The organism is 'Santalum album' aster yellows phytoplasma (assembly GCF_018283495.1).
Taxonomy (GTDB): Bacteria; Bacillota_I; Bacilli_A; order Acholeplasmatales; family Acholeplasmataceae; genus Phytoplasma; species Phytoplasma asteris.
In genome coordinates this window covers 1-57,257 of sequence record NZ_JAGVSK010000001.1, presented here as the reverse complement: position 1 = coordinate 57,257, position 57,257 = coordinate 1, and the positions used below count along the sequence as shown (strand labels likewise).

The following is a 57,257-nucleotide window of genomic DNA, read 5'->3' as shown; positions in this document are numbered from 1 at the left end:
AAAAATTTACTTTTTGCCTTAATCCTTAATTATTATTGTTTTGATAAATTATTATTTAAAATGTTTTTTTAAGAAATTAATATTTATCATAAAATAATAATTACTTTAATTATACACTAAAAAAAATAAAAATGCAAATAGATTTTAAATATTGTTGTAATAAATGATTTTTTTGGGTGGTTTTGGTAAACTGTTTTATTCCTATATTTTTTAAGAAATTTGTTATTATATTTATTTATAAATTATAATTTCATTTTATAATATTTTATAATATCAATATTTTTTTGCTTTAAGAAATTTTTTTATCAAGGGCAATAGTTTTTTTGATTTGTTTGGTAATTTGTTTTTGGTGATGTTTTATTTTGAATTTTCCTTTTTGTTTTTGCCAAAAAAAAGACCATTTTAAAAAGATAGTTTTGAGTTTGGTTTGGGAATTAGTTAGTTTGATTTTAGTAAGTAAGTTTTTTTTGGTTTTTTTGATTTGTTTTTCTATTTTGGTTATTTTTTTGTGATTAGTTTTTTGTTTGTGAGTAAATGATTGGGATATTTTTTCTTTTTGTTTGGTGAAATGTTTAAAGATTTGGTTGTTTTTTTGTTTGATGGCTATTTTTTTATGTTCGAAAAATAATTTGTCTTTTTTTTCAAAATTGAGGAGAGCTTCTTTTTTGAGGTTTGATAGTTTTTGGCGTAATTCTTTTTGTGTTTGGTGCCATGATAAATTAAAATTGATAAGAGCATCACTTATATTTTCGTTTAATAATCCTAATTTTTCTTTCATTAAATTAGTTGTTTGGGTTAAACTTTTTTCTTTGGATTTAATTGTTTTAGTAATTTCTTGTAATAAAGATATTTGATTTTGTTTAAATGTTTTTTCCAAAGAAACATTAATAACATTTTTTATTAATTCATTTTGGTTGCAAAAAACTTTGTTAAGGTGTTTAGTTGTGTTAGTGGTATTTGTAGTTGTTTGAATTAATTTTTGTTCTTTTTTTATTTGTTCTTGGAGCAAAGTATTTAAACATTGATAAATGTTTTTTTGATAATTATTATAGAATAAAATATCTTGGATAACATTTGTGATTGTTTTTTGGCAAGCATTGAAAAAAGATTTGTTTGATATTTTGAAATTGATTAAAGGAGTAAGAGCAATGTTTTTGGAGGCAGGTTTTAAATAGTGCCATAAAGTTAAAAGTTTGGTTATTTTAAGTTTGGTTTTGTTGATTTTTTTTTGGTGTTTGTTAGTTGTTTTTTCTAAAATATGTTGGTGTTTGTTGGTTGCTTTATCTTTTTTTGTAGTGAGGTTTTTGATAATTTTTTCATAACGTTCTTTGTGAGTTTTGATTTGGTATAAAAGGGGATATAGGTCAGTTCCTTTTTGTTTGTATTTGTGAAAAAATCCTTGTATTCCTTTCTTTTTGTCAGTGTGTATTTTTTGATTAAGAAAGGTTAATTGTTTGTCATAAAAAGCTATTATTTGTTCGTTAAGATTAATTTCATTTTGTAGGGTAGTTTGGTTTAATTGGTGTTTTTTTTGTAAAAGATTAATTGTTTGATTAAATTGTTTTTGAATGATAGGAAATAAGTTAGTTTCAATTATAGTTTTTATTTGGTCTAAGATTATTTGTTCGATAAGACAAGTTTTAGTTTGATAATTACTTGTAAAAGTATTAATTTGTAATTGGATTTGTTGTAAAGTTTGTTCTAATAATGTGCTTTCTTTTTGCCAAGATGGAAAAGTGTTGAGTAAATTATTTAAAGTTTGTAAAAGTTCTATATTTTGGGTTTGTAATAATAAATAGATGTCTTTTTGCATTAAGGTGATGTCTTGTAAAAAGAGATGTTTTTCTTTTTCTTGGGTAAGTTTGAAGGTTAGAAAATCATCTTTTTGAAATATTTTATTAAGTGTTAATTGGTTTTGGAAGTTGTTAATTTCTTTTTTTAAAGTAGTTATTTGTTCTAAATAATAATGTTGGATTTTGGTTTTTTCTAATTTTAGTTGTAGGGCAATACTTTTAGTTTTAAGGTCAAATTCTTGTTTTTTTGCAAAGAAATGATAATGATAATCTATTTGGTAATTGTTTTGTTTACGTTGTAAGGCTAAAAGAGTTTTTTGATAAGCAAAGAAAGTTTCTTGATAGTCTTTTTGATTATCAAAGATAGCTGTTTCTTGGAGATGTAAGTTAAGAACTGTTTTTATTTGTTCTTTGATACCGTTTATTTTTTGGGAGAATAAATAATTTTTTTTTTGGTGGATGAGATGATAAATTTTTTCTAAGGTTTGTTGGTAGATGTGTTTGTATTTGTTTTGTTTGTGGTGTTCTAAATGCCACATATTAATTGCTTGTTGGTGTAAAAGATTGATGAGGTGATATTGTTGGCTCCATAAAGATTTTTGGTTTTGGTAAGAAAGGCAGTTTGTTTGTTGTTTGTAAAAAAGAGCTTTTTTGGATGTTTCAATTTGGTAATTGGAAAGAATTGGTATATTTATAAAAGGAAAAGGTCTTATTTGGAGAAAAAAAGCTTGTATTTGTGCTTGGATGATAGTTTTTTCTTGTTGGTAAGCATCTTTGATGGTGTCTAGTTTTTTGTCGTTTATACTTAGTTTATTTTGGTATAGTTTGTGAGTTTTGGTAATGGTTTTTTTATAAGTTTGTTCTTTTGTAGTCTTTATTTGTTCTAAGATGCAAATTGATTTGCCTTTGTCTTTTTCTTGTAAATTAAGAGTTGTTTCTAGTTGTTTTAATAAATTGGTGTTTTTTTGATTGAGGTTAAAATCAGTAGTATAAAAGTTTTGTTTGGATTCTTGGTTTTGTTTTTGGTTTTTGATTTCTAATTTTTGTTTGTCTTTTTCAATTTGAATTAATAAATTATTAATGTTGTTATTTTTGTTGTTGAGATTAGTTATAAGAGTAGTTTCTTTGTGATTGTTTTTTTTAGTAATTTCCTTGAGTTCTTTTTGTAAGATTTCTTTTAATTGGAGGTTTTTATCGTTGTTTTTGTTTTTTTGATAAATAAGTTCTTGGGTTAAAAGAGTTTGGGTTTTTTGTTGTTGTGAGTTGTATTTTTGGAGGATTGTTTTTTTATGGGTTTGGAGTTTTTCTATTTGTGCGTAAATGTTTAATAATATGTGATGGTATTTTTCTTGTAATTTTTTTGTTTGGATATTGTGTTTGTTATTTAGGGTTTGTAGTCTTTGATTTAATTGTTTGTTTTGGTTGTTTGTAATAATGTTTGGGGTTGTGTTTTTTTCTTGGATGTTTTTTAGGTTTGTGATATTATTTGTTAATTGGTATAAAAAAGGAGAGAAAAAATCGCTTGATAATGTTTTATTGCGTTTTAAGAATAAAGCCAAAAATCTATTATAATATGATGACATAAAATTTTTCCTTCAATCTAAATATTGATTAAACAATATAAAAACACTTAATTTTAGTTTATTATTAATTTTTTTTGTAATGTTATATTATTTTGGTTTTTCAAAGAAATAAGTTCTAAATTATTTTATCATTTACCTTTATCATAACATAAACCAAATTAATTTGGGATGTAAAAAAGAACACTTAGCTTTTATATTTAGATCTTAAAAACAAAAAAACTATCCTGAAGGATAGTTTTTTTAATTATTTATATTATTTTTATTTTTTAAATAGTTTATTAATTTAATTTATTTTAAATATGGAAATAATTATTTCTTACGATAAGGTTTATACCAAGTTGTTTTTTTAGGATAGAGATATTTTTGGATTAAAGTTGGTTCATAGTAAAAAATATATAAATTATTGTATTTATTTTTCATGTTTATGATTGCTTCTAAGGTATGTGTTTTATCCTTAATAAATGGCATTTTTCCATCATGATAGATAAATATAATATTTTGGGGACAATTAAGAATTGACTTAGACATTATATTCGCCTTTGTTTTGATTAATTGTTTTGTGAAATGAGACTTTTTTGTAATAATTAGTATCAATATTTTTATGTATAAAGATAAGAGTTTTATTAGTGTTTTTTACTTTAATGTTACGAATTGTATTATTTAGAGTCTCTTTTTTTACTTTTATTTTAAAAGTACTTTTGATTTGATTGAGGTGTTCAAACTGAGCTGTTCCGTTTTTTAATACAACTTTTTATTTTAAAATTGTTCTTTAAGACTAAAAATTAATAGATAATTTCATATCTTTTCAAACTAAAGAAATATTGTTTTCATTCAAAAAAGTGTCTAAACTTTTTTTGATAATTCTTTGGTTTCAAAAGATATTTTTTTAAATATTTTATCTTTACACTATCTAGTTAGGTAAAAAAAGTTAAAAAGTCGTTAACAAAATGAAAAGAAAATAATATTTGATATAAGTTTAACATTTTTCTTAAAAAAAGCGCACTAAAGCAACCTTTTTTCAAGGTTATATTGTTTTATATTTATTCAACTCAAAATTTATCTCAGATTTTGAATATATTGATATGGAGTTGAATGGTTTAATTTACTTAAAATCCACTTAGTATTCCAAAATTGAGGAAATTGATTAATTAATTTTTTCATTTTGTTAGGAGATTTTTGAAATAAAAAAGGATTTTGATGTTGTAAGATTGTTTTCATTTGGCCGAAAAAGTTTTCAATGACGGCGTTGTCTCGTGGGGTAGCTTTTCTTGACATACTGATTAAAAAACCTTTTTTCGTTAAAGTTTGTTGGACTTTTAAAGATTGATAAATTTTTCCTTGATCGGAGTGAATAATACAAGGATTAGTAATTTTTGGAAGTTTTTTAATAGTTTTTAAAACTAATTCTTTATTTTGTTGGTTGGAAGTGTGAGAAGCAATGATTTGGTTGTTAAAAGAGTCAATGATACAAGAAAAATATAAAAAACCTTGAGAAGTTTTAAAATAAGTGATATCAGTAAAAAGTTTTTGTAAAGGGGTTGTTGATATAAAATCTTGATTGATTAAATTAGGAATTATTTGGAGATGATTTGTTAAATTACGGTAAGTAAAGTTTTTTTTAGGTCTTAAACAACAACAAATATTATTTTTTTTCATAATGAGATAAACTTTTTTCTTAGTAATGAATTCATAAAAGTTTTTTGGTATAAATCAGTGATTTTGCGATGACCGTAAAAATATTGATGATGTAAACATAAAGCTTCTATTCTTTTTTCTTGTAAAAAGTATTTTTCTTCTTTTTCTTTTAGTTTATCTTTTATTTTTAACCAATAGTAATAAGTACTTCGTTTAATTTGGATTGTTTTTAAAATGGTGGTTAAATCAAGATTTGGATTGAATTGGTTCACTAAATAAAAAACCATTTTTTTATCAATTTTTTTAATCTTTTCAATAATTTTTTGTAATAATTTAATTTTTTGTTTTAATTTTTGCATCTTAATACCAATTATCTTAGAAATTATTTTAAATATATTTATATATTAACTATTATAACTCTAAAATCAGTTATATATAAGCACTTCAAGCGTTAATCTTTTTTGTTTTTTAAAAATACATATATAAATACTTGGTAAGGCTATTAACTTAAAATTAAAGTTGATTTAATGATTGAAATAAAATTAAAAAAATAAAATTACCAAAAAAAGGAGTTTTTTTATATCGATAAATAATAATGATTAAAAATGATAAACTCGATAATATCAAATATCGATTATCATTATCATTATCGATATAAAATATAAATATAAAGTATCACTCTTTAAATAGGTTAATCTTTATATAGGTTTTTTAAAGAGGCAAATGGTAATAAAGTGGTAATAAAGTGGTAATAAAGTGGTAATAAAGTGGTAATAAAGTGGTAATAAGATGGTAATAAGATGGTAATAAGATGGTAATAAGATGGTAATAAGATGGTAATAAGATGGTAATAAAACGGTAATAAAGTGGTAATAAAAAGGTAACTTAATGGTAATAAAAAGGTAACTTAATGGTAATAAAAAGGTAACTTAATGGTAATAAAATGGTAATTTTATAAATTATTTATTTGTTTTTAATTCTTTTTTATTTAAATTTGATAAATAACCAGAACGTAACTTTTTCACCCGATAACCTTGTTTGGCTTTAGTTAAGAAGAAATGAATATATTTTAAATCTTCTTGGTGATAATAGATGATGTTTAAGCCTTTTTTGTAGTTAGTTTTAATGGTTTTATTATATTTATCTCGCTTTTGAGAGTCTAATTGATATAATTGTAAAGTTTCTAATTTATTTACATCAATTTTGCCAATTAATTCTTTGATGTTGTTTTTAGATTCATTTTGATAATTGATTTGGAAAAGAGGATAAAGGTGTTTAAGGGGGTTGTTTTGGCTTTTAAGAGGGGTTAAATCAGAAAGTAATGGTTTACTATTACTAGAAGAGAAATTATCATTAATTAAGGTAATTTTCGTTTGTTTAATTTCTTCTAAGATTTGTAGGTCGACAAAGAGAGTTTGGTTTTTCGGACGGTAATTAGCTTCTTGGTAGGTATTTTTCTTTTTAGAATGAGAGATAATAGTGAGATTGATTAAATCTTCTTTTAATATTTTTAAAAAGTTTTTAATTTGAGTTAAATCGTTAGGGGTGGTTTTCGTATTCCAACCCCCGATTCTAATTTCTTGACTGGTATCATTCATTTTTAATTTCTCCTTTTAATTATTCGTTAATAATTTCTACTTTATCTTTACCAAAAAAATGAATGGCTAAATCGACTATGATTTTTTTTCTAGCCTCTTCATAAGTAATATATGGGTCTAAAAAACATTTTTGATAAGCTGTTTTGCCATATTGACGTAATAAATCATCAACATCTTTACAAGTTTCATCATATGGTGGTAAAATCCTGCGGATTTCATAAGGGATTTGATTTAATTTTAGTTGTTTTCCTAAGACTTCACTGCGTTTTCTCCCTGTTTCGTCGTTGTCTAAGACGATAATAACTTTGATGTTTTCTTTTTTGAGGATTTCTATTTGAGCTTGAGACAGTAATTGAGTAACACAAATGAGACCGACCACGTTCTTAATTCCATATTGATAACAACTTATAACATCAAAAAAACCTTCATGAATGATGATGGTTTTTGTTTGTTTAATATATGGTAAAGCTTCAAAAAAACGATAACTGAAATAAAAAGTGGGTGTTTGACTGAAATTCGTTAAAGATTGGTATTTGGGTTGGAAATAACTAGTCTCGCGAAAATGGTTTTGATAAAAATGAAAAGTTTGATGATAACCATTTTCAATAGGGATAATGATGGAACCATGAAAAGTATCATGATAGTATTTTGTTCCTTGATGGTTGGTTTTTTCTTTAATAAAACCATAATCTAACAATTGATCAATGTTAATGTTTTTCTTTTTTAAAAAATTGATGAATCGAAAAGATAAAGGTTTATTAGATAAAGGGGCATATCCTAATTTAAATTCTTTAATGGTTTCTAGTGTTAATTTTCTTTTTTGGGTTAAATAAATTAATCCTGGTTGACTTTCTTCATTTTTGTTAGTCATTAATAAATAATGATAATAATCTCTAATTTGATTAAATAAGGGCGAGATTTCTTTAAATAATTGTTTTTTGATGAGTTGGATGCGGGTTTCATCAATTGGATGAGAGGTTTTGGATTGATATGGTTGTTTAAAAGGATTAGGGGTTATTTTATTGCTTTCTTTGGCTTGTTGGTTTAAAGTTTTAAATTCTTGTGTTTGCATAAAATGATAAATTCTAGTAATAACCTCAGGAAAGTTTTTAATTCTTCTTATTTCTTGATAAACATCAATTACGTCATAATCTCGACCACATTTCCAACAATGAATATTGTTGTTTTTATTGATATGACAAGTTGTTGGATTTTGACCTTGATGGATGGGGCAAGGGAAACGATATTTGTCGTTGAAGTTTGGTGGGAGAATATTTAATTTTTTTAATAAAACCGACATAGGGAAATTAGTTTTGATGTGGTTAATTTTAGTTTGATTATTCATTATTTACTCCTTAAAAAGTTTCGATTTGATAAGGTAAAACATAACCGATTTCTTGGAAGGTTTGCGTGGTCATTTCAAAATGATAAACTAAGGTTTTTTTAGTGCCACTGCGATTTTTTTTGATATTTACTTCGATGATTTTTTGATGATCGTTGTCATCAGCTTCTAAATATAGTTGATTTAAGGTTGAATTATAGATATTTAAGAGTTTTGTTTTATCTTTTGATAGTTTGGGTTGGAATTCAGACATCATTAAGATGATATCGGAGTTAGTTTCGATCCCTCCTGAACCTTTTAAAGCGGTGATTTCAGGGGATTTACCGTTATAATTAGAATAAGTATCGCGAGAAAATTGAGAGAGAATGATAATCACGATGTTTAATTCAATCGCTAATTGTTTTAATTTAGTCATAATTTCGTCAATGGCGAGGCGGTCATTTTCTAAGTGATTGGATGATTTAGTAATTTGAAGGTGATCGATAACGATGATTTCTACTTTTTGTTCTAAATGGAGACGATAAACTAAATCAATGATATAATCTATTTTTTTAGTTTTATCATAACTAAAGGATAAATTAAGTTTAGAAAAGAATTGTTTAGTTTCACTCATCCTTTCCATGTAGGTTTGTTGTGTGATACTTGAATCTTCCAAATTTTTATCTAAAATAACATCTAAAGGAATTTGAGTGATGTTAGCTAATAACCGAATTAAATTTTCTTCTAAGGTCATTTCAAAAGAAAAAACCAACACGTGAGGGTAATGTTGGGTTTCTTGATACTTAGTTTTGGCAATATCTAACAGCAAATTATAAACAAAAGTGGTTTTTCCTAACCCTGTATAACCGCCAATGGTGATGATTTGACCTTTTTTAAATCCCTTGGTAGCTTGGTTTAGTCCTTTGAAAGTTTCTGATAAGCGGTAATATTCTTCTTGGATTTTTTGTTTTGATTGATAATCGGTTTCAAAAAATTCAGGATGTAAAGAGACCATTTGGTTTAAATTAAAGAGAGTTTTATCATTTTTATGAGGAATTGAAGAGATAAAATTCCTTAATTTATCAAATATTTCTTGGTAACATAAATTTTTGTGGTAAGGGTCTTGATTATCAAAAGAAGGTTTAATAGTTTTAATTAATTGTTGAAATAGTTTTTCTTGGGTATAGGTATGTTTTAAGTTAGCTAAAAAATCAAGGTTATTTTCCTTACTAAAATCATTATTTAAAAAAGATAATGATTCTTTCGTAAAGTGATCTTGGGGAAAATGGGTTTGAAGATAGGCGAGTAATTCTTTGATAATGATGGGTTTGGTAGTGATTTTGTCCCACGGATGAGATATGGTTCTTTCTAAAAATAAATATCTTAAAGCGTTAAAGATTTTTTGATGATGGGCTTCTTGAAGATATTTAGGGTTGATTATTTGACAATAAAGGTTTAATTTTTCCCATTGGCCTTGTTCGATATAATTAATGATTTGGGTTAAGGCTTTTTGTTCATTGGTTAAATGATTCATTATTTTACTCCCTATTTTTAATTAAATTAATGTTGTTGAAGGGGATGAAGTTTCTTTGGATGAGGTTTTTAAAAAAAAGATTAGCTTCGGGAGAAAATAAATTAATGACTTGATTGATGCCTTGAACTTTTCCATTTTTAATTTTGTTGTTGAGCCTTTGGGATTCGATAGCATCATTAGTTAATAAATAATATTCAAAACGAGTATCTAGTTTTTTGAGTTGTTGAGCTTCGATAATGGCTTGTTTATAGCGTTCACGAAGACATGTTTTGAAATTGAAGGCAATTATACGCTTATTTTCAGAAAATAATACTAAATCAAATTTAATATCTGAGATGAAGAATAAATAGGATTGTGGATAAAGATTTGTTATTCCTTTTTGATGAAAATATAACAAAATGAGATATTCATTGATTTTTCCGCGGATTGCTTTTTGGCTTTGGGAGTTATAGTTGTTATCAGTTAAATAATTATCAAGAAGAGAGTGATGATGAATCATATATTTATTAAAAGTAAATGAAAATGATGTTTGATAAAAAAGTTTTTTTAAAATATTAACACATTGAGCGTTAGTGTTAAATTGTTTAATGTGGTAAAAACTGGTATTTGTTAACATCTTTGATTATTCCTTTCTTAATTTTTTTGGTTTTCCAGGTAATAGTCCCATCAGGTTTAAGAGTTTTAATTTTTCCATTATGGTAATAAAAATAAAGATTACCATTTTTACATTTTTTCTTAATAACAATAGCCATTAGATTTCTCCTAAATATTTCATAATTTTTTGAATATTAGATGGAATGTGGTCGGTTCCGTTTAAGATTAATTGTTTAATGTCACGAGTGTAATGAGTGAGATAATGTTTGTATCCTTGGCACACGGTTTGAAAATAAGTTAATGATTTTCTTTCAATCAGATCTCTTTGGTGGTTTTTTTGTTTTTTCTTTCTGGTTTTTCCGATTTGAGGGTCAATCTCTAAATAAATTAATAAATCAGGTTTTTTTAAAATAGTTTCATGATTGATATTGAAAATTTGTTTTAAAGGTAAATTAGTTAGTTTCTTTTCCTTAGAAAAGGGAAATAATTGGTAAGCATAAGTAGATGGTAACCAACGGTCTAAGATGATTAATTGGTTATTTTTAAATAATTCTGCTTGGATTTGAGTCATATTCGCGAGACTTAAATAAAAACGCGTGAGATAATCTACTTGTGAAAAATTTAAAAATAAATCTCTAATTTCCTTCCCAATAGAACTACTTCCTAACCCTTGATACAGCTGATGAGGGGTTTTTAATTGGAGTTGAAGGGCATGAATAAGAGAAGTTTTACCGCTACCGTCAATGCCTTCAAAAACGATTAATTTCATCATTGATTTCTCCTTTGATTTTTATATTTGGATATAAAAAAAAGACCTTCAATTTGAAGGTCTAAAAATATGAATAAATTATTTGATTTTGCTTAATTGTTTTAAATAAGTGGTTTTTGTTAATTCTTCTGTAACTTTATTTAAAAGTGCTAAGTATTTTTGACTGTCTTGAATCATTTTGATGATAAAGGTTTTATTTTGGTAAATACGGACTACATGATAGTTTTGGTCATTAAAATAAACTAAAAAGTAAGCGAAGTTAGCTTGACTACAATATAGTTGACATTGAACTTGGGCCCAGTAGTATTTGGGGATATTTTCGAGCTGAGGGTGAGTTAAAAAATGAGTCCAAGTGGATGAGACTGCTTGATTTTCGTTCACATAAGGACATTTAATTTCTAAAACAGCTTGATGTTTTTCGTTGTAGCCATCCAAAGAAGCCGAAAACATTTTAACCTTGTCATCAGTGAAAATGGTGTCTTCGAAAGTTAAATTGGTTTTTTGATTGAAAAATTCTCTAGCGATAGGTTCCATTTTTTGGCCATGGAGAGTGTATTGATTGGAAGTAAAAGTCGTGCCAAAGAGTTTATCATGAACTAATTGTTTCATCGAACGAAAAGGATCTAACCCCGTAATGGAAGCGATTTCGGAAGCGTTAATATATTTTTTGCGATGTTGATACCATAATTTGGTGTGTTGATTTAAGTTTTTGATTTGCATAATAATCATTCTTTCTTAAAAAGTTTTTTCTTAAAAAGTTTTTGAAATAATAAGAAAAGATATTTTCCTAAATAATAAATAAATTTAATTATATGATAAAGACATTTAAAAAGAAAATCAATTAGATATAAAAGATGAGGAAGAAATAATAAAATAATTGTTAATAAACCTAAATTTAACCATTGATTTTGATAAGTAAAGAAATAATCACTTATAGTTTTAAGGTTATTATTAACCTTAGTTAACCAAGTATTAATTAAATTCCACATGATAATTAAAGTCGCTTCGTGGTTAAATGTTGATAAAATTGAACCACTATTCCTTGTTTTAATTGGTGAATACTTAGTTTGACGGTGAAAAGATAGAATTTAATGACATAATAAACGATTATAATTGGAATAAATAAAAGTAAAATGATGATGAAAAAGATGAGATTACTAGGTAAAGATTGAAAGATTTTTTTGATGAACATGGTTTTTGGTTTCCTTTCCAAGTTGTTGTATGTTGTTAAATAAAAAAAAGACCCTGATGAGGGTCTTGGTTTGCTTTTAAAAAAATTAATTTTAAATTATTTTTTTAAATTATCAGGTTTTTTGGAAGAAGAACCTTTTTCATGAGTTTTAGTTTCTTTAATTTTTTCTTCTAATGTTTTTCTTATTGCTGGATCAGATAACATTTGAATAATTTTATTCCTTTCTTCTTCTGAATAATTTTCAAGAGTATTATATAATTCGTAATATTTTTTTACATTATCTTTTACTTCTTCCTTGGATGAAATTATATCTTTTCCATGTTTTTTAGGCGCAGCCATTACTTGATGAAAATAATTAGTAATTAAGAACATTTCTAAAACTATAAATAGCAAAATATTCAAGAATAATAAATTATGTTTAAATTTAAACATTAATTAAAAACCCCTTTTATTAATTCAGAAAAAATTATTTTTGTTCATATTGCCAAAAAATATACATATTTTCAGCTCCATTACCCATTTGTTTTAATTCTTCTAAAGTATATTTATCATCTTCATCGTCTCTTGTATTATTATCAAAAAAAACACCTAATAAATTATGAGGTGGATTTTTAATTTTCCATATCATTGCAAATTGTGCTATATTTCCATTATAACGTGGACCAGTTAGTGTAAAATCAAAATATTGTGAAAATGGTTGAAAATTTTTAATACTATTAATATCTGAAAAAGTTATATTAACGATTCTCATATCACCAACACGCTCTTCATGAGGGGCCGCTATCACTTGATTATTATTAGTAATTAAAAAAAATCCTAATAAAATAAATATAAATATATTCAAGAATAATAAATTATGTTGAAATTTAAACATTAATTAAAAACTCCTTTTATTTTATTCCTGGAATTTAAAGTTGATATTTTTATGTCCATCCAGGTTGATTTTTTCCATTTTTAACCTCTTAACTTTATCATAATTATGTTTATCTTGGTAAAGAGATAAAGTTTTACGGACAGGGTTGAAGTGGAGATGGAAATTGGTTAATTCGAAATCAGAGTTAAGAACAAATGCACGACCAAGGTAGTAATCTTTGTCGTCTTCTAAGAAGTGTTTTGGACCTTTGTATTTAAGAATTAATTTGTTGTAACCTGGGCCTTTGTGTTCGTGTTTTTCGAAATTAACATAATTATCTAAATAACTGTCATCTTTGTTATAGAAATGAGCGCTGTTAAAGCCGTTTAAAGTGGTGTAATTATAGGTATCACCATCTTTATTCCAACGGTCGAAAGGATGACGGTCTTTGATGTAACTAGCGAGGTTAGTGGGTTCTTTTTGAGTTTCACGACGATTTTCGATCAGCTTTAATTCTTTTCTTAATTCTTCTTCTCGAGCTGGAAGAATTTTAAGTTCATTTTTAATATAATTAATTTCTTGGTTTTTATCTTTAATCGTTTGTTCGTATTTTTCTGGTGTTTGATTTAAAGTAATTAATTCTTGTTCTAATTGAGCGATTTTGTTTTCTTGGTGGATTTTAGTTAATTTAGTTTGAATTTGTTCTAATTCAGATTTGATGCCAGAACATTGACGAACATAATAATCAATTCCATTTAAACCATCAAAGGTATAGAGACGTTCAACTTTAGTTTCATCTTTGGGTTTATCTAAATATTGAAGGATTCCTTCTCGCCATTGAGCGTATTGATTTTCACAAGCTTCTCTTCTTTTTTTAACTTGTTGACGATCAGGTTTTATTTTTAATTTTAAATTTAAGACTTCTTCGATATCAGAAGGCAACATGACGGCGTGAGTTTGAGGGTTTTGTTGAGACCATTTAGCCGTTTTTTTGTAAGCTTCTTCGATGATCGTGGTTAAATCACGGTTAGAGAGGTTTTTTCCTTGACATAATTGAGTAATCTCTTTTAAAGCTAAGAAAGTATGATAACTAATTTGATAAGGGGTGATAATATGTTTTAAATAACCTTCAATTTCGGAATCTTTTAAATGACCGATATAGATTTCTTTACTAAAACGACTGCGTAAAGCCGTATCAATTTTATGAAGGTTATTAGTCGCTCCCATTAAAACAATTTTTTTATTACTACTATTAAAACCATCTAATTTATCTAATAAAGTATTAATCACATTGACTCCTCCTGAAGAAATGTTGGAATCATTACGATTTTCTAATCCTTCAATTTCATCAATAAAGATAATGGTTTTATCATGACTTTCTGCTTCTTGCCACACTTTCTCCACTTCTTTTTCTCCTTCACCGATGTATTTTTGTCTAAATTTAGCAGGAATTAAATTAATAAAGTGAACGTTAGCCTCGCCACAAAGAGCTTTGATTAAAAAGGTTTTTCCTGTTCCTGGTGGACCATAAAGTAAATAACCTTTGGGGCGGACTTGATCGAAGTTAATTAAAGTTTGATTGGTTTTAAAATAAGTTAATAAATCTTCTAATTCTTCTTTTTCTGTTTCCATGCCGTAAACGTCTTTGAATGTCACTTGTTTTTTAGTATGAGGAAGAGGTTTGTTTTCTTTTAAATGATTTAATTGGGTTTGTAAATTATTCTTTTGTTTGTTAAAATAAAGTTTTTGACCTTCTAAGAAAAGGTTAAAACCATTTAAATTTTTTAATTCAGTTTGGTTTTCTCGATTTTCTTTTCGATTTTTTAATTCTTCAAGGTTTTTTTGATTAGCGGCCACATAATTAATTGCTTGTTGAAATTGGGAAATTTGTTGTTGGAGGTTTTCTTGAGTTTGCAGTTGGGCTTTTTCTTGGGCTAATTTTTCTAATGCTGCTTTTTTTTCTTGTTGATTTTGATTTAACGCTTTTCGTTGTTCTATTAAATTATTGACTAAGGTTTGTTGCTTTTGTTGTTGATTTTTTAGTTCTGTTAATTCTTGTTGTTTTTGGGTTTTGATGGTTGGATCTAATTGCGGATTATTAGTTAATTCGGTTTGGAGTGTTTTAATTTTGGTACTAATTTCAGTTAAAATTTTACTATTTTCATCAATTTGGGTTTTTAGTTGATGGTCTTGTTCTTGGGTGGATGATAGCTTTTTAGTTGATTCGTGAGAATGAGTGATTCCAATGATTAATAAAACCAAGAAACCAAAACTTAACAATCCGATTAAACTAAGATAAATTTTTTGCTTTAATGACATAGTTAACCTCCTTTTTTAGGTTATTTTAAAATTAACGTTTTAACTTTGTCTTTGATAGTTTGAGAAAGTTTAAAAGCAACGATGGTTTAGCAGGGATTTTGAGTTTTTTTCCTGTTTGAGGGTTTCTTCCTAAACGGGCTTTTTGGCTTTTTAAAATGAATTTACCAAGTTGGGGTGATAAAATAACCTCTTCGTGGGATGTAATTGCTTCGATTAGAGCATTCTCGAAGATGTGATAAAATTCTTCTGTTTTAATTAAAGAAGTTTCGCTGTCTAAAGCGATTTTTTTAATTAATTCTTTTTTTGTCATTTTTTGATTTCTCCTTTTTTTAAAATATGATTTTGTTGATTAATATTTGTGTGATTTGGTCTAAATTATCTTTTTGTGAGTTAGTTGTGTTAATTATAATATACCTACAATTTGTGTTTTTACAATTTGAATTGTCACAATAATTATGTTGGTTTAAATAATTTTGGCGACAGTTTCAAAATAATTTAAGGGTTTTTGTTCAATGAGGTCTAATTTATGATTAGGTTGGGTTTGTTTACGTTGTAATCCAATTTTAGGGTCAATATCTAGGTAAAAAGTTAATTAAGGTTTAATTAAGAAATGATAAATAATTTTTGATGTTATTTCATCATCATCAATATTATTTCTTTGATAATCCAAAGTGGAATCATACCAACAGTCAACAAGAACAAGATAACCATCCCATAAAGCAGGTATTATTAATTCTTCTTGGGTTTGGATCATGTTGGCAAAACTTAATAAATATTTAGTTTTAGGGCTTATTTTGGATTGATGTAAAAACCAATTTCTTATTTTTTCCCAATGGAACTACTTCCTAAACCTTGAAAAACTTTGACTTTATGTCCTTTGTTAATTAAATATTTTTTTAATTCATTAATTAAAGTAGTTTTTCCACTTCCATCTAGACCTTCAAATGATGAAGATAAAAGGTTCAAATCCTTTATTCAATCTTTAAGTTTTAATTAAATTTAACTATTTTGATATAGAAGAAAATATTTTACTTTTCTTCTAATGTTTGGATATCAAATTCTGTGAATAATTTATCCATATAATCTTCAACAAGCATTAATGAAACCCTTATAGTTGTAATTTGTTCTACAATTTTTAAAATTTTTTGAAATACTTCTTTTTGAATTTCAGAAAATTTTTCTTTTGTTATTGAAAAATTCATAGTTTCAAAATCTCTTTGTGTAATGCCTGTAAAACCACATAAACCATATTGTAGTTTTTCAAAAATTCTTCTAATTCCTAAACCTTCATAGTTATCACCATAGGATTCTAAATTAATCTTTAATTTAGTTAAAAAACCTTCTTTATCCATGATGATTGGTTTTTTGTTATTGTTTTTCATATTTTATTTCCTTTCATATTTTTGATTTTATTGTTTTAAAAAAGGTAAATTTTCTTGAGGTTTATTATCTAAAAAGATCACGTTTTGAAGAATAACTTTTGTCATTGTTCTTGTTTGTCCTTCGTGATTTTTATATTTTTGAATCGATAAACTTCCTTCCCCATATATTTTGGAACCTTTATGTAGATATTTACTCATGTTTTCTGCTAGTTTTCGAAAAGCGACACAAGGGATGAATTGGGTTATATCTTTAAGGTTAACCACTAATTGAAAATCAATTTTGAGGATTTGTTCGTTGTTACTGTTGATGTATTGTTTTTCTAGGTCATGAGTCAGACGACCAATTAATTGAACTTTATTTAACATTTTATTATTTCTCTTTTCTATATAATTTTTTTAATTTCTTAATAGCGATGTTTTTAATTATTGCGATTTGTCTAATCTTTAAATTTAATTGATGGGCGATTTTGGCGTTGGTATAACATCTTTGATAATCTTCGTTGATATTTACTAAAGGAATGCCAAAACTTAAACGGATAATCTGAAATTCGTTTTTACTTAACTTATTCTTCATTTTTTTTAAAAAGATTTCGTGCTTAATTTGTTTAAACCATAATTGATGAGGATTAGGATAATTGAGATGATAAGGTTGATATTTTTCTTCTCGAAAAGAAAGATTATTGGTTTTATTAGTTTTTTGGGGAATTGATGGAGAATGGCTTTTCCTAATTAGTTCTTTGATTTCTGATTTGATGGTGGGAGTGGCATAGGCGATGAAGTCATAACCTAAATCTTGGTAATTATTTAAAGCTTTGATTAATCCTAAAATTCCTTCTTGGTATAAATCTTCTCTTTGAAGTGCTTTAGGGAAATATTTAAATTGTTTAACTATTTTTTTTACTAATGGTAAATGCATTTCGATTAATTGATCGCGAATTGCTAAATTATTTTTATTTTTTAAAAAATCTTTAAATAATTTTTGTCTTAACATTTTATTCCTTCCTAAAAATATTTTTAGAAAAGATAAGAAATTATTTTTTTAGTCTTGAAAAGAAAAAAAGACTAACTATTAAGTTAGTCTTAAAGAATTTTTAAAAAGTAAAAAGTTGTCCAAAGTTTTGGAACACCTCACTTTGTCCAGGTGGGAATCCCAATCCCCTTCAATTTCTACAAGGTGTAATTTTGATCCTTGTTGTTCTTATGTTGGCTCTTCTTGTACTTGTGTTGTTGTTTGTGCTTGTCTTTCTTTTTTTCTCAAACTTATTTTATGCTTGTTTTATAATCATATCTTAATTTAAGATTTGATTGAGCTTTGGTAAAATGAGGGATAATAATAAATAAAGTAAATATTATAATAATTAAAAATAAAAGTGTTTTTTGTTATAAGTATTGGATAAAAACATTTTAGTTAATGCCTTTTTTTAGAAAATTGATAAATTTTTGGAAAAATATCTCCTTCTTTCTTTCTAAAATTGACGGTTTTTTAATTATTTAAGTTAATTATAAAGTATTCATTAGGTTTTTAGTTAGTTAAACCATCAAAAAAGATAAAGAGTTTAAGACATCAAAGACTATTAAATAATTAATAGTCTTTGAATTGATTATTTGATATTTATTTAAGTTAATGAAAGATTATAAAATAATGTTATTAAAGAGTAATTTATTCAATTTATACATGTTTGTTAATGGAAAGTGTTTGTTAGTATGTGTTAGTGTAATTTATTTTGGATTTAGCTGATTGAGCTTCTGTTAGTTTGTTATTTTCTGCAATTACATTACCATTTTCATCCACTACTTCATATTGCATAGTTAATTCAAAATCAGCAGTATCGGTGTTATTTTCAACTAAACCATCAAGAGTTAATAATTCTACTTCTAATTGAACTTCTGCTGAAACAAATTTGTTATCTTTGGTAAGAGCAAATTTGGAGTCTTTGGTATATACTTCAAAATCATTGTTATCTTGTGTTTTAACTTTTACTCCAACTCTAAATTTGTCAGTTTTGTCTACGTCGTTAACTTTGAATGTTGGTAAAAATACTTTTAAGAACCATTTTTTAGTAGTTTCTTTGTTTTCAAAACCTTTTACGGAGGTGAAACATAAAAATGGGATTTCAACAAAATTAATTTATTAAAAAAACTCAAATTAATTTAGTTATATTGTTGTAATTTGACAAAATAATAATTAAAGTAGCAAATAAATAAGAAAAAAGTAAAAAAAGCTCAAAATAGATTGACAAAACAGCTTTTTTAAGATAAAATAAACTTAGGTTTAAAATTAATTTTTGCACGCTTTGGCATGATTATTAATTTTTTAAGCTTGATTAAAGTGCTAATAATAATTTTTGGCAGTTATTAATTGGGTTTTGATTAACCTTTTATTTGTTAAAAGTTTTATTATTATTTATAATAAATGCTAAAAACAAAAAATTATAAAGAAAGGATTTGATAAAATGGCTGTTCCTTTTAGACGCACCGGAAAAACGGCAAAAAGAAAAAGACGTACTCATTATAAGTTAAGCAATCCTGCTTTAGTACTTTGCAAAGAAACTAATACTTTTACTTTGTCTCACAGAGTTACTAAAAATAGTGGTTATTACAAAGGAAAACTTATTTTGGAAAACAAACCTTCTAAATCTCAAAAAACAACTGACAATTAATTTATCATTATTAGACAAATTATTTTGTTTAAATAATTTTTTTCTTAGATGACGATATTGTTTTTTCTTATTTGATATTATTTTAATTTATAGTTTTAATATTATTTTGGATTTATTTATTTTTTGATAGTTACTATTTGATTTATTTTAAAAGAATTATTTTATTTTTAAGTGTATAAGATAAAAAAATAAATAAAATCAAGGAGAAACATAAATGTTATTAAAAAAATCATTATAACACTTTTTACTTACTGTTATTTTTGTATTTTTAAGTGTGTTTGGGTCTTATGTTGTTTTAGAAGCATCAAAAAAATATCAAGAAGCAGATAAGGCATTATTTTCTAAAACTTATAAAGATAATGAAACGAAATTTCAAAAGGAGAATAAATATGAAGATTATATGGCTAATATAGAAACTCTAAAAGATTATCGTGCCAAATTAGAAAAACATGAGAAAGATCAAAAAGCCTCCAAGACAAACAAGAAGTAACTAAAAAACAAGATTTCTTTTTTGTAGAGTTTTTCTTTGTATTGGCGTTAGTAGGATTTAATGGTTATTTCTGTTATTCTAAAGCTAAATCATTTAAATAATTATAAGTAAAAAATATGTCTGATATTAAACAAAACATATCTTCTTTATTAAAAACATAAATTTTTTATTATTAAGTGTATTTGGAATGATTGTTACTTTTTTGATATATACGTTTTTTGAAAATCTAAATACTCAAAAAGTTTTACAACAATATCTAGATTCATTACAATTTAATACAAATATACTATCAAATTATAATTTATTATTACAACTTACTAAAAAACAAATGTATACAAGTTATTTAAAAGTTGTTATATTAGTTATTATTTGGGTTTTAATTATAATATTTAATGGTTATATGTGTTTTGCCAAAATTAACCCTTTTAAACAGTTTTTTAAATTTGTTAAAAAAGTTATCAATAAATATAAATATAAAAATGAACCTTTTCATTAAATCATTTTATCTTTTAATATAAAGATATTTGAATTAACTTAATGAGGATATTTGAATTAACTTATTGTATTTTTTAACAAACAAAATCCAAAATAAATAAATCTTTTCACCATTTTACTTATTTGAAACAGCTTTTTTTATTTTAAAAAACATTATTAATTACTTTTTTAACTTTTGTAATTAAAATGACTTGCAATAAAATCTTTTTTAAGGTATAATAAAAAGGCTTGTTTTAAATATTTTTTCTTTTAATCCAAAAAACAAAACACCAATGTCAGTTGTCTAAGAAAAAAATTATTTAAGCAAAATATTTGTCTAATAGGCAATATTTTCAAACATTTCTAAAAAAGGAGAATATAAGTGAACAAAAAAGAAAAAGAAATTATCAAAATAATTCTAAGAGCCTACGACCATCATTTAATTGATCAAGCAGCTAAAAAAATTATTGATATTGTCACTAAAACAGGAGCAAATATTGAAGGTCCAATACCTCTTCCTACCAGAAAAGAAGTATTTACTGTTTTGCGTTCCCCTTTCGTTAACAAAGATTCAAGAGAACAATTTGAACGACGCACTCACAAACGTTTAATTCAAATTATCAATCCTAATAAAAAAACAATTGAATCTTTAATGCACATTAGTTTGCCACCTTCAATTGATATTTTGTTAAAAAAAACCAATAGCAAAAGCAAAATTTAGGCACTATTCATTTTAATATGAATAAATATTTACTTTTTTATAACCATTTCATTTAAACCATTTCATTTGGTTGAATCACAATCACAATTTCAATCAACTTTTGAAAATCACTTTAAAAAACTTTTTACAAACTTTAAACCAAAATTAAAAAAAGAAAGAGGAAGGACATGGCTCAAGGAATCTTAGGTAAAAAAATAGGAATGACTCAAGTTTTTAACGAACAAGGAGAATTAGTTCCAGTAACAATAGTAGATGTTACACCTAACGTTGTTTTACAACAAAAAAACGTTGACCAAGACGGCTATCAAGCTACTCAAATAGGTTTTTGCGACAAAAGAGAAAAAAACACTTCTAAACCTATGTTAGGAAATTTTAAAAAAGCAACTACTGCCCCTAAGCGCTTCATTAAAGAAATTAATTTTAGTTCGAATGTCAATTCAAACCTAGCTAATTTAGCAGTAGGCGCCCTAATCACAAACGATTTATTTCAAGTAGGTGCTTTAGTTGATGTAACAGGAACTTCCAAAGGTAAAGGTTTTGCTGGTTCTATTAAGAGACACAATCAAAGCAGAGGTCCTGAAAGTCATGGGTCTCGTTATCACCGTCGTCCAGGTTCAATGGGCCCTATTAAAGGTAAATTAAAAGGTAAAAAACTACCAGGACACATGGGACACGAAACTGTTACTATCCAAAATTTAGCTATTCTTTCGGTTGATACTGAAAAAAACTTATTCTTAATAAAAGGCAATGTCCCAGGACCTAATAAAGGTTTTGTAATTATCAAATCTGCTGTAAAAAAATTGACAAAGGAGCAAACGCATGCCAAAAATTAATATTCTTAATCAACAAGGCGACTTCGTTTCTGAAAAGGTTTTAGCAACTACTGTTTTTGACATCAAACCTAATCAACAAGTTTTATACGACGTTGTAAATGCTCAAAGAGCTGCAATGCGTCAAGGCACACATGCTACCAAAACTCGCGCTTTAGTTGCTGGTGGAGGTAAAAAACCATGGAGACAAAAAGGAACTGGTCGTGCTCGTCATGGCTCTATTCGTTCTCCTTTATGGCGTGGGGGTGGAGTTATTTTTGGACCGTCCCCAAGAGATTATTCTGTTAAAGTAAACCAAAAAGTACGTAGTCTGGCTCTAAAATCAGCTTTATCACTCCAAGCTAAAAATAATCAATTAGTAGTTGTAGACAACATTAATTTAGCAACTCATAAAACTAAAGATTTCCAACAAATGTTACAAAAATTAAACATCACTTCCAAATCCTTAATTGTAGTTACTCAAATGACAGAACAATTAGCTTTGGCTTCTCGCAATCTATCTTATATTACTTTAGAAACAGCTTCTCATGCAAGTGTTTATCAAATCCTTAATTGCAAACAATTAGTCCTAACTGCTGCTGCTGTTAACTATTTTGAAGAGGTTTTAAAATAATGAATAAATACTATGATTTAGTTAAAGCACCAATCATTACTGAATTAACTAATAAATTGATCGAAAGACAAAATAAATACACTTTTAAAGTTACCAAAACAGCTAATAAAGTAGAAATTAAAAAAGCTTTAGAAAGCATTTTTCAAGTAAAAGTTTTATCAGTTAACACTCGCAACGTTTTACCACAATTCAAAAGAAAAGGTAAATTCGAAGGCTACACTTCTGGTTATAAAAAAGCTATTTGTAAAGTAGCTCCGGGACAAAAAATCGAAATCCTTGCTAACGAATAAACTCAAACCCAACCAAAACAACGATTAACGATTAAAAAAATACAAGGCAGGTATAAATTATGGCAATTAAAAAATATAAGCCTACTACAAATGGATGTCGTAATATGAGTGTTTCTGCTTTTTCAGAAATCACCACTCAAACTCCTGAAAAAAGATTATTGGTATCTCATAAAGACCAAGCCGGACGCAACAACCAAGGTAAAATTACAGTAAGACATCGTGGCGGCGGCGTTAAAAGAAAATACCGTTTAATTGATTTTAAAAGAAACAAAGATAACATTGTTGGCAAAGTAGCTACCATTGAATACGATCCAAACCGCAGTGCTAACATCGCTTTAATTCACTATGTAGACGGCGAAAAAAGATACATTCTTGCTCCTAAAGGACTTACAGTAGGGATGCAAATTGTCTCTGGTAAAGAAGCAGATATTAAAGTTGCCAATTGCCTTCCTTTAATGAATATTCCAGTAGGAACCACCGTGCATAACATCGAATTAAAACCAGGTAAAGGCGGACAAATTGCTCGTAGTGCTGGTTCTTTTTGTCAAATTATTAGTAGAGAAGACAAATACGTGCTATTACGTCTTCAATCAGGCGAAGTTCGCAAAGTTCTTGGAACTTGTCGTGCTACTATTGGAGAGATCGGCAACGAATCTTATAAACTAATTAATTACGGTAAAGCAGGCAAAAAACGTTTCTTAGGAATAAGACCAACAGTAAGAGGTTCTGCGATGAACCCGAACGATCACCCTCATGGCGGTGGTGAAGGTAGAGCTCCTATTGGACGAAAATCACCAATGACACCTTGGGGCAAAAAAGCTCGTGGGGTCAAAACTCGTGACCGTAAAAAAGCATCTAATGCTTTAATTATTAGACGTCGTACAAAATAAGGAGTTGTTAATATGCCACGTTCAGTTAAAAAAGGACCTATTGTTGCTAACCATCTATTAGCAAAAATAGAAAAACAAAAAAACTTAAAAAACAAAAAAGTGATCCAAACTTGGTCACGAAGTTCTACAATCACACCTATTTTTGTAGGACACAAAATCGCTGTTTATAACGGACGCGAACACATTCCAGTCTACATTACAGAAAACATGGTAGGACATAAGTTAGGTGAATTTTCCCCTACACGTACTTACCGCGGACACAACAAAAAAGACAAAAAAATGCAAAAAAAATAAAATAATGGGAAGGAATAACTATGGAAACCAAAAACGCCAAAGCGATTGCTAGAAAAGTTTCAATCGCCCCTCGAAAAGCACGTTTAGTTGTTGATTTAATTCGAGGAAAAAATATTGCACAAGCCCAAGCCATTTTAACTTTTACCCCTAAAGTAGCTGCTCCCGTTATTTTAAAACTTTTAAACAGTGCTGTTTCCAATGCTGTTAATAATTTAAAATTAAACCGCGAACAACTTTATGTTAAAGAAGTTTTTGTCAACGAAGGTTTGCGTTTAAAACGTATGTTTCCAAGAGCTAAAGGTTCTGGTGATATGATTAAAAAAAGAACCAGCCACATTACTTTAGTAATAACTTCTAACACAAACTTGCAAACATCAAAGGAGGAAGAACAAAGTGGGTCAAAAAACTAATCCTAACGGCTTAAGATTAGGCATTATTAGAACTTGGGAATCTCAATGGTGTGTTAATGATAAAGAAATTCCTAATTTAATTAAAGAAGATTTTTTAATTCGTAAACTAATCAATAATTTTACTAAAAAAAGTGCTATCAGTCAAATTGACATTGAACGCCTAAAAGAAAAAAATAAAAACCGTATCACTATTTCTGTCCACACCGCTAAACCAGGCGTTATTATTGGAAAAGATGGCGATACACGCAACAAATTAGTTGCCAAACTCAAAGAACTTACCCAAAAAGACGTTAATCTTAACGTGTTAGAAGTTAAAAACTCTGATAAAATCGCTTTATTAATTGCTCAAAATATGGCTGAACAACTAGAAAATCGTATGTTTTTCCGCCGTGTTCAAAAAATGGCAATCCAAAAAGCCCTAAAAGCTGGTGCCAAAGGAGTAAAAACTTTAATTTCTGGTCGTTTGGGTGGTGCTGAAATAGCTCGTAGCGAAGGACATGCCGAAGGCAGAGTTCCTCTACACACTCTAAGAGCAGACATCGATTACGCTGCTGTTGAAGCTCACACTACTTATGGAGTTTTAGGAATTAAAGTATGGATTTTCCACGGTGAAGTTTTACCAGGACAAACCATTCTAGACACTAGAAAACCGTTTGCTTCCCAATCTTCTAACACTCCTAACAGACGCCCTCGCAATTTCAAAGGAGGCAACAATAATCATGTTAATGCCAAAAAGAACTAAATATCGTCGTCCTCACCGCGTTAGTTTTGAAGGAAAATCCAAAGGTAAAAACGTTATTGCCAACGGAAACCACGCTTTGGTTGCCAAAGAAGGTGCTTTTATCACTAACAAACAAATTGAAGCCGCTCGTATTGCAATGACACGTTACATGAAAAGAACAGGAAAAGTTTGGATCAACATTTTCCCACATCTATCCTTAACTAAAAAACCTTTAGAAGTAAGAATGGGTTCTGGTAAAGGTTCTCCTGAAGAATGGGTAGCTGTGGTAAAAACAGGTAAAGTTTTGTTCGAAGTTAAAGACACCACTAATTCTTCCAAAGTAGAAATGGAAGCTTTAAGACTTGCGTCTCACAAACTACCGATTAAAACTAAAATCGTTAAAAAAGGTGCTGAAGTATGAAAACTCAAGAAATTTTAAAATTAAATCCAGAAGAATTAGAAAACAAAGTAGACAAGTTAAAACAAGAACTGTTTGATTTGCGTTTTCAATTAGCTTTAGGCAAACTCACTAACACTGCCAAAATCAAAAAGCTTAAAAAAACCATTGCTCGCATCAAAACAATCCTAAACCAAAAAAGCAATCAACAAACAGCCACTACTCCAACTTTTGTCACTTCCACTGCCAAACCTGTTTTAGCAAATCAAAGCCCAACCCCACAACCAACTACCCCTGATTTAGATGACACTGTAGAAACTATCAAGGAGGAACAACAATAATGCAACGCAATTTTAGAAAAACTTTCGTAGGTAAAGTAGTTTCAGATAAAATGGATAAAACCATTACTGTTATTGTTGATATTTACAAAAAAGACCCTTTATATGGCAAAAGAGTGAAACAATCGAAAAAATTCCACGTCCATGATGAAAATCAAGAGGCCAAACCAGGCGATTTAGTTAATTTTATGGAAACAAGACCTCTTTCTAAAACTAAAAGATTTCGATTATTCAAAATTCTTTTCCATGCAAAGAGCGCAAAGTAAGGAGATTTTGAGATGATTCAACGAGAAAGTCGTTTAGTTGTAGTTGACAACAGCGGCGCTAAAGAAGTTTTAGTTATTGGTATTTTAGGAGGCACTCGTCGTAGTCATGTAAATATCGGAGATATTGTATTAGTAACTGTTAAATCAGGTTCTGGTACAGTTAAAAAACATGACGTTCTAAAAGCTGTCATTGTACGCACCAAAAAAGGTCTAAGACGTAAAAATGGCTCTTACATTAAATTTGACGACAATGCTGTAGTACTTTTAAAAGAAGATTTAAATATTATTGGCACCCGTATTTTTGGTCCAGTAGTTAGAGAATTGAGTGATAAGAAATTTTCCAAAATAGTTTCTTTAGCCCAATTAGTTTTGTAAGGAGACAACTCAATGCGTATTAAAGTAGGAGAAACAGTAGCTATTTTAGCTGGCAAAGATCGTTTTGTAACAGACGAATCAGGTAAAAAAATGACTAAAACAGGCAAAGTATTAAAAGTTTTTACCAAAACTCAAAAAATTATTGTTGAAGGTGTCAACATCAAAACCAAACACCAACCCCCTTCCCAAAACGAAGAAAAGGGCACCATCGTTAAACAAGAAGCTCCCATTCATGTTTCTAATGTAGCTTTAGTTTGCCCCCAAACACAAACTCCCACTAAAGTAGGAATTCGCATACAATCAGGTAAAAAATTTCGTTATGCTAAAAAATCAAATCAAACATTAGACGAAAAAAATTAAGGAGGCTTTGCATCAATGTCAATGAAAAAAGAAAATACTCTAGACTATTCCAAAATCACTGCCACCTTAATGAAAACTTTTAATTATAAATCCGTTATGCAAGTCCCAAAAGTAGAAAAAGTTGTCATCAATATGGGCGTAGGCGATGCTATTTTTAATGTTAAAGTTTTGGATGATGTAGTAGAAGAATTAAAATTATTAAGCGGACAAATCCCTGTTATCACTAAAGCCAAAAAAGCTATTTCTAATTTCAAATTACGTGAAGGCATGCCAATTGGAACTAAAGTGACTTTAAGAGGAGCCCGCAAAGAGGCGTTTTTATACAAACTAACTCGTTTAGTTTTCCCCCGCGTAAGAGATTTTAGAGGCATTTCTGGTAAATCTTTTGACGGCAGAGGTAATTACGCTCTAGGATTAAAAGAACAAATCGTTTTTCCAGAAATTAATATCGACAAAGTTAAAAAAATTCGTGGCATGGATATCATCATTGTAACTACTGCCAAAAATAACACTCAAGCCAAAAAGCTTTTAGAGCTTTATGGTATGCCGTTTAAAAATTAAAGGAACTATTACTTATGGCTAAAAAATCCAAAATCGTAAAAGATCAAAAACAAAGAGAGCTAGTTTTAAAATATGCCAAACTACGCTTAGAACTTAAAAAAAAAGCTGACTATGCTGGATTGTCTCAAATTCCTGCCAAAGCATCACCTGTACGTTTAAAAAACAGAGATTCTATTGATGGAAGACCACGCGGATACATTCGTAAATTCGGCATTTCCCGCATTAATTTTAGGCAGTTAGCTCATCAAGGTAAATTACCTGGAGTCAGAAAAACCAGTTGGTAAAGGTAAAAAGGAGGCTCAAACATGGTTATGACAGACCCTATTGCAGATATGCTGACACGCATTCGTAATGCCAATCAAATGTCACATTTAAAAGTGTTAGTACCTGCTTCTAAGTTAAAATTAGAAATTTTAGCAGTTTTAAAAAAAGAAGGTTTTATTAAAGATTTTTATCTACCTCAGTCATCTCGCGAAATAATTATTAGTTTGAAATATGCTCCCAACAAAGAAAGAGTTATTAAAGGCTTAAAAAGAGTTTCCAAACCAGGACTTAGAGTTTATGCATCAGCAGAACAAATTCCTAAAGTGCTCAACGGTTTAGGAGTCGCTTTGGTTTCTACTTCTAAAGGAATTCTAACAGACGCTCAAGCTCGCCTTTCTCAAGTTGGTGGCGAAGTTTTAGCTTATATTTGGTAATTAATTGCCAAATCAAAAGTAGTTAAAGGAGATAAAGGAGAAAATTATGTCACGCGTAGGAAACAAAGCAATTGAAGTCCCTAATGCGGTTAAAGTTGATATCAAAGATAGAAATTTTATCTCAGTTGAAGGCCCTAAAGGAAAATTAGAATATCAATTCAATCACAAATTAACAATCACTAATGAAAACAAAGTCATCACAGTAAAACGCCCTAATGATGAAATTTTTATGAAAAAAATTCACGGCACCACTAGAGCCTTACTTTCCAATATGGTAGAAGGCGTAAGCAAAGGCTTTCAAAAAACCTTAAAAATTGTAGGGTTAGCTTATCGTGCTCAAATTAAAGATAAACAACTAATTTTATCTTTGGGTTTTTCTCATCCTGTAAGCGTTGCCATTCCTGATAATCTAGAAGTGGTAGTTAACCAAAACACAGAAATTGTTATCAAAGGAATTGACAAACAACTTGTCGGCGAATTTGCTGCCAAAAACGTAAAACTACGTAAACCAGAACCTTACAAAGGTAAAGGAATCCGCTACGTAGGACAATACGTTAGACAAAAAGCTGGGAAAAGTGCTAAAAAAACAAGAAAGGACTAAAAATAAGTTATGATAACCAAACAATCCTCTAACGTGCTTCGTAAAAAACGTCATCTTCGCCTTAGAAAAATTGTTTCAGGCACATCACAAAGACCACGTTTAAATGTTTTTAGATCTAATAAATTTCTTTATGTGCAAATAATTGATGACACCCAACAAACAACTCTATGCAGCGCTAATAGCAAAGAAGCCAATGTTTTGGGATCCAACATCAAAGCCGCTGAAGCAGTAGGCGCTCTTATCGCTAAAAAAGCCTTAGCCCAAGGCATTAAAAATGTTGTTTTTGATAGATCAGGGTATTTGTATCACGGCAAAATCAAAGCCTTAGCTGATGCTTGTCGTAAATCAGGCTTACAGTTTTAAAGGAGAAAAGCAAAATGAAAGCAATAAAGAAAGAATTTAACAAAAAAGCCCCTCTTTTAGAAGAAAAAGTTGTTAAAATTAATCGTATTACTAAAGTAGTTAAAGGCGGTGCTCGTTTTCGTTTTTCTGCTTTGGTAGTTGTTGGCGATAAAAAAGGGCAAATTGGTTTCGCCACCGCTAAAGCTAAAGAAATTGTAGAAGCTATTAAAAAAGCTTTAGAAAAAGCCAAAAAACAATTAGTTCGCATTCCTATTACAGAAACTACTATTCCTCATGATACTATTGGACGTTTTGGAGCGTCTAAGTTTTTTTTAAAACCAGCTTCCAAAGGAACTGGAATTGTTGCTGGAGGAAAAGCTGCTAGAACTATTTTAGAATTAGTAGGCATTAATGATGTTCGTACTAAAACTTTTGGTTCACGCACCTCTATTAACGTAATAAGAGCAGTAATGGATGGATTACAAAGTTTACGCACTAAAGAAGAAGTAGCTAAATTAAGAGGCATCACTTTAGCGAAAAAAGAACAATGAAATTAAAAATTGTTCTAACCAAAAGCCTTATTGCTTGTCGTGTTAATCAAATTAGAACCGCTCACTGTCTAGGTTTGAAAAAAATTAACAATCAAGTTATTAAAGATGACACTCCAGCCATCCATGGAATGATTAAAACCATCAGTCATCTTGTTGTAGTTGAAAAAGTTTCTGATACAAAGGAGCAAAAATAATGTTACACACACTAAAACCGGTCACTAATGCTCGTAAATCCACTAAACGTTTAGGACGTGGACCTGGTAGTGGCACTGGTAAAACTTCTGGTAAAGGACACAAAGGACAATTAGCACGTTCAGGAAAAACTTTGCGTCCCGGCTTTGAAGGCGGACAAATCCCTTTTTTTCAAAGAATTCCTAAAAGAGGATTTCACAACTTTGCCCAAAAAAGATACGCCCTTCTTAACCTTAAAACTCTAGAAACCTTTCCTCAAGATACCGTTGTTACTCCTCAATTATTGTTAGAAAAAAAAATAATTAAAGACCAATTATGTGGTATTAAAGTTTTGGCGCAAGGAACTCTCACTAAAAAATTAGTCGTAAAAGCTTCAAAATTCTCCAAACAAGCTCAAGCAGCCATTTTAGCAGTTGGTGGAAATATAGAGGTAATTTAAAGATGAAACGTCAATTAAAATTAGTTTTAGGTAATCGTAAATTAATGTTTCAAATCTTTTTTACCTTATTTATTATTTCTATTGTTTGTTTAGGAACTTCTTGGCCTCTTCCTTTTATTAATACTAAATCCCTTGATTTGTCCAAACTTTTTGGGTTTTTTTCCATAAATGCTGGTACTCTTTTTGGATTGGGAATCACTCCTTACATCACTGCTTCCATTGTAGTGCAATTTTTGCAAAAACTTCTTCCTATTTGTCGCGAATGGAAAGACCAAGGACAAATGGGCAAACGCAAACTTAATCTTTTAACACGTAGTCTTGCCTTATTGTTTGCTTTTGGGCAATCTTTTGCTTTTTTGAACAGTTATTCAAAACTTTTTTTCATATCAATAAGTACAAGCCAACTGTTTTTGTTAGCTTTAATTGCTACTGCAGGAGTTGCTATTTTAATTTGGTTTGCTGACCTTATCAATTCCAAAGGTATTGGAAATGGGACTTCTATTTTAATTGTTGTTTCGATGAGCCACAGCCTAATTAATCTATTTGTAAATCTGAACGAATCATATTTATCTCAAAACAATTTTTTAACTTTGAAAACTTTTAATTTTGCATGTATTGTTCTTTTACTTCTCTTATTTTTAATTTTTACTGTAGTTGTGCAAATAACATCTTTAAAAATACCTATCAATTATGCGCGCAATCAAGTGCAAGGAAAAAGCTACATTCCATTAAAAATTAATAGTGCAGGAGTTATGCCAGTTATTTTGGCATCTGCTTTATTGCAACCTTTCCAGATGTTAGCAGGAGTTATTGGGAATACAAAATTTACAGAAGTAGTAGATTTTTTTGCCAAAACTAACTTTCCTGAAAACCAAATTAACTTTTTTGCCATAGGCTTTTTAGTCTTGTTAGTAATTGTTTTTTCTTTCTTTTCTGCTTTTATGAATGTCAATCCTGAAGATATTTCAGAACATTTATCCAAACAAGATGCCTATATTGCAGGTTTAAGACCAGGTGAACAAACTACTCGTTATTTAGCTAATACCTTATTTAAAATCACTGTTTTAGGAACTGTTTTTATTGCTGCTCTTGTTGTAACACCTATTCTTGTGGAACATTTTTTAGGTTTGAAAGATATGAAATTAGGAGGAACCAGTTTGCTTATTATTGTTAGTGTAGCCCTTGAAACTATCCAACGCATCGAAGCTACTGCCAACAAAAAAGAATATCAAAAATTATTTTAATTAAGCAAACAAGACAATATGATACTAATATTATTAGGACCGCCCGGAATTGGTAAAGGGACTCAAGCTTCTGTTTTATCAGATATTTTAAAAATTAACCACATTGCAACAGGCGATATTTTTCGTAAAAATTTTAAAGAAAATACTGAATTAGGCATTTTAAGTAAAAAATTTATTGCTCAAGGACTTTTAGTTCCTGACGACATTACTAACCAAATGATAGCTGATTACTTGTCTAAGGACATCGCTACTAAAGATTTTTTATTAGACGGTTTTCCCCGCAATGTTTTGCAAGCTCGTTTTTTGGATGATTTTTTCAAAAACTCTCATTTATTTTTAACTAAAGTCATCTATTTTAACGCTGGCACCCAAGATTTAATGAAAAGAATTGTAGGACGCAGAATTTGTCCCGAATGTGGTAAGGTTTATCACATCGAAAACATTCCTCCCAAAATTCCAGGTATTTGTGACAAAGACCAAAAAACCTTAATTCAAAGAGAAGATGACAAACCAGAAACCTTCCTTAAACGCCTCAAAGTGTTTAATCAAGAAACATTGCCATTAGTGCAATATTATCGCGAACAAAATCAACTTTTTGAAGTAGATGGTATGCAAAACATCGATCAAGTTACTAAAATGATTTTAGAAGTTTTAGAAATAGACCGCAAATGATTTCCATCAAAACTCCTCATGAAATTGCTATCATGAAACAAGCAGGAAAAATCATTAACGAAGCCCACAGATTGCTTGCTTCCTTTGTTATTCCAGGAATGTCAACTTTTGATCTAGATTTATTAGCTAAGAATTTTTATCAAAAAAAAGGTGCTATTTCTGCTTTTAAAGGTTACAACGGATTTCCCAAACATATTTGTGCCTCAGTTAATGAAGTGGTAGTTCACGGCATTCCTTCCAAAAAAACCATCCTTAAACAAGGTGATATCATTACCTTAGATTTAGGAATTAACTATCAAGGTTATTATGTTGATTGTGCTTATTCTTATGCTGTAGGAACTGTTTGCCAAACTACTCAAAACTTGCTTGCACTTACTCAAAAAGCCTTATTTCAAGGTCTTTTGCAAATTAAACCCCAAAATCATTTTTCTGACATTTCTCATGCCATTGAACTTTTTGCCAAAAACAATAATTTAGGCATCGTAGAAGAATTTACCGGACATGGTATTGGTACATCTTTGCACGAAGAACCCTATATTCCTAATTTTGGCAAATCCCACGAAGGCGCAATCCTACAACCAGGAATGACTTTTTGTGTAGAACCCATGTTTACTTTAGGAAATCCCGAAATTGCTATTTTGCAAGATAATTGGACTGTAGTTACCACAGACAAAAGTCTAAGTGCTCATTTTGAACACACAGTTTTAGTAACTCCTACAGGATACGAAATACTTGCATAATATGTTTTTCATTTTACCAAATTACATCACAACCACCCCCAAACCCAGAAATCAAAATTAAAGGAATCACTTTGAATGTCAAAAAACAATTTAAACGAAACTGAATCCAAAATTGAAATCGAAGCTAAAGTTGTTGAATTATTATCAAATGATAAATTTAAAGTAGAGCTTCCAAATAAAAAAACGATTATCGCTTATGTTTCTGGTAAAATACGTATCAACAACATACGCATTTTACCTGGTGATAAAGTAAGAATTGAATTATCACCATACGACCCTACACGAGCACGAATCACTTATCGTTTTAAGTAAGGAGAAAAGATTATGAAAGTTAGAGCTTCAGTTAAAAAACGCAGTGAAGATGATATCATTGTTTGTCGTAAAGGACGCATTTATGTTATCAATAAAAAAAATCGTAGACACAATCAAAGACAAGGATAAAAGGAGATATTTATGGCGCGAATTGCAGGAATAGATATTCCAAGCGACAAAAGAGTAGTAATTGCACTAACTTATATTTATGGTTTAGGCAATAAATTATCTCATAAAATTTTAAACGAGTTAAACATTGACCAAAATATTAGAGTTAAAAATTTAACCGAACAGCAATTATCAGCTTTACGTAGTGAAATTACTAAATACAACGTAGAAGGCGACCTAAGACGTGAAGTTACTTTAAATATTAAACGTTTAATGGAAATTGGAGCTTACAGAGGGCTACGCCACCGTAAAGGATTGCCTGTAAGAGGACAAAAAACCAGAAACAATGCTCACACTGTTAAAGGTAAACCTAAAGCAATTGCTGGTAAGAAAAAATAATAAAATTAACTAAATAATAAAAATAATAAAGGAGAAAGGCATTGGCAAGAAAAAAAACTACAAAACGCAAAGTTAAAAAAAATGTTCCTTTAGGAATTGCACATATTCATACCACTTTTAACAACACTATCGTTACTATCACTGATCTTAACGGTAATGCTGTTACTTGGAGTAGTGCAGGTGCTTTGGGTTTTAAAGGAAGTCGTAAATCAACTCCCTTTGCAGCACAATTAGCCGCTGAAGCAGTTGCCAAAGCAGCGATGGAACACGGAATGGTTAAAGTAGAAACTTTCATTACAGGACCAGGTCCCGGAAGAGAAGCAGCTATCCGTTCTTTGCAAGCATCAGGATTAGAAATTACTGCTATTAAAGATGTTACTGCAGTACCACATAATGGTTGTCGACCGCCAAAACCTCCTAGAGGATAATAATCTTGTTCGACATTTCAAGGAGTAATTATGAAAAATATTAAATTTATTAAACCTTTTTTTGTTGAAGAAATTGATGAAAATCCCATTTCTGGGAAATTCACCATTAAACCTTTAGAAAGAGGATACGGCATTACTGTAGGAAACGCTCTAAGAAGAGTTTTGTTATCTTCTTTGCCTGGTACTGCTATTGTAAATGTTAAAATTCAAGGAGTAGAACAAGAATTTACCACTATTCCTGGCGTTTATGAAGATGTCATGACAATTATTTTAAATTTAAAAAAAATTGTTTTTGCCGTAGACGACGAATCAGATGATTTTGAAGAAAAACTAGAACTAATTGCCAAAGGACCACAACGCCTAACCGCTTCTTCTTTCGAATTGCCTGCAGGAGTTAAAATCATCAACCCCGATCATTACATTACCACCCTTTCTGATGATGTTTGCTTTCATATGACAGTTACCATTAAAAAAGGCATTGGTTATGTTGGCGCCAAAGACAACAAAGTTCACGGCGAAAATCAAGTAGGCGTTATTGCAATTGATTCTTTATTTACTCCTGTTGTCAATGTTTCTTATCAAGTAGAAAAAAAATTAGGCAACAAAGACGAATTAACTATTGAAATTACCACTAACGGCGCTCTTTTAGCTAAAGAAGCTTTAGCAACTGCAGCTAGCATTTTAGTAGATCATTTTAATGTTTTAGTAGAATTAAGCCAAAAACCTGCTCATGTAGAATTTGTTTCTGAATCTAAAAAAGAAACTCACAATTACGTACTAGATTTAGAAATTGAACAACTAGATTTATCTGTAAGGCTTTTTAACAGTCTTAAAAGAGCAGGGATTGACACAGTTGCTGCTTTAGTAAAATTAAGTGAAAAAGAAGTTGTCAAACTTAAAAGCTTAGGACGAAAATCTTTCCAAGAATTAAAAGATAAATTTTTAGAATACGGTTTAGAATTCAATGATTATCTTAAAGAAGTTTTGCATCACAGCGTTGAAGAAGACAAAGACAAAAATTAAAACTAAAAAACACATTAGAAAATAGAAAGGACAGATAAATTTTATGCCTTTTAGCAAATTAGGACGCAATAAATCTCAAAGAAGAGCTTTGTTAAGAACTTTAATGACTGATTTAATTGTGCAAGAAAAAATTATGATAACTGAATCCAAAGCTAAAGAATTACAAAAATTAGCTGATAAAATGGTTACTTTATCTAAAAAAAATACTTTGCATACTAGACGCCAAGCCAAAAGACATCTTTTTGATGAAAAAATCAACGATGACACTACAGTTTTGCAAAAACTATTTAAAGATATCTCCTCTAAATATCTTGATCGTCAAGGTGGGTATACTAGAGTTATTAAAACTGTTCCTCGTCGTGGTGATGGTGCTCCAATGGCAATTATTGCTTTTGTTTAATAACAATTAACCAAGCATTTTTAGGTTCTTGCTCAAAAAACTTAAATTATCAAAACCTTCTTATCTTAAGGATTAAGGAGGTTTTTTTAATATTAACCCCTTTTTTCTTCACTCCTTATTTCCCATTTTAAATTCTTAATAAATATTTTGTAGTTACACAAGGAGGCATTTTTGCAACACTTTTTTTATAAATTAATTTTAAGCTATGATGGCACTTGTTATTATGGATATCAAAAACAACCTCAAAAAATAACCGTACAACAAACTTTTGAAAAAGCTTTAAAAAAAATGACCCATCAAAACATCCCTAATTTTGCAGCTAGTAGAACCGATAAAGGAGTCCATTCCCAAGGGCAAACCCTCCATTTCCAAACCACTTTTTTTCTAAAACCCACACATTTCCAAAAAACTCTTAATTATTTTTTGCCTCCTGATATTAGAGTTAGACAAATGAACTTTGCCACTCCTAATTTTCATGCTCGTTATTCAGCGAAATCAAAAATTTATCAATATGTTTTTTCCAAAAAACCTATCAACGCTTTTAACCATCATTTTCAAATTTTTGCTGACAAACTTGATTTTGATAAAATCACCAAAGCCCTAAAATTTATTGAAGGCACCCATAATTTTTTTGCTTTTACTAGTGAGACCCAACCTAAAAATTTTTCTAAAACCATTTTTCAAGCCTTTCTCAAAGAAACTTCACACAAATATATTTTAGTTTTTCATGGAAACGGTTTTTTAAAATATATGATTCGTTTTTTGGTAGGAAGTTTAATTGAAATTGGTAAAAATAAACTTTCTTTGGAACAATTTCAAGCGATGTTATTAGGCAACACAACTAAAAAAGCCACCCTTTTGGCTCCTGCTAAAGCCTTAGTTTTAAAAAAAATTTTTTATTGATTTTGTGACAATAAATAAAAATACACAAAAAGGAGAATTTATACTAAATGTTTATTTCTTTTGAAGGTTGTGAAGGCACCGGAAAAACCACCCATTCACGTTATTTATTTGAAAAATTAAGTAAAAAATATTCGTGTGTTTTAACCAAAGAACCTGGTGGCGGTTTATTTAATGAAGTAATTAGAAATATTTTGTTGCATTCTTCTAACAAACAAATAGATTTCTACACTGAGGCTTTGTTATTTGCAGCAGATAGAGCAGAACATTTAAGCAAATTAATTATTCCTGCTTTACAACAAAACAAAATAGTTATTTGTGATCGTTATTTAGATTCGACTATAGCTTATCAAGTTTATGCTCGCGGTTTAAGTCAAGATTTTGTTTTAAATATTAATAATTTTGCTCTAAATTACATGCCCAACATTACTTTTTATCTAGATTTAGACCCTAAAATAGGCATTCAAAGAGTCAAACAATTTAGACCTAAAGAAATTAATTCGTTTGATTTGCAAAAACTGTCTTTTCATAAAAAAGTACGCAAAGGCTACCTTGACCTTTGTCAAAAAGACCAACAAAAAAGAATTTTTTTAATTGATGCAAGCAAGCCCTTGGAAAACATTTATAACATCATTGAACAAAAACTCAAAGAAGTCTTTCAAATAGAATTATGAACAAAACCCAATCTTTGTTAGCCAAATTTAACCAAATTATCCAAAATAATAAACTCGCCCATCTTTATTTAGTTGTTGGCTCCACTCTTTCCCAACAAAAATTATTTGTTTTGGGGCTTGCCTATCGTATTTTCAAACCTCATGACCCTCATCTTTTGAAAAAAGATACCTTACTTAATTCGCAATACCCCAATTTTTATTATTTAACCAAACAAAACCATCTTTTTACCAAAGAACAAATTTTGCAATTTCAAAAAAACTTTTTGCAAACTTCTTTATTCGGAACCCAAAGAATTTATGTAATTGAAGAAATAGAAAAAATAACTACCCAAACTTCCAACAGTTTATTGCATTTTTTTGAAAATCCTTCCAACAACAATACTATAGGTTTTTTATTAACAAATAATTTAGAACAAGTTTTACCAACCATAGTTTCTCGTTGTCAAATTATTAATATCTCTGATACTGTGGATGCAAAATCACAAAATTTAGACTCTAAAACCAAATCCCAAATAGATGCTTTTGATTTTTCCTTAAGTAATTTAATAAATAAAAATTCCGATCAAATGGATTTATTTATTGCCAGCGATTATTATCAAAATTTTAAACAATTTTTTTTGGATTTTCTTATTCAATTCCCAAAAACAATTTCATTAAAATTAGCAGTTTTTGACTCTCCTCTGCTTGCAAAAATTATCTCTTGTCCTCATTTTTTAAATGATTTTTTATCAGTGTTATTATGTTTTTTTTCTGATATTTTATATGAAAAAACACCTAACTCCAAAACACCCATTTATTTTTCCAAAACACAAATTTTAACAAATCCAGAATATCAAAAATACTATCAAACCCTACCCCTTCCAACCACTTTTAATATTTTAAAAATTATTCACCAAATTTACAAAAAACAAAATATATTATCTAATCAAGAAAATCTTTTCATGGCTTTGTTAATTCAATTAGAAGCCCAAAGACTTTCATTTTAAATCTTTAAAAATGTGCACCTCCCCCCCCTATTTAAAGCAATATAAAATTTTGCACACACCCAAACCCAACAAATAAGGTAAAAAATATGTTATTTCAACAACAAAGTTTTTGCAACGCCAAACCTACTTTATATTTGGTAGCAACTCCCATAGGCAATTTAGAAGACATCACCTTAAGAGCACTTGCCACTTTAAAAGAAGTTTTTTTAATTTTAGCAGAAGATACTAGAAGAGCCAAAAAACTTTTACACACTTATCAAATCCAAACACCTTTACTTTCTTATTATGAACACAATCAAACAAGAAGGCTACATCAAATTTTAGAACTTTTATCACAAGGAAAAAATATTGCCTTAATTAGTGATGCAGGCACTCCTCTTATTAGCGATCCTGGGTTTTCTTTGGTTTGTGAAATGCAAAAACATGGTTTTAATGTGGTAGCGATTCCAGGAGTATCTGCTTTTTTAACTGCTTTTATGACTTCTGCCATCCCCTCACCTTTTATCTTTTTGGCTTTTTTACCCCGCTTGTCTCAAGCTTTGGAAAAATATTTACTCCAATATAAAAACGCCTCAGAAAGCCTTGTTATTTACGAATCTCCTCATAGAATTAAAAAGACTTTACTTTTAATACATAAATTATATGGTAATAGAAAAATTTCTTTAGCACGCGAATTGACTAAAAAATTCGAAACCATTATCAATGGCAATCTTGACTCTATTTTAGAATTTGATTTAATTAATAAGGGCGAATATGTCATTGTTGTTGCAGGTAACCCCAATCCCAACGAACATTTGCTTGCTCTAAGCATAAACGATCACGTTCTTTTTTACCTTAAATTAGGCTTTAACGAAAAAGAGGCTTTTAGCAAAGTTGCTCAAGAAAGAAACATTACCAAAAAAGAAATTTATCACCAATACAAAATCAAAAACCCCCAATCTTGATTTGATTTCCCAAACCACATGCAGATTTTTCCCAACAACCCACAATTAAAAAATATTTTTGTCACAATTTATTTAAGGAGTTTTTATGAAAACAACCCCCAACCAAAAACCTAAATTTTTTCTTTCCACAGCAATTGCCTATGCTTCTGGCATTCCGCACATTGGAAACGTTTACGAATCTATTTTAGCTGATGCCATTGCTCGTTTCAAACGCCTAGAAGGATTTGATGTTTTGTTTCAAACAGGAACCGATGAACACGGACAAAAAATTGCTGCCAAAGCTTTGCAACAAGGCAAAAATCCCCAAGAATACGTAGACCAAATATCTTTGGAAATTAAAAGAATTTATGATTTAATGCAAGTAAGTTACGATAAATTTGCAAAAACTACCAATCCCCACCACAAACAAAAAGTTCAAGCCATCTTTTACAAGTTATGGCAACAAGGAGATATTTATTTAGGAAAATATCAAGGGCTTTATTCAGTTGCTGAAGAATCTTATGTGGCTGCCAAAGATTTAATTGATGGAAAAACTTTTAATGGTGAAACTCCTATTTTAATCAGCGAAGAAACTTATTTTTTTAAGCTTTCCAAATATCAACCCCAGTTATTGCAATATTTAGAAAACAATCCCTCCTTAATTAAACCTGATGCCCAAAGAAAAGAGCTGTTAAATTTATTAAAAGAACCATTAGCAGATTTGTCTGTTTCTAGAACTTCTTTCAAGTGGGGCATTCCCGTTCCTTTTGACCCCAAACACGTTATTTATGTTTGGATTGATGCTCTAAGCAATTATCTAACCGGACTAGACTACAATCCTACATCCAAAAATAGTCAGTTTAATCGATATTGGCCCTGTGATATGCATGTTATTGGTAAAGATATTTTAAGGTTTCACCTTATCTACTGGCCTATTTTATTGATGGCACTTGAAATTTCACTACCCAAACAGTTTTTAACCCATCCATGGATTTTGTTTGATAAAAATAAAATGTCTAAATCTAAAGGTAACGTTTTGTACGTTGATGATTTGTTAAAATATTTTCCGGTGGATTCCATTCGTTATTTTGTTCTATCAGAAATTCCTTATGCTCAAGATGGTAATATCACTTATGAATTGTTAGTAGAAAGGCACAATAATGACCTAGCTAATGTTTTGGGAAATTTAGTTCATAGAGTTTTTGGGATGGTAAAAAGTTATCGCCAAAATAATTTATCCAAAACTTTAATTACAACTAATTTAGATCCCAAATTTGATTTATCCAAACAAGCTTTAGCAACTCTTCCTTTGGTTCTTCTCAAAATGCAAGATTGTAAAGTAGGAGATGCCTTGAAAGAAATTATGAATTTGGCTCGTTTTGCTAATAAATACATTGATTTGGTAGAACCTTGGAATTTATTTAAAAATCCTGAAAAACAACAACTATTAGACCACACACTATATTCTTTGGTAGAAACTTTAAGGTTTTTAGGAGTTTTATTGCAACCTTTTTTACCTCAAACTGCTCATAAAATTTTAACTCAACTCAAAGCCTCCGATATTACTTTTGAAAGTTTAGATACTTTCGGGCTTCTTTCAAGTCAAAAATTAGATAATTATCATATTTTATTTAATCGTTTGGAAATTGATGAAGTTTTACCTAGATAATTAAATTATTAACATACAATAATTTTATTTATTTTAATGAGTTTGCACTTTTTTGAAACTTCTTTATATTATTACATTTATATGTTCACATTTAAAATAATGAATTCATAATTAATTTTAATTTCTCGAAGAATGGGTATGGATCCAATGATTATAATTTTAAAAAAGAACTTTTTGCGATGTTGCCTGGTCCTTTTTATAATATCTTTTTGGAATTATTTTCTTTTTGCAAATTTAATGGTAAAAGGGGCAATACCCAAAAAAACTAATCCAGAAAAAGAATCCGAACAACCACAATCACAAGAAACAATTGCTAAACAAACTGCCAAAAAAAGAACAAAAAGATCTTCCAAACAACAAAACAAAACGGATTTTGAGCCAACCTCAAGTGAAACTAAATTTAATGATGTGGCAGGGATGGAAGAAGAAAAACAACTTCTCCAACGTTTTATTGATTTTTTAAAAGAACCTAAAAAATATCATGAAGCAGGAGCCAAAATTCCTAAAGGAATTTTGTTTTATGGACCTCCAGGAACAGGAAAAACCTTACTTGCAAAAGCTCTTGCAGGCGAATCAGACGCATCCTTTTATGCTTTTAGTGGTACTGATTTTTTGCAAAGAATTCATGGTGATGGTGCTAAAAAAGTAAGAGATTTGTTTGAAAAAACAAAAACCCATAAAACAAGCATTATTTTTATTGATGAAATTGATTCTTTTGGTATTGCTAGAAACGATTTTAGCCAAAAAGAAAAAGAAATAACTACAGAATTATTAAATCAAATGGATGGGGTTAAATCCAAAGATAATGAAAATAATGTCATTGTGATAGCTGCTACTAACAGAGTAGAATCTCTAGATTCTGCCTTGCTTCGTCCAGGACGTTTTGATTATGTAGTTAATGTTTTGCTCCCTGACCTTAAAGCAAGAAAAGCTATTTTAAAATTATGTGCTAAAGGCAAACAAATAGCTGATGAAGATATTAATTTAGAACAATTAGCCCAAGAAACCCAAGGATTCAGTGGCGCTCAACTCAAAGCCATTTTAAATGAGGCTTCAATGCTTCAAGCAGAAAAAAACAAAGAACAAGAATTGCAAAAAATTTCTTCTGAAACAATTATTCAAGCTAAAGAAAACGTTTTATTAGGGATAACAAATTCTTCCAAAACATATAATCACAAAGAAAAAGAAATTGTTGCTATTCATGCAGCTGCTAAAATAATTATCAGCCAAGTCAAAAACACTCATTTTTTAAGTTCGGTTTCTTTAATTCCACGCTCTTCGGATAAAATATTGACTTTATTTGCTAAAGAACAGACCCCTAATATTTTATTAAAAGAAACTTTAATCCAAGAAATTACCGTTTTTTTAGCAGGAAAAGCTGCTGAAGAAGTGATTTTCGAAACAACTATTGATAAAGCTTGTTCTGATTTTGTTGAGGCTTTCCACAAATCCCAAGAACTAACACGTTTTTTTGGTTATAATTCGATATCAGTTAAAGATAAAGAAGATTTACAAAGAGATATTTTAAAAAAATGTTTTTCTGATGCCAAAGCTTTAGTGAAATTAAATGAACCTTTAATTAAAGAATTGTCTCAAAAATTACAAGAACAAAATATCACTCCAATGCCACAAATTAAAGAATTTTTACAAAACAAACAAATAAAAGATATGAAAGAAATTAAAATTCAACCATTCCAACTTGCAAAAGGTTTTAACAAAACTACTATTTGGCATTTTATTTGCACTTTGCTTTTTGTCCTTTTTCTTTTATTATCAACAATTTTAATTTTTAAAACCATTTATTGGTTGTTTGCTATTCCTAAAAATTATTTTATTTTCAAGAAAAAAATTATCACCCCCTTTTTAATTGTGGTAAGTTTGTTGTTTTCTATTTTGTTGTTTTCTTTTGATTGCTATTATCATTTGCCTTTTATAAATTCCACTTCCAACATTGCTGTTTCTGATTTATTGAATAAAATTGATAATTATGAAACCAAAAAAATTACTTATGTTGCTAAAAATAGTTGGCTGGAAGGTTTTTATTACCATATCAAATTAATTGATAAAAACGGAGTCCCTTTTTATCGCAAACTAAAACCTATTTCTCAAAACATTTTGGAACAAAAAATAGCTTCTCTTAAATACAAAGATTTTATTTTCCAAGAAGAAAAATATTTTGATTGGTTAAACTTATTAATTAAAATAACCCTTTCTTTGTCTTCATTTGTGTTTTTGCTTTATGGTTGCCTTAACATTAAACGGATTAGAAAACAATTCTCAAACGAACAAATTTCCAAAAAAATATGATTCATAAAAATGCATTTTTTCATTTTGTTTTAAAAATTAAAATAAATAAAACATATCTTTATTAATTAACATTTTTTAAATTATAATAAATGGTGTATGCCAAAACCCAAACCCCAAAAAAACAAAAGGAGTTTTAAATATAATGAGTAATTTAATGAATTATCAAGGACAAGATTTTGAAACCATAACTGCCACACAACAATTGGTAGTTGTTGATTTTTTTGCTACATGGTGTCCTCCATGTCAAAGATTATTGCCTGTTTTGGATGAAGTTTGCCTTTTAGAAAAAGACATTCTTTTTTACAAAGTAGACGTTGATTTTTTTAGACAATTAGCATTAGAAAAAGGCGTTTCTGGCTTTCCCACCCTTATTTTATACAAAGATAAAAAAGAATTAGCAAGACATAGTGGGTTTCTAAATAAAGAAGACTTGCTTAAATTTTTACATTCTTATAAATAATTTTACCACAAACCGAAAGCAAAATCAAACGTTATGAACGGATTTTTTTTAGTCAACAAACCAGAAAAGATGACATCACATGATGTAGTTTTTCAAATTAAAAAAAAATTTCATTTTGACAAAGTAGGACACACAGGAACTCTTGATCCTTTAGCCTCAGGACTTTTAATTATTTGTGTGGGTAAAGCCACTAAACTGGCTTTTTTGTTCGATAAACTACCAAAAACTTATCAAGGAACCTTTCTTTTTAATAAACATTATGATACTTTGGATGTGACAGGTAAATTGTTGGATACCAAAAACACCCCTTTAACTGATTGTACCATCCAAAAAAGTTTTGCATCTTTTCATCAAAAAAAGTATTTGCAAATACCTCCTATGTTTTCAGCAGTTAAAATTAAAGGAAAAAAAATGTATCGTTTAGCACGCAAAAATCAAGTTGTAGATATTCCTCCAAGAGAAGTTTTTATTCATAATTTTGAAAAAACATCTTTGCTTTGTCGCGACCAAGTAGATTTTTTGGCACATGTTTCCAAAGGAACTTATATTAGAAGTCTTGCGCGCGATCTAGCTTTGCAATTAAATACTTATGGTGCTCTTCTTCGTTTGCAAAGAACTGCAATTGGCACGCATTTATTGCAAAACGCTAAAACTATTGAAAATTTAGAACTCAATGATTTGATTTTGGATAGTACTTTTTTTGCTGCTTACGATGAACTTATTTTAAATGATTATTTAATTAAGTTAGTAAAAAACGGCACTCATTTAGACCAAAGACAAATAACTACTAAAAAACCTTTTATAGTTAAAGATAGTAATAAAAATTTTGTTGCTTATTATGATACCTTGGATGAAAATAAATATTATCCGCGTTATTTTTTTTAATTTGCAATATTTTTAATTATTAACTATTAGAAAAACAAAAGACATTTTTGAACAATATTTTAATAATAAGTTTTTAAACATCAAACCACACAATCAAGTAAGGAAGGATTGGAAAATAATGCAAAGATTACAAAAAGTTTTGGCTTATGCAAATGTGGCATCTAGAAGAAAAGCAGAAATTTTAATTTTAGAAAAACGCATTAAAGTTAATGGCAAAATTATTTCTGAATTAGGAACCAAAGTATCTTCCAGCGACATTATAACTTTGGATGACAAACTGATCACCAAAACCACTTATTCTTATTTTTTGCTCAACAAGCCCCATGGATTTCTTTCCACTGCCAAAGACAATAAAAAACGCCCTACTGTTTTGGATTTAATCGAAGAAGCAAGCATACAAAGATTATATCCGATAGGACGTCTTGATTTTAATACTACAGGACTACTTTTAATTACTAATGACGGCGATCTTACTCAAAAATTAACCCATCCTTCCTTTTGTATTCCTAAAGAATATCATGTTAAAATTAATGCTTGTTTGCAAAAAAAAGACCTTGCCACATTCCGCAAAGGAATTATCATTGATAAAAATTATTTGGCTGTTTGTAAAGAAATTGATATTTTGAAAAGTTCTTATACACCCAAACCTTCTACTTGGTTAAAGCTAGTAATAACTGAAGGAAAAAACAGGCAAGTTCGTAAAATGCTGCAAGCTTTAGGCTATCAAGTTTTAAAGTTAAAACGTTATCGTTATTCTTTTTTAACTATTGAAAATCTCACAATAGGTGCTTATCGCCCTTTAAAAATTCATGAAATCAAAAAATTAAAAACCTTAACTACTCAAATACCGCATTAATTTAGTAAATTTAAGATCACTATAAGGAGTTAGTTATATATGCATATGAAAAGTTTTAAAATCGCCATTGATGGTCCGGCAGGTTCTGGCAAAAGCACTATTAGTAAAAAGTTGTCCCAAAAATTAGGTTGGAATCACATTGATACTGGAGCAATGTTTCGGGCACTAACTTTATATTTGTTAGAAAATAAAGTTTCATGGCATCATGAAAAAAGTCTTAATCAAGCTTTAGATAAAATCAATCTTTCTTATTCTTGTAATAAAATTTTTCTTAATCAAGAAGAAGTTTCTTTAAAAATTAAGTCTTTGGACGTCGAAAAACATGTCTCTTCAGTAGCTTTAATTCCTGCTGTAAGAACTAAATTATTGAAATTGCAAAAAGAAATTTGTGCCAATACTCCTAATTTAATTATGGATGGAAGAGATATTGGAACAGTTGTAATGCCAGATGCTAATTTAAAAATTTTTCTTACTGCCAACATTACTAAAAGAGCTTTGAGAAAACAACAAGAAGATGCCCAAAAAGGAAAAATCACAGACATTGCTCAAATTATGAAACAACTCAAGGAACGCGATCATAAAGATTATCATCGCCAACTTGCTCCCTTATCTAAAGCTTTAGATGCCATTTTACTAGACACTACCGAATTATCGATTGATGAATTAATTGCCAAAATTATTGCCTTAATTGATAAAAAAAGGAGAACTTAAATGTCTTTTAAAATTGCTATTGTGGGTCGTCCTAATGTTGGCAAATCAAGTTTGTTTAACCGTATTATTGGGAAAAGACACGCTATTACTCATCAAAAAGCAGGCATTACTCGGGACCGCATTTATGCTACTGCCGAGTGGCTTACTAAAACATTTGGAGTTATTGATACGGGCGGTATCGAAATTCAATCAACTCCTTTTTTGGAACAAATTAAATTACAAGCTCAACTTGCAGTTGATGAAGCTGATGTAATTGTTTTTGTAGTTGATGGGCAAACAGGACTTACTCAAAATGACATTTATTTAGCTAAACTTTTGTATAAAACTAAAAAACCAGTTCTTTTGGCAGTTAATAAAATTGACAACCACAATTTATTATCTAACACTTATGAATTTTATGCTCTGGGATTTGATACTCCTTTTGCAATTAGTACTCAACATGGTATAGGTATAGGTGATTTGTTAGATAAAATTGTTTTTCTTATGCGCGATGCTGCTTTAATTTCTGATTCTTCCTTTTTAGAAGACCTTCCAATAGATACACCTTTGCAAAGCCCCCCTTCCGAATTTAATTATGAAATCCCAGAAAAACAACTGTTAGAACCAGAACAAAACCAAAACCAAGAAAAAGACAACAACATTATTAAATTTTGTGTTGTGGGACGCCCAAACGTTGGCAAATCAACCCTTACTAATTCTCTTTTAGCATCTCAAAGAATGATTGTCTCTGATATGGCAGGAACTACCACCGATGCTGTTGATACTTTTTTTGAAAATGATGGGCAAAAATACCAAATTATTGACACTGCAGGTATTAAAAAAAGAGGTAAAATTTATGAACAAGAAGACAAATACAGCGTTTTGCGTGCTTTAGGTGCTTTGGAAAAAGCAGATATTGCTTGTTTAGTTTTAGATGCTAAAGAAGGTATTTTAGAACAAGATAAAAATATTGCAGGGTTTATTTTAGAACATCATAAAGCTTGCATTATTATTGTCAATAAATGGGATTTGTTAGAAAAATATACCAATACCCTAAAGAACTTTGAGCAAAAAATTCGTCAAGAGTTTGTTTTTTTATCTTATGCGCCTGTTATTTTCTTATCAGCTTTGAAAAAAAGTCGTCTTACTCAAATTTTTGCTATTTTAAAACAAGTTTTTAACAATTATAAAAGTCAGTTTAGCACTAGTCTTTTAAACGATATTTTACAAGAAGCAACTCTTATAACTCCTCCCACTTTCTTTAATCAAAAAAAAGCTAAGTTTCAATATATTTTTCAAACTAAAACCAAAGCTCCTGAATTTCTTTGTTTTGTTAATGACCCTAAACATATTCATTTTTCTTATGAAAGATTTTTAAAAAATCAATTTAGAAAAAGCCTTGATTTAGAAGGAACACCCCTCAAAATTATTTTTCATAAAAAAAAGTCTAATTTTTAAAACTATTTTGAATCCCCCTTTTTCTCCTTCTCCTTCTTTTTGCATTTTGTTTGCAAGTATTTTATTATTTGTTCTTATTTTATGATTTAATTATAGTGGTTGAAAAAAATTCAACCTTATTTTTAATTATCAAAAAAACTTTTGTCATATTTGCTGTAACTTTTTTCATGACCGTTTTTGCTATTTTGATTACAAGAAAGAAGCTATATTTTATGAAAATTACTATTATTGGCAGTGGTGCTTGGGGTTCTACTTTGGCACAAGTTTTAACTGATAACAACAATCAAGTTTTACTCTATGACACTAACCTTTCTTATGTGGAAAAAATAAATCAAGGAAAACATCCCATTTTTAATGCTCCACTAGTAAATGTCAAAGCAGTTTCTTGCCTTAAACAAGCCCTTGATTATTCTGATTTGATAGTTTTGGCAGTTCCTATGAAATTTATGCGTCATCTTCTCAAACAAATTGCCCTTATGTTAACCACTCCCAAATCGTTTGTCAATGTTTCTAAAGGTATTGAACCTTTAACTTTTTTGCGTGTTTCTGAAATTGTCAAACAAGTTATTCCTGCCCCTCTTTTAGCTAATTTTGCTTCCTTAATGGGTCCATCGCATGCTGAAGAAGTTATTTTACGCAAATTAACTCTGTTAACTGCAGCTTCTTCCAATCCCGCTTTTGCCTTGGAAATTCAAAAATTATTTTCTTGCCCTAATTATTTGAAAGTATATACTTCTTCTGATTTGGTAGGAAATGAAATTTGCAGTGCTTTTAAAAATGTTTTAGCCTTTATTAATGGTATTTTAGTAGCCAAGAACTTTGGAATTAATTCTCAAGCAGCTTTGATGAGTCGTGGTATTTTAGAAATGTCGCGGTTAGTTACTTTTTATCAAGGAAACCCCCAAACCGTTTTAGGACTTCCAGGATTAGGTGATTTAATTGTGACTGCTTTTAGCAAATACTCCAGAAATTTTAATGCTGGTGCTAAAATTGCTGCAGGCATTACTTACCAACAAATTATTGACTCTTCTTTGCAAACCATTGAAGGATTCCAAACTCTTAATGCTTTTTATCAATTGCAATTAAAACATAATTTAGATCTGCCCATTATTCAAGCCTCTTATCAATTAATTTTTGAATCCAAGCCCTTTGACACTGTTTTTGCAACTTTAATGCAAAGACCTTTCAAAAGTGAATTCTAAATTATTTTTTTACCCACCCACCATTTTTTTAATCCATTTTGCAAACACCCCTGCAGTCAATTAAGAATAAAATGCAAATAATTACCAATAATTTAAAATAATTGTTGGATTGCGCTTGTAAATTATTTTTTTGATGTTATAATAAGTACGTAAATAAAAAGAAAAGGAGGCAAAAAATGAACAAATTAGAATTTTTAAGAAAATTAGCTGAAAAAAATGGCGTTAGTCAAAAAGAAGCTGATAAATTTCTTAATAACTTTATTGAAGTTATTTCTCAAAGTCTTCAAGAATTCAAAGAAGATGAAAAAGTTACTTTAACAGGTTTTGGCACCTTTGAAGTAAAAAACAGAAGTGCTCGCAAAGGAAAAAATCCAAGAACTGGTAAAACTATTAACATTCCAGCTAAAAAGGTTCCTACTTTCAAATTTAGCAAAAGTTTTAAAGATCTTTTCGTTTCTTCAAATCTTTACTATTAAGTTTTTTAATATTTTACAATAAAAAAACAAACTAACTAGTTTGTTTTTTTATTTACACTTTTTGATAAAGTGAACCCATAAGGAAGTAGGTTAGTGCTTTTGCAACCCACAGCTAAAAATTATTTAATAGGAACTCGCGCCAAAGTTCAAAACGATCCCCAAATAGCAGTTATTACTCGCATTGATTATCAAAGAGGTTTTATTTACTTGTTATTTAAAAGAATGAGAGAAGAAAAATATCCTTTTCCCCAAGCCTTAGAACAAAACATTATTCAACCTATTGTTTCTAAAAATAAATCTCATCAGCAATAATTTATCATTAATCAAATTTATAACTTATCTTCATTATCCATTATTTGAATTGCATTTGTAAATATTTAAATGTTAAACCAAAAAGGAACGATATGAAAAGAAAATTAAGATTTAAAAAAATTGTTTTAAGAAATTATTTTAAAAATTCCAATGTTGTTTTTCTTTTTTTAATGTTGTCTATTTGTACTTTAATGCTTGTTTTTTTTCGTGATTTTAAAGAATGTGTTAACAAAGGACAAATTTATTTGCAATATAAGTACAAAGCCCCTACTTTTATGTCTGAAATTGATTTTGCCACCACAGGAAAAGAAGACAACATTTTAGATTACGAAGAAGATTATTATCCTGGGCACCACACTTTTATCAAAACAGTTTGGTATTTTACCCATCAAAGTAATTTATTTGTATTAATTGTTTATGCTTTATTTTTTACCAAAGTAAGACAAAAAAAATGGTATCATTATGTAGTTTTTGCATGTTTAGTTAGTATTTTGATGACAGGTTTAATTTTTCACATTTTAATTGATAAAGGTAGACATTTTTACGAACCTAAATTTAGTCTTTCTTTTTTTCTTTCTCATCTCCACCACACTTTAGCTCCTTTATGTTATCTATATTTTTATTTTAAAGTCAATTCTTATGCTATTTCTTATAAAAAAATGTGGATAGCTTTTATTCATCCCTTGCTTTATATGACCTTTTTTAGTTTATTTGGCTTTTTATCTATGCAAGATTATTTTCAAGATCTGCAAAAAGCCAAACCAATTATAACTTCAGAAAAACAAGCAGCTAAAAGAGATCCTTTTAAAATGTTTCCTTATGTTTTCTTTTCTCCTTTTAAACAAAAATTAAATAATCCTGCAAATGCCCAAAAGTTAGAAGATAAGGAAAATCGCCATCACAAACTTTATCGTTTTGTTTATTCAGGTTATGACTTTGTTTGTTTGGTCTTTTCTTGCCTTTTTGTCTTTACAGTTTCTATGACTTATACTCTTTTATGGATTAAAAAACGTTTACTTAATAAAAAATACTCCTCATTATAAAAAAACTAAAAAATAATAATTTTAAAAACTCTTTATTATTTATTAAAAAAATTTGATATAATAGTACTATATTGCTTAATTAGTTAGGAGAAAATTAACATGCGTGATTTAGTAAAATTAGTTTGTACAGAGTGCAAAAGAGAAAATTATCATACTGATAAAAATAAAAAAAAGACCCCAGGACGTTTAGAATTAAAAAAATACTGTCCTTTTTCTAGAACTCACACTCTACATAGAGAAAAAAAATAAAAAACAAAACAAATGTTTAATATTTAGAAAAGCAAAACTTTTAGCCAAACAAATTTTTTCAATATTTTTCCAAGAAATTCGCAAAACAAAAGTTTAAATTACTTCCCAAAATCAAATTATTTAAATGTTTTAAAAAAGAAACATTATTTTGAAAATTAAAAATTTTTGGAATTATTTCCCAAAGCAAAAGTTTCAATTACTTCCCAAAATCAAATTTTTTCAAATAAAAAGTTAAATTATTTTGCCAAGTTTTTTGCCTGCTTTTTTATTCCAATTTTTTAATATTAAACATTTTTCCGTTTTCTTTATGAACTTATATTTTTTTCATTTCTATCTTAAAAAAGGAAAATCGTGTTTTTATGTTTTTGCACAATAGAAATAATTTCATCCAAAAAATGAAACCAAACACCGCTGCTCTTTTTTATTCTGGAAAAGCAATTACTAAGAGTGGCGATCAAACTTTTCCTTTTGAAGTTGATCATAATTTTTATTATTTGACAGGAATTAACCAACCAAACACTATTTTATTGTTGGTAAAAACACCTAATTTATCTCATACTTTTTTATTTTTAGAAGAAAATAACCCTAGTAAAGCCTTGTGGGATGGAGATATTTTGAGTTTTTCTGATTCTTCTTTGATATCTCAAATTAATTTATCAAACCTCAAAAACATATTAACTTTTGAAACTTTTTTATTTCAGATGATAAATCCTTTGAGAGGTTCTTTTGTGGATTCTTTAGAAGGTTTTTATTTTGACCTATCCAAGCAAACCTTAGACCAAAAAGCAAGTTGGGCTTTAGAATATTGTCAAAAAATGACTTCTTTATATCCTTTTTTGCAAGTTTATAATAGCTCTTCTTTTTTATTTTCTTTGCGTCAAACAAAAAGCGTTTACGAACAAACCCAAATCCAAAAAACTCTAGATATCAATCATCAAGCCCTTAATTATTTATTAAAAAACTTAAAACCTGGAATGTATGAATATCAAATAGCTGCTCTTTTTCATTATTTTTTGGAAAATAACCAAACTCAAAAATCCTTTGAAACCATTGCTGCTTCAGGAAAAAATGCCTTAATTTTGCATTATAACAAACCTAACTGCCAATTAAAACCCAACGACCTTTTATTATTTGATGCTGGCGTTACTTATAATCATTATTCCTCTGATATTACTCGTTGTTATCCTGTAAGCGGACAATTTAGTTCTTTGCAAAAAGATATTTATAATTTAGTTCTTAAAGCTAACAAAGAAATCATTGCTTGGGTAAAACCGAATCACACCTTTACGCAATTAAACCAATATGGCAAAGATATTTTATTGCAAGGATTAAAAGAAATGTCTTTACTTAAAGAAGGCGAAACAATCCATCAATATTGCTATCACGGATTAGGACATCACTTAGGATTAGATATTCATGATGTTTGTAATTATACAGGTGTTATTGGAACAAACAGCGTAATTACTGTCGAACCAGGTCTATATTTAAAAGATTTAGGGATTGGAGTAAGAATTGAAGACAACATTTTAATCACTCAAGAAGGGGCTGTTAATTTATCCAAACACATCCCTAAAGAAGTCAAAGACATTGAAGCTTTAATGAAACCATTTGTCACTCATTAATTTAATTATAACAAGCTCGCATTAAAGCGATTTTTGGCCCTGTAGCCAAGTGGTAAGGCATGGCTCTGCAAAAGCTTGATCAACGGTTCAAATCCGTTCAGGGCCTCCATTTATTTTATTTTTTTAATCCACTTTTGGGATATTTTTTTAACACATCTCAATTACTATTTTTTTCATCCCCTTTTTTTTTATTTTTATTTTTTATATTTGCTTACATTCACCTATTTATTTTTTTATTTTGCAAATCTATACAATATAATTTAGGAGTAGTACTCAAGTGGCTATAAGAGGCGTCCCTGCTAAGGACGTAGTCCGAGAAATCGGTGCAAGGGTTCGAATCCCTTCTGCTCCGCCATTTTGAATTTATTTTTTTATCCTTTATTTTTTAATAAATATCTGGTATTTTTTTAATCAATAAAAAAACTTTTATCCCCCCCCTTTTTTTATTATGGATTACCAAATTATCATCTCAACTGCAATTATTTCTTGTCATTTCCAAACTATAACAACATTATTATAAATCGAAATAAAAGAATTGTTAGATTCTTTAAAAAATAAATATTTTCAAAAGACTTTCATTTACAAGTCATCATTATGCTTTTAAATATTTATTTTTTATTATTTTTTCATGTTATAATATTTTTGCTTATAGTTTGTTCTTTTCCTGAAACCAACACAAATAACACATTAATTAAAATATTTATAATATATTATAACTAAACAAAGGTAATGCAAAAATGAAAACAATGAAACGAGTTAAAACAGTTACTGCTCGCTCATCTGATTTTGGAAAATGGTATACAGATGTTTGTCTTAAAGCTGAATTAATAGCTTATTCTGAGGCAAAAGGTTTTATTATCTATCTTCCTTATGGTTATGCTTTGTGGGAAAATATTCAAAAACATCTTAATTGTACTTTACAAAAAACAGGTCATCAAAATGTTTATTTTCCGTTAGTTTTTCCAGAAAAACTATTTCACAAAGAAAAAAATCATATTCAAGGATTTTCTCCAGAAGCAGCAATGATAACAACTACAGGCAAAAAAAACTTATCCGAAAAACTAGTGATTCGCCCTACTTCAGAAATTTTATTTTCGCAATTTTATTCTAAAACAATCACTTCTTATCGTGATTTACCTAAGTTATATAATCAATGGTGCAATGTGGTTCGCTGGGAAAAAACGACTAAACCTTTTTTAAGAGGTAAAGAGTTTTTGTGGCAAGAAGGACACACTGTGCATGCTACCGAACAAGAAGCGATGCAGCAAACTTTATCCATCCTTGATATTTATCAAAAGTTAGGCAAAAACCTTTTAGCCCTTCCTTTTGTATGTGGCAAAAAAACCGAAACAGAAAAATTTGCTGGAGCCCTCATCACTTATTCTATCGAAGCGTTAATGCATGACGGACAAGCTCTTCAAGCAGGAACTTCTCATTACTTAGGTACTAATTTTGCTAAATCGTTTCAAATCCAATTTCAAGATTGCGACCATCAAAAAAAATATGTTCATCAAACATCTTGGAGTGTTTCTACACGTTTAATTGGAGCTTTAATTATGGTTCACAGCGATGATGAAGGACTAGTTTTACCGCCTTATGTTTCTCCTATGCAAATTGTAATTATTCCTTTGCAACCTCAAGATGATGCAGTAAAACAAACATCCGAAAACCTCTTTTCCATCCTTCAAAAAAACTATCGCGTTCATCTCGATCTACAAGACAAAACTGCTGGTTGGAAATTTAGTCAATATGAACTTAAAGGTGTTCCTTTGCGTATAGAAATTGGCAAACGTGGTTTAGAAAATGATGAAGTTACTATTTTTCAAAGATATAACTTCGCCAAACAAAATATCAAAACCAAAGATTTGCCATCTCAAATCCCGCAATTATTTGAAACCATCCACAATAACATGTATCAAAAAGCACTGCAACATTTAGAACAAAATCGCAAACAAGCTACCACTTATGAAGAATTTAAAACTTATCTCAAACAAGGTGGTTATGTAGCAATGAGTATTTCAGGAACTGATGCCGAATTGCAAATTAAACAAGAAACAGGAGCTACTGCCAGAGTTATTTTAGAAACTAATTTAATTACTGCTAACTGCCCTGTTACTAACAAAAAAGCCCTTCAAACTGTCTTATTTGCTAGAGCTTATTGAAATTATTTTAAAAATGATTTGTTATAAAAGCCAACCAAAAAGTTTCAACACATTTAATACTAAATCATTTCTCCAAATATTTTCTTTCTTTTTATAAACATTTTATTTTTTACATTTTTACTCCCACAACCACTATTTTTTAATTATTCAAAACTTTTAGGCTTGACATTTCATACTAAAAAAGATATAATTAAGGAAGTGTATTAAATAGAAAAGAGGTTTTTTTATGAAACGAACATATCAACCTAGTAAAATCAAAAGAAAAAGAACTCATGGTTTTAGAGCCAGAATGGCAACTGTTGGAGGATGCAAAGTTCTTGCTAGAAGAAGAGCTAAAGGACGTTTGCAACTAACAGTTTGAAATCAAACTAACTTGATTTTGATTAATTCAAACCAAAAATAAACACCGCTTTTTCGGTGTTTATTTGATAAATTTTTTTTTATTGCTATTGTATCATTAATAATTGTGGAATTTATATTTTTTAAAATGGTTAATTGATGTTTTGAATATAAAAGTTAAGAATTTTAGGATTATTAAGAAGATGAAAAGAAAATATATTCTTAAAAAAGAAAGCGAAATCACCCCTGTTTTTAAATCTAAAAAAAGATACGGGAACTCCCTTTTTATTATTTATTACGTCAAACAAACTGCCTTTCCTCATTTTAAATTTGCTTTAAGTGTTGGTAAAAAATATGGTAAAGCTCACGAAAGAAATTTAATTAAACGTCGTTTAAGAGCAATTATTAGGAGTGTTTCTCCTTGCCTTAACCCCAAAATGTTTTTTGTTATTGTTATTAAAGCTCAAGCCAAAAGCCTAACTTTTCAACAATTAAAAACTTTCTTTTTGCAATTTGCTACTAAAACTCGCATATTACTTTCAAATAACTAAAATAAGGAGTTAATTAAAATGGATGTTAGAAATCATTCTTCAAAAAAAAAGTTTTTATTTTTAGCAATTTTTCTATTCGGGTTATTTTTTTGGCTCCTTACTCCTCCAAAGCGTGAAAAAATAGAAGTTTTTGACAAAGTTTTTGTTTTTAAAAGTAACGAAAAATATGAAGAATATTTTACAAATAAAGATCCTTCTAAATTAAATGAATGTGCTGATACTTTTGTGGTTTATGTTATCAATAACAAAAAGAAAGAAATTCAAATAGCTATGCAAGACGAATTTAAAGGTATGTTAAATAAAAAAAATCAAGCAAAATATTTTTTTGGTTTAATGAAAAAACCAGATCCTGAAGTAGAAGGTTTTTCTAATTTTGATCCTTCTAAATTAAATAACAAAGAATATTTTTTAACTTTTAAACCAGATGCTGATGTTTTTAAAAATAAAAACGATAAAGAAAAAACCGAATTCAAAAATAAATTAATGAAGGATTTTTTAACAGTTTCTGCAGGCACTAATGATGATTATATTCAAAACAATAAATATCAAAAAAAAGAATTAAAAGATGCATTAGAATTTAGAACATCTGAAAACAAAATCCCTCTTTCTTTAGAAAATATAAAATTAGATTTTGACAAAGATCATTATGCAGAAAATATCAAAAACACTTCCAATAATGATTCATCTAACATTGATATTAAATTTACAAACAACAATAACGACCATTCAATATCTAGAAAACTTTTTATAACTAATTCTTCAGTTCCAATTCAACTTCCTTCTAGACTGGAATGGAGCCTGTTTGGTTATTTTTGGAATGTTTTAATAATTTCAATTGGCTCTTTTTTATATTTTTTCTCAACTTTCTTAGTTTCTGGTGCTTCTGGTATGTTTTTTGGCAACTTAGGGTTAGGAATTGTTTTAGCTACTATTTTCATCCGTACTTTAACTTGGCCTATTTATACTAAAACAAGTACTTTGAGTATGAATATGAGTTTAATTCAGCCCGAAATTGAAAAAGTAAAGCAAAAATATGCTCTCAAAAAAGATCCTGCCTCAGCTCAAAAAATGCAGTTAGAAATTTTCAAAGTTTATCGCAAAAATAATTTTTCTTTTTGGGGCTTTTTATTGTCTTTCTTGCAACTTCCCTTATTTATTGCAATTAATCAAACCTTAAGTCGCTTTATTATTCCTGGAGGTATTTTTGCAACTGATAAATTAATTGAAAAGCCCTTTTTAGGATTCATTAATTTAAACCCTTCTAATCCCAATAACGCTTTTGTTATCTTTTTGCTTTCTTTTTTAGTGGGAGCAACGATGTTTATTTTGAATAAAATTAGTTTTAAAAAACCAGATTATTTAAAAAACCCTTCTTATCATTTGACTTCAGAACAAAAACAAAAAGCTAAACAATCAGAAAAAAGTATGACAATTATGAGTGTTGTTATGATTTTAATGATGGTATTTTTCTCGCGTTCTAACCCAATATTGTCTTTATATTGGATTGTTGGGAACACCTATACTATTTTCCAAACTTTGCTCACTAGAAAAAAGATGCAACAAAAATATTTTGCATTAAAACAAAACGCTTTATAAAAACTTTTTCCTTCATCAATACTTGCAACAATTCAAAAATCAAACTAAGTAAAAAACAAACAAAACTTTTATATTTTTTTCTGCAGTTCTTAATTTTCATCCTTATATAAAAACCTTTTATAAAGGGTTTGCAAAATAATTTTTAAAAAACATTTTTTGGAAAGCAACATATTTAGTTAGGATAATTTCTTCATAAATATATTTTTTATTTTGCAAAAAAAATATTTCAAACACCATTATCCAATTCCAAAATATCTTTTTCCAAACCCCAAATTCCTATCAAAAATAACAACCCAAATTAAAATTTAAAAAAAATCAAAAAAGCTTGCTTTTCATTTTTATATGTGCTATAATATCTAAGGTAAATAAATTTGAAATTGTTAAGCAATTTCGGAGGGATAGCGAAGTGGCTAAACGCAGCAGTCTGTAAAACTGTTCCGTAAGGTACGGTGGTTCGAATCCACCTCCCTTCACCATTAATTTTT

General features: G+C 28.9%; 67 protein-coding genes, 3 tRNA genes and 3 pseudogenes. 56 read left to right on the top strand and 17 right to left on the bottom strand.

Annotated features, from left to right (window positions below; genetic code table 11):
* Positions 1-289: 289 nt before the first annotated feature.
* From KE631_RS00365 to KE631_RS00285, 17 genes and pseudogenes are all read right to left on the bottom strand, one after another.
* Complete coding sequence (locus tag KE631_RS00365) at positions 290-3,376, bottom strand: hypothetical protein (RefSeq protein WP_212508911.1); 3,087 nt, start codon at positions 3,374-3,376, stop codon at positions 290-292.
* Between the two features lie 309 nt (positions 3,377-3,685).
* Positions 3,686-3,904, bottom strand: a complete 219-nt coding sequence (locus tag KE631_RS00360; RefSeq protein WP_212508910.1) for a hypothetical protein — start codon at positions 3,902-3,904, stop codon at positions 3,686-3,688.
* A 528-nt stretch (positions 3,905-4,432) separates the two neighbouring features.
* Positions 4,433-5,370, bottom strand: a pseudogene (locus tag KE631_RS00355) (IS3 family transposase).
* Between the two features lie 600 nt (positions 5,371-5,970).
* Positions 5,971-6,609 (bottom strand): phase variable surface lipoprotein, encoded by a 639-nt coding sequence (locus KE631_RS00350; protein ID WP_212508909.1) that lies wholly within the window; start codon positions 6,607-6,609, stop codon positions 5,971-5,973.
* 19 nt (positions 6,610-6,628) lie between these two features.
* Positions 6,629-7,954 carry a toprim domain-containing protein gene (locus KE631_RS00345; protein WP_212508908.1) on the bottom strand — a complete coding sequence of 442 codons (1,326 nt, stop codon included), beginning with the start codon at positions 7,952-7,954 and terminating at the stop codon, positions 6,629-6,631.
* Between the two features lie 10 nt (positions 7,955-7,964).
* Entirely contained in the window at positions 7,965-9,464 is a 1,500-nt protein-coding gene (locus KE631_RS00340; protein WP_212508907.1) for a replicative DNA helicase, read from the bottom strand.
* Between the two features lie 4 nt (positions 9,465-9,468).
* Positions 9,469-10,080 (bottom strand): hypothetical protein, encoded by a 612-nt coding sequence (locus KE631_RS00335; RefSeq protein ID WP_212508906.1) that lies wholly within the window; start codon positions 10,078-10,080, stop codon positions 9,469-9,471.
* A 135-nt stretch (positions 10,081-10,215) separates the two neighbouring features.
* Positions 10,216-10,830, bottom strand: coding sequence for a dTMP kinase (gene tmk, locus KE631_RS00330; protein WP_212508905.1), 615 nt, complete (start codon positions 10,828-10,830; stop codon positions 10,216-10,218).
* Positions 10,831-10,905: 75 nt separating this feature from the next.
* Positions 10,906-11,547: a YqaJ viral recombinase family protein gene (locus KE631_RS00325; protein ID WP_212508954.1), complete on the bottom strand. Its 642-nt coding sequence runs from the start codon at positions 11,545-11,547 to the stop codon at positions 10,906-10,908.
* A 568-nt stretch (positions 11,548-12,115) separates the two neighbouring features.
* Positions 12,116-12,451 (bottom strand): SVM family protein, encoded by a 336-nt coding sequence (locus tag KE631_RS00320; protein WP_212508904.1) that lies wholly within the window; start codon positions 12,449-12,451, stop codon positions 12,116-12,118.
* A gap of 34 nt (positions 12,452-12,485) precedes the next feature.
* A complete protein-coding gene (locus KE631_RS00315; RefSeq protein WP_212508903.1) occupies positions 12,486-12,893 on the bottom strand; it encodes an SVM family protein in 408 nt (135 codons plus the stop codon).
* A gap of 21 nt (positions 12,894-12,914) precedes the next feature.
* The gene (locus KE631_RS00310; protein WP_212508902.1) at positions 12,915-15,191 is read right to left on the bottom strand and encodes an AAA family ATPase; all 2,277 of its coding nucleotides are present in this window, start codon (positions 15,189-15,191) and stop codon (positions 12,915-12,917) included.
* A gap of 20 nt (positions 15,192-15,211) precedes the next feature.
* A pseudogene (locus KE631_RS00305) lies at positions 15,212-15,501 on the bottom strand (HU family DNA-binding protein).
* A gap of 19 nt (positions 15,502-15,520) precedes the next feature.
* Positions 15,521-16,157, bottom strand: a pseudogene (gene tmk, locus KE631_RS00300) (dTMP kinase).
* Positions 16,158-16,219: 62 nt separating this feature from the next.
* Positions 16,220-16,573, bottom strand: a complete 354-nt coding sequence (locus tag KE631_RS00295) for a hypothetical protein (protein ID WP_212508901.1) — start codon at positions 16,571-16,573, stop codon at positions 16,220-16,222.
* A gap of 27 nt (positions 16,574-16,600) precedes the next feature.
* A complete protein-coding gene (locus tag KE631_RS00290) occupies positions 16,601-16,939 on the bottom strand; it encodes a single-stranded DNA-binding protein (protein ID WP_212508900.1) in 339 nt (112 codons plus the stop codon).
* Between the two features lie 4 nt (positions 16,940-16,943).
* Positions 16,944-17,564, bottom strand: a complete 621-nt coding sequence (locus KE631_RS00285) for a sigma-70 family RNA polymerase sigma factor (protein WP_212508899.1) — start codon at positions 17,562-17,564, stop codon at positions 16,944-16,946.
* Positions 17,565-19,026: 1,462 nt separating this feature from the next.
* Between KE631_RS00285 and rpmF the strand changes: the two genes are divergently transcribed.
* From rpmF to KE631_RS00005, 56 genes are all read left to right on the top strand, one after another.
* Positions 19,027-19,233 carry a 50S ribosomal protein L32 gene (rpmF, locus tag KE631_RS00280; RefSeq protein ID WP_212508898.1) on the top strand — a complete coding sequence of 69 codons (207 nt, stop codon included), beginning with the start codon at positions 19,027-19,029 and terminating at the stop codon, positions 19,231-19,233.
* 274 nt (positions 19,234-19,507) lie between these two features.
* Positions 19,508-19,723, top strand: a complete 216-nt coding sequence (locus KE631_RS00275) for a hypothetical protein (RefSeq protein ID WP_212508897.1) — start codon at positions 19,508-19,510, stop codon at positions 19,721-19,723.
* Positions 19,724-20,579: 856 nt separating this feature from the next.
* Positions 20,580-20,918: a 30S ribosomal protein S10 gene (rpsJ, locus tag KE631_RS00270; protein WP_212508896.1), complete on the top strand. Its 339-nt coding sequence runs from the start codon at positions 20,580-20,582 to the stop codon at positions 20,916-20,918.
* A 167-nt stretch (positions 20,919-21,085) separates the two neighbouring features.
* Positions 21,086-21,751, top strand: a complete 666-nt coding sequence (gene rplC / locus KE631_RS00265; RefSeq protein WP_212508895.1) for a 50S ribosomal protein L3 — start codon at positions 21,086-21,088, stop codon at positions 21,749-21,751.
* The gene (gene rplD / locus KE631_RS00260; RefSeq protein ID WP_212508894.1) at positions 21,738-22,361 is read left to right on the top strand and encodes a 50S ribosomal protein L4; all 624 of its coding nucleotides are present in this window, start codon (positions 21,738-21,740) and stop codon (positions 22,359-22,361) included. Before rplC ends, rplD begins: the two co-directional genes overlap by 14 nt.
* Positions 22,361-22,651 (top strand): 50S ribosomal protein L23, encoded by a 291-nt coding sequence (gene rplW, locus KE631_RS00255; RefSeq protein WP_212508893.1) that lies wholly within the window; start codon positions 22,361-22,363, stop codon positions 22,649-22,651. The genes rplD and rplW overlap by 1 nt, the downstream gene beginning before the upstream one ends.
* A gap of 59 nt (positions 22,652-22,710) precedes the next feature.
* Positions 22,711-23,541: a 50S ribosomal protein L2 gene (gene rplB, locus KE631_RS00250; protein WP_069028295.1), complete on the top strand. Its 831-nt coding sequence runs from the start codon at positions 22,711-22,713 to the stop codon at positions 23,539-23,541.
* A gap of 12 nt (positions 23,542-23,553) precedes the next feature.
* Complete coding sequence (gene rpsS, locus KE631_RS00245) at positions 23,554-23,835, top strand: 30S ribosomal protein S19 (RefSeq protein WP_212508892.1); 282 nt, start codon at positions 23,554-23,556, stop codon at positions 23,833-23,835.
* A 20-nt stretch (positions 23,836-23,855) separates the two neighbouring features.
* On the top strand, positions 23,856-24,245 hold the full coding sequence (rplV, locus tag KE631_RS00240; RefSeq protein WP_212508891.1) for a 50S ribosomal protein L22: 390 nt from the start codon (positions 23,856-23,858) through the stop codon (positions 24,243-24,245).
* Positions 24,229-24,987 (top strand): 30S ribosomal protein S3, encoded by a 759-nt coding sequence (rpsC, locus tag KE631_RS00235; protein ID WP_011160581.1) that lies wholly within the window; start codon positions 24,229-24,231, stop codon positions 24,985-24,987. The genes rplV and rpsC overlap by 17 nt, the downstream gene beginning before the upstream one ends.
* A complete protein-coding gene (rplP, locus tag KE631_RS00230; RefSeq protein WP_011160582.1) occupies positions 24,965-25,387 on the top strand; it encodes a 50S ribosomal protein L16 in 423 nt (140 codons plus the stop codon). The genes rpsC and rplP overlap by 23 nt, the downstream gene beginning before the upstream one ends.
* The gene (gene rpmC / locus KE631_RS02675) at positions 25,384-25,704 is read left to right on the top strand and encodes a 50S ribosomal protein L29 (RefSeq protein ID WP_212508890.1); all 321 of its coding nucleotides are present in this window, start codon (positions 25,384-25,386) and stop codon (positions 25,702-25,704) included. Before rplP ends, rpmC begins: the two co-directional genes overlap by 4 nt.
* The gene (gene rpsQ / locus KE631_RS00220; protein WP_249291038.1) at positions 25,704-25,967 is read left to right on the top strand and encodes a 30S ribosomal protein S17; all 264 of its coding nucleotides are present in this window, start codon (positions 25,704-25,706) and stop codon (positions 25,965-25,967) included. The genes rpmC and rpsQ overlap by 1 nt, the downstream gene beginning before the upstream one ends.
* Before the next feature lie 12 nt (positions 25,968-25,979).
* Positions 25,980-26,342, top strand: a complete 363-nt coding sequence (rplN, locus tag KE631_RS00215; protein ID WP_011160585.1) for a 50S ribosomal protein L14 — start codon at positions 25,980-25,982, stop codon at positions 26,340-26,342.
* A gap of 12 nt (positions 26,343-26,354) precedes the next feature.
* Entirely contained in the window at positions 26,355-26,702 is a 348-nt protein-coding gene (rplX, locus tag KE631_RS00210; protein WP_212508889.1) for a 50S ribosomal protein L24, read from the top strand.
* A 21-nt stretch (positions 26,703-26,723) separates the two neighbouring features.
* Complete coding sequence (gene rplE / locus KE631_RS00205) at positions 26,724-27,263, top strand: 50S ribosomal protein L5 (RefSeq protein WP_212508952.1); 540 nt, start codon at positions 26,724-26,726, stop codon at positions 27,261-27,263.
* A 14-nt stretch (positions 27,264-27,277) separates the two neighbouring features.
* Positions 27,278-27,547 (top strand): 30S ribosomal protein S14, encoded by a 270-nt coding sequence (gene rpsN, locus KE631_RS00200; RefSeq protein ID WP_011160588.1) that lies wholly within the window; start codon positions 27,278-27,280, stop codon positions 27,545-27,547.
* A 21-nt stretch (positions 27,548-27,568) separates the two neighbouring features.
* Positions 27,569-27,961, top strand: coding sequence for a 30S ribosomal protein S8 (rpsH, locus tag KE631_RS00195; RefSeq protein WP_011160589.1), 393 nt, complete (start codon positions 27,569-27,571; stop codon positions 27,959-27,961).
* Between the two features lie 46 nt (positions 27,962-28,007).
* A complete protein-coding gene (rplF, locus tag KE631_RS00190) occupies positions 28,008-28,562 on the top strand; it encodes a 50S ribosomal protein L6 (protein ID WP_212508888.1) in 555 nt (184 codons plus the stop codon).
* A gap of 9 nt (positions 28,563-28,571) precedes the next feature.
* Positions 28,572-28,925, top strand: coding sequence for a 50S ribosomal protein L18 (gene rplR, locus KE631_RS00185; protein WP_042068032.1), 354 nt, complete (start codon positions 28,572-28,574; stop codon positions 28,923-28,925).
* A gap of 14 nt (positions 28,926-28,939) precedes the next feature.
* The gene (gene rpsE / locus KE631_RS00180) at positions 28,940-29,455 is read left to right on the top strand and encodes a 30S ribosomal protein S5 (RefSeq protein ID WP_212508887.1); all 516 of its coding nucleotides are present in this window, start codon (positions 28,940-28,942) and stop codon (positions 29,453-29,455) included.
* Positions 29,452-29,649: a 50S ribosomal protein L30 gene (gene rpmD, locus KE631_RS00175; RefSeq protein WP_212508886.1), complete on the top strand. Its 198-nt coding sequence runs from the start codon at positions 29,452-29,454 to the stop codon at positions 29,647-29,649. The genes rpsE and rpmD overlap by 4 nt, the downstream gene beginning before the upstream one ends.
* Entirely contained in the window at positions 29,649-30,086 is a 438-nt protein-coding gene (rplO, locus tag KE631_RS00170; protein ID WP_069028283.1) for a 50S ribosomal protein L15, read from the top strand. The genes rpmD and rplO overlap by 1 nt, the downstream gene beginning before the upstream one ends.
* A 2-nt stretch (positions 30,087-30,088) precedes the next feature.
* Positions 30,089-31,330, top strand: coding sequence for a preprotein translocase subunit SecY (secY, locus tag KE631_RS00165; RefSeq protein ID WP_212508885.1), 1,242 nt, complete (start codon positions 30,089-30,091; stop codon positions 31,328-31,330).
* Between the two features lie 18 nt (positions 31,331-31,348).
* Complete coding sequence (locus tag KE631_RS00160) at positions 31,349-32,002, top strand: adenylate kinase (RefSeq protein ID WP_212508884.1); 654 nt, start codon at positions 31,349-31,351, stop codon at positions 32,000-32,002.
* Positions 31,999-32,742: a type I methionyl aminopeptidase gene (gene map / locus KE631_RS00155; RefSeq protein ID WP_212508883.1), complete on the top strand. Its 744-nt coding sequence runs from the start codon at positions 31,999-32,001 to the stop codon at positions 32,740-32,742. The genes KE631_RS00160 and map overlap by 4 nt, the downstream gene beginning before the upstream one ends.
* 75 nt (positions 32,743-32,817) lie before the next feature.
* Positions 32,818-33,054, top strand: coding sequence for a translation initiation factor IF-1 (gene infA, locus KE631_RS00150; RefSeq protein ID WP_011160598.1), 237 nt, complete (start codon positions 32,818-32,820; stop codon positions 33,052-33,054).
* A gap of 12 nt (positions 33,055-33,066) precedes the next feature.
* The gene (gene rpmJ, locus KE631_RS00145) at positions 33,067-33,183 is read left to right on the top strand and encodes a 50S ribosomal protein L36 (protein WP_212508882.1); all 117 of its coding nucleotides are present in this window, start codon (positions 33,067-33,069) and stop codon (positions 33,181-33,183) included.
* 12 nt (positions 33,184-33,195) lie between these two features.
* On the top strand, positions 33,196-33,561 hold the full coding sequence (gene rpsM / locus KE631_RS00140) for a 30S ribosomal protein S13 (protein ID WP_011160600.1): 366 nt from the start codon (positions 33,196-33,198) through the stop codon (positions 33,559-33,561).
* A gap of 41 nt (positions 33,562-33,602) precedes the next feature.
* Positions 33,603-33,989: a 30S ribosomal protein S11 gene (rpsK, locus tag KE631_RS00135; protein WP_212508881.1), complete on the top strand. Its 387-nt coding sequence runs from the start codon at positions 33,603-33,605 to the stop codon at positions 33,987-33,989.
* A 30-nt stretch (positions 33,990-34,019) separates the two neighbouring features.
* A complete protein-coding gene (locus KE631_RS00130) occupies positions 34,020-35,012 on the top strand; it encodes a DNA-directed RNA polymerase subunit alpha (RefSeq protein ID WP_212508880.1) in 993 nt (330 codons plus the stop codon).
* A gap of 43 nt (positions 35,013-35,055) precedes the next feature.
* Positions 35,056-35,412, top strand: a complete 357-nt coding sequence (gene rplQ / locus KE631_RS00125; RefSeq protein WP_011160603.1) for a 50S ribosomal protein L17 — start codon at positions 35,056-35,058, stop codon at positions 35,410-35,412.
* A gap of 171 nt (positions 35,413-35,583) precedes the next feature.
* Positions 35,584-36,315: a tRNA pseudouridine(38-40) synthase TruA gene (gene truA, locus KE631_RS00120; protein ID WP_212508879.1), complete on the top strand. Its 732-nt coding sequence runs from the start codon at positions 35,584-35,586 to the stop codon at positions 36,313-36,315.
* 47 nt (positions 36,316-36,362) lie between these two features.
* Positions 36,363-36,986, top strand: coding sequence for a dTMP kinase (gene tmk, locus KE631_RS00115; RefSeq protein ID WP_212508878.1), 624 nt, complete (start codon positions 36,363-36,365; stop codon positions 36,984-36,986).
* Positions 36,983-37,972, top strand: coding sequence for a DNA polymerase III subunit delta' (locus KE631_RS00110; protein ID WP_212508877.1), 990 nt, complete (start codon positions 36,983-36,985; stop codon positions 37,970-37,972). The genes tmk (KE631_RS00115) and KE631_RS00110 overlap by 4 nt, the downstream gene beginning before the upstream one ends.
* 86 nt (positions 37,973-38,058) lie before the next feature.
* On the top strand, positions 38,059-38,916 hold the full coding sequence (gene rsmI, locus KE631_RS00105) for a 16S rRNA (cytidine(1402)-2'-O)-methyltransferase (RefSeq protein ID WP_212508876.1): 858 nt from the start codon (positions 38,059-38,061) through the stop codon (positions 38,914-38,916).
* A gap of 85 nt (positions 38,917-39,001) precedes the next feature.
* Positions 39,002-40,564 (top strand): methionine--tRNA ligase, encoded by a 1,563-nt coding sequence (gene metG, locus KE631_RS00100; RefSeq protein ID WP_212508875.1) that lies wholly within the window; start codon positions 39,002-39,004, stop codon positions 40,562-40,564.
* A 237-nt stretch (positions 40,565-40,801) separates the two neighbouring features.
* Entirely contained in the window at positions 40,802-42,871 is a 2,070-nt protein-coding gene (locus tag KE631_RS00095) for an AAA family ATPase (protein ID WP_212508874.1), read from the top strand.
* A gap of 142 nt (positions 42,872-43,013) precedes the next feature.
* On the top strand, positions 43,014-43,331 hold the full coding sequence (locus tag KE631_RS00090; RefSeq protein ID WP_034172118.1) for a thioredoxin family protein: 318 nt from the start codon (positions 43,014-43,016) through the stop codon (positions 43,329-43,331).
* 33 nt (positions 43,332-43,364) lie between these two features.
* Positions 43,365-44,216 carry a tRNA pseudouridine(55) synthase TruB gene (gene truB / locus KE631_RS00085; protein WP_212508873.1) on the top strand — a complete coding sequence of 284 codons (852 nt, stop codon included), beginning with the start codon at positions 43,365-43,367 and terminating at the stop codon, positions 44,214-44,216.
* Positions 44,217-44,334: 118 nt separating this feature from the next.
* Positions 44,335-45,072 carry a pseudouridine synthase gene (locus KE631_RS00080; protein ID WP_212508872.1) on the top strand — a complete coding sequence of 246 codons (738 nt, stop codon included), beginning with the start codon at positions 44,335-44,337 and terminating at the stop codon, positions 45,070-45,072.
* 45 nt (positions 45,073-45,117) lie between these two features.
* Positions 45,118-45,783: a (d)CMP kinase gene (gene cmk / locus KE631_RS00075; protein ID WP_212508951.1), complete on the top strand. Its 666-nt coding sequence runs from the start codon at positions 45,118-45,120 to the stop codon at positions 45,781-45,783.
* Entirely contained in the window at positions 45,784-47,220 is a 1,437-nt protein-coding gene (gene der, locus KE631_RS00070; RefSeq protein WP_212508871.1) for a ribosome biogenesis GTPase Der, read from the top strand. It abuts the gene before it with no gap.
* Positions 47,221-47,432: 212 nt separating this feature from the next.
* The gene (locus KE631_RS00065; RefSeq protein WP_212508870.1) at positions 47,433-48,422 is read left to right on the top strand and encodes an NAD(P)H-dependent glycerol-3-phosphate dehydrogenase; all 990 of its coding nucleotides are present in this window, start codon (positions 47,433-47,435) and stop codon (positions 48,420-48,422) included.
* A 176-nt stretch (positions 48,423-48,598) separates the two neighbouring features.
* Positions 48,599-48,898, top strand: a complete 300-nt coding sequence (locus KE631_RS00060; protein ID WP_212508869.1) for an HU family DNA-binding protein — start codon at positions 48,599-48,601, stop codon at positions 48,896-48,898.
* A gap of 93 nt (positions 48,899-48,991) precedes the next feature.
* On the top strand, positions 48,992-49,210 hold the full coding sequence (locus tag KE631_RS00055) for a hypothetical protein (RefSeq protein WP_212508868.1): 219 nt from the start codon (positions 48,992-48,994) through the stop codon (positions 49,208-49,210).
* A gap of 92 nt (positions 49,211-49,302) precedes the next feature.
* Positions 49,303-50,253, top strand: a complete 951-nt coding sequence (locus KE631_RS00050; protein WP_212508867.1) for a hypothetical protein — start codon at positions 49,303-49,305, stop codon at positions 50,251-50,253.
* 99 nt (positions 50,254-50,352) lie between these two features.
* Positions 50,353-50,502 (top strand): 50S ribosomal protein L33, encoded by a 150-nt coding sequence (rpmG, locus tag KE631_RS00045; RefSeq protein ID WP_011160619.1) that lies wholly within the window; start codon positions 50,353-50,355, stop codon positions 50,500-50,502.
* Positions 50,503-50,861: 359 nt separating this feature from the next.
* Positions 50,862-52,124 carry an aminopeptidase P family protein gene (locus KE631_RS00040; protein ID WP_212508866.1) on the top strand — a complete coding sequence of 421 codons (1,263 nt, stop codon included), beginning with the start codon at positions 50,862-50,864 and terminating at the stop codon, positions 52,122-52,124.
* A 35-nt stretch (positions 52,125-52,159) separates the two neighbouring features.
* Positions 52,160-52,233: transfer RNA gene (locus tag KE631_RS00035), tRNA-Cys, on the top strand.
* Positions 52,234-52,387: 154 nt separating this feature from the next.
* Positions 52,388-52,479, top strand: a tRNA-Ser gene (locus KE631_RS00030).
* Positions 52,480-52,861: 382 nt separating this feature from the next.
* The gene (gene proS, locus KE631_RS00025) at positions 52,862-54,286 is read left to right on the top strand and encodes a proline--tRNA ligase (RefSeq protein ID WP_212508865.1); all 1,425 of its coding nucleotides are present in this window, start codon (positions 52,862-52,864) and stop codon (positions 54,284-54,286) included.
* 226 nt (positions 54,287-54,512) lie between these two features.
* Positions 54,513-54,647: a 50S ribosomal protein L34 gene (gene rpmH / locus KE631_RS00020; protein WP_024563646.1), complete on the top strand. Its 135-nt coding sequence runs from the start codon at positions 54,513-54,515 to the stop codon at positions 54,645-54,647.
* A 181-nt stretch (positions 54,648-54,828) separates the two neighbouring features.
* Complete coding sequence (gene rnpA, locus KE631_RS00015; protein ID WP_212508864.1) at positions 54,829-55,176, top strand: ribonuclease P protein component; 348 nt, start codon at positions 54,829-54,831, stop codon at positions 55,174-55,176.
* Between the two features lie 18 nt (positions 55,177-55,194).
* Complete coding sequence (locus tag KE631_RS00010; protein WP_212508863.1) at positions 55,195-56,772, top strand: YidC/Oxa1 family membrane protein insertase; 1,578 nt, start codon at positions 55,195-55,197, stop codon at positions 56,770-56,772.
* Between the two features lie 392 nt (positions 56,773-57,164).
* Positions 57,165-57,248: transfer RNA gene (locus KE631_RS00005), tRNA-Tyr, on the top strand.
* Positions 57,249-57,257 lie beyond the last annotated feature (9 nt).

Coding starts and splice junctions, on each gene's coding strand:
- rsmI (WP_212508876.1), top strand. CDS start 38,059: ATGTTATTTCAACAACAAAGTTTTTGCAACGCCAAACCTACTTTATAT.
- rplP (WP_011160582.1), top strand. CDS start 24,965: ATGTTAATGCCAAAAAGAACTAAATATCGTCGTCCTCACCGCGTTAGT.
- KE631_RS00060 (WP_212508869.1), top strand. CDS start 48,599: ATGAACAAATTAGAATTTTTAAGAAAATTAGCTGAAAAAAATGGCGTT.
- proS (WP_212508865.1), top strand. CDS start 52,862: ATGAAAACAATGAAACGAGTTAAAACAGTTACTGCTCGCTCATCTGAT.
- KE631_RS00365 (WP_212508911.1), bottom strand. CDS start 3,376: ATGTCATCATATTATAATAGATTTTTGGCTTTATTCTTAAAACGCAAT.
- rplF (WP_212508888.1), top strand. CDS start 28,008: ATGTCACGCGTAGGAAACAAAGCAATTGAAGTCCCTAATGCGGTTAAA.
- rpmH (WP_024563646.1), top strand. CDS start 54,513: ATGAAACGAACATATCAACCTAGTAAAATCAAAAGAAAAAGAACTCAT.
- secY (WP_212508885.1), top strand. CDS start 30,089: ATGAAACGTCAATTAAAATTAGTTTTAGGTAATCGTAAATTAATGTTT.
- KE631_RS00320 (WP_212508904.1), bottom strand. CDS start 12,451: ATGTTTAAATTTAAACATAATTTATTATTCTTGAATATTTTGCTATTT.
- KE631_RS00310 (WP_212508902.1), bottom strand. CDS start 15,191: ATGTCATTAAAGCAAAAAATTTATCTTAGTTTAATCGGATTGTTAAGT.
- rpsN (WP_011160588.1), top strand. CDS start 27,278: ATGGCTAAAAAATCCAAAATCGTAAAAGATCAAAAACAAAGAGAGCTA.
- rplD (WP_212508894.1), top strand. CDS start 21,738: ATGCCAAAAATTAATATTCTTAATCAACAAGGCGACTTCGTTTCTGAA.
- KE631_RS00040 (WP_212508866.1), top strand. CDS start 50,862: ATGTTTTTGCACAATAGAAATAATTTCATCCAAAAAATGAAACCAAAC.
- rplW (WP_212508893.1), top strand. CDS start 22,361: ATGAATAAATACTATGATTTAGTTAAAGCACCAATCATTACTGAATTA.
- KE631_RS00345 (WP_212508908.1), bottom strand. CDS start 7,954: ATGAATAATCAAACTAAAATTAACCACATCAAAACTAATTTCCCTATG.
- KE631_RS00340 (WP_212508907.1), bottom strand. CDS start 9,464: ATGAATCATTTAACCAATGAACAAAAAGCCTTAACCCAAATCATTAAT.
- truB (WP_212508873.1), top strand. CDS start 43,365: ATGAACGGATTTTTTTTAGTCAACAAACCAGAAAAGATGACATCACAT.
- KE631_RS00325 (WP_212508954.1), bottom strand. CDS start 11,547: ATGCAAATCAAAAACTTAAATCAACACACCAAATTATGGTATCAACAT.
- KE631_RS00065 (WP_212508870.1), top strand. CDS start 47,433: ATGAAAATTACTATTATTGGCAGTGGTGCTTGGGGTTCTACTTTGGCA.
- KE631_RS00130 (WP_212508880.1), top strand. CDS start 34,020: ATGAAAAATATTAAATTTATTAAACCTTTTTTTGTTGAAGAAATTGAT.
- map (WP_212508883.1), top strand. CDS start 31,999: ATGATTTCCATCAAAACTCCTCATGAAATTGCTATCATGAAACAAGCA.
- rplQ (WP_011160603.1), top strand. CDS start 35,056: ATGCCTTTTAGCAAATTAGGACGCAATAAATCTCAAAGAAGAGCTTTG.
- cmk (WP_212508951.1), top strand. CDS start 45,118: ATGAAAAGTTTTAAAATCGCCATTGATGGTCCGGCAGGTTCTGGCAAA.
- rplX (WP_212508889.1), top strand. CDS start 26,355: ATGCGTATTAAAGTAGGAGAAACAGTAGCTATTTTAGCTGGCAAAGAT.
- rpmD (WP_212508886.1), top strand. CDS start 29,452: ATGAAATTAAAAATTGTTCTAACCAAAAGCCTTATTGCTTGTCGTGTT.
- KE631_RS00050 (WP_212508867.1), top strand. CDS start 49,303: ATGAAAAGAAAATTAAGATTTAAAAAAATTGTTTTAAGAAATTATTTT.
- KE631_RS00295 (WP_212508901.1), bottom strand. CDS start 16,573: ATGAAAAACAATAACAAAAAACCAATCATCATGGATAAAGAAGGTTTT.
- rplC (WP_212508895.1), top strand. CDS start 21,086: ATGGCTCAAGGAATCTTAGGTAAAAAAATAGGAATGACTCAAGTTTTT.
- KE631_RS00315 (WP_212508903.1), bottom strand. CDS start 12,893: ATGTTTAAATTTCAACATAATTTATTATTCTTGAATATATTTATATTT.
- KE631_RS00095 (WP_212508874.1), top strand. CDS start 40,802: ATGGTAAAAGGGGCAATACCCAAAAAAACTAATCCAGAAAAAGAATCC.
- KE631_RS00160 (WP_212508884.1), top strand. CDS start 31,349: ATGATACTAATATTATTAGGACCGCCCGGAATTGGTAAAGGGACTCAA.
- rplR (WP_042068032.1), top strand. CDS start 28,572: ATGATAACCAAACAATCCTCTAACGTGCTTCGTAAAAAACGTCATCTT.
- infA (WP_011160598.1), top strand. CDS start 32,818: ATGTCAAAAAACAATTTAAACGAAACTGAATCCAAAATTGAAATCGAA.
- rplV (WP_212508891.1), top strand. CDS start 23,856: ATGGAAACCAAAAACGCCAAAGCGATTGCTAGAAAAGTTTCAATCGCC.
- KE631_RS00290 (WP_212508900.1), bottom strand. CDS start 16,939: ATGTTAAATAAAGTTCAATTAATTGGTCGTCTGACTCATGACCTAGAA.
- rplB (WP_069028295.1), top strand. CDS start 22,711: ATGGCAATTAAAAAATATAAGCCTACTACAAATGGATGTCGTAATATG.
- KE631_RS00110 (WP_212508877.1), top strand. CDS start 36,983: ATGAACAAAACCCAATCTTTGTTAGCCAAATTTAACCAAATTATCCAA.
- rpmJ (WP_212508882.1), top strand. CDS start 33,067: ATGAAAGTTAGAGCTTCAGTTAAAAAACGCAGTGAAGATGATATCATT.
- rplO (WP_069028283.1), top strand. CDS start 29,649: ATGTTACACACACTAAAACCGGTCACTAATGCTCGTAAATCCACTAAA.
- metG (WP_212508875.1), top strand. CDS start 39,002: ATGAAAACAACCCCCAACCAAAAACCTAAATTTTTTCTTTCCACAGCA.
- rnpA (WP_212508864.1), top strand. CDS start 54,829: ATGAAAAGAAAATATATTCTTAAAAAAGAAAGCGAAATCACCCCTGTT.
- rplE (WP_212508952.1), top strand. CDS start 26,724: ATGAAAAAAGAAAATACTCTAGACTATTCCAAAATCACTGCCACCTTA.
- rpsH (WP_011160589.1), top strand. CDS start 27,569: ATGGTTATGACAGACCCTATTGCAGATATGCTGACACGCATTCGTAAT.
- rplN (WP_011160585.1), top strand. CDS start 25,980: ATGATTCAACGAGAAAGTCGTTTAGTTGTAGTTGACAACAGCGGCGCT.
- KE631_RS00080 (WP_212508872.1), top strand. CDS start 44,335: ATGCAAAGATTACAAAAAGTTTTGGCTTATGCAAATGTGGCATCTAGA.
- rpsE (WP_212508887.1), top strand. CDS start 28,940: ATGAAAGCAATAAAGAAAGAATTTAACAAAAAAGCCCCTCTTTTAGAA.
- KE631_RS00285 (WP_212508899.1), bottom strand. CDS start 17,564: ATGTTAAGACAAAAATTATTTAAAGATTTTTTAAAAAATAAAAATAAT.
- KE631_RS00335 (WP_212508906.1), bottom strand. CDS start 10,080: ATGTTAACAAATACCAGTTTTTACCACATTAAACAATTTAACACTAAC.
- rpsM (WP_011160600.1), top strand. CDS start 33,196: ATGGCGCGAATTGCAGGAATAGATATTCCAAGCGACAAAAGAGTAGTA.
- tmk (WP_212508878.1), top strand. CDS start 36,363: ATGTTTATTTCTTTTGAAGGTTGTGAAGGCACCGGAAAAACCACCCAT.
- rpsQ (WP_249291038.1), top strand. CDS start 25,704: ATGCAACGCAATTTTAGAAAAACTTTCGTAGGTAAAGTAGTTTCAGAT.
- KE631_RS00360 (WP_212508910.1), bottom strand. CDS start 3,904: ATGTCTAAGTCAATTCTTAATTGTCCCCAAAATATTATATTTATCTAT.
- rpsS (WP_212508892.1), top strand. CDS start 23,554: ATGCCACGTTCAGTTAAAAAAGGACCTATTGTTGCTAACCATCTATTA.
- KE631_RS00090 (WP_034172118.1), top strand. CDS start 43,014: ATGAGTAATTTAATGAATTATCAAGGACAAGATTTTGAAACCATAACT.
- rpmC (WP_212508890.1), top strand. CDS start 25,384: ATGAAAACTCAAGAAATTTTAAAATTAAATCCAGAAGAATTAGAAAAC.
- rpmF (WP_212508898.1), top strand. CDS start 19,027: ATGGCTGTTCCTTTTAGACGCACCGGAAAAACGGCAAAAAGAAAAAGA.
- KE631_RS00350 (WP_212508909.1), bottom strand. CDS start 6,609: ATGAATGATACCAGTCAAGAAATTAGAATCGGGGGTTGGAATACGAAA.
- der (WP_212508871.1), top strand. CDS start 45,784: ATGTCTTTTAAAATTGCTATTGTGGGTCGTCCTAATGTTGGCAAATCA.
- KE631_RS00010 (WP_212508863.1), top strand. CDS start 55,195: ATGGATGTTAGAAATCATTCTTCAAAAAAAAAGTTTTTATTTTTAGCA.
- tmk (WP_212508905.1), bottom strand. CDS start 10,830: ATGATGAAATTAATCGTTTTTGAAGGCATTGACGGTAGCGGTAAAACT.
- rpmG (WP_011160619.1), top strand. CDS start 50,353: ATGCGTGATTTAGTAAAATTAGTTTGTACAGAGTGCAAAAGAGAAAAT.